Source organism: Catenulispora pinistramenti (assembly GCF_018274385.1).
GTDB classification, from domain to species: Bacteria; Actinomycetota; Actinomycetes; order Streptomycetales; family Catenulisporaceae; genus Catenulispora; species Catenulispora pinistramenti.
In genome coordinates this window covers 1-57,671 of the sequence record NZ_JAAFYZ010000009.1, presented here as the reverse complement: position 1 = coordinate 57,671, position 57,671 = coordinate 1, and the positions used below count along the sequence as shown (strand labels likewise).

Here is a 57,671-nt window from a genome sequence, read left to right as displayed (position 1 = left end):
TCGGTGTTCGCCAACGGCATGCAGAGCTTCCTCGGCCTGATCGGGACCGGGATCGTGATCGGGCTGTTCGTGATCCTCGGCAACCCGTCCGGGGCCGGGCCGTGGCCGCGGAACATGATCCCGACGTTCTGGCGGGTGATCGGGCCGTGGCTGCCGAACTTCCAGGGGACCAACGCGGTGCGCGGGGTGGCGTACTTCCACTCCCAGGGCCTGTCGTCGGCGATCTGGGTGTTCGTGATCTACGCCGCGATCGGAATGGCGCTCTCGGTGGCCGGGGCGGGCCGGGACAACGCGATTCTTCGGATGAGTGAGCATTAGAGCAGAATCGCGGGCATGCGCGACTTCATCCAGGGCCTGCCGAAGGCCGAACTGCACGTCCACCACGTGGGATCCGCCTCGCCCCGGGTCGTCGCCGACCTCGCGGCCCGCCACGAAGGGGCGACCGGCGTGCCGGCCGATCCGGAGCGGCTGGCCGAGTACTTCACGTTCACCGACTTCCGGCACTTCATCGAGCTGTACCTGAGCGTGGTGGATCTGATCCGCACGCCCGAGGACATCAGGGACCTCACCTACGGCGTGGCCCGGGACATGGCGGCGCAGAACATCCGGTACGCCGAGCTGACCTGCACCCCGTACTCGCATCTGCGGCGCGGTATCGATGGGATGGCGTACCTGGAGGCCATCGAGGACGCGCGGGTAGCCGCGCACCGGGACTTCGGGCTCACCCTGAAGTGGATCTTCGACATCCCGGGCGAGTCCGGCCCGGCGGCCGCGGCCGACACGGTCGCGCTGATCGAGGCCCGGCAGCCGGAGGCGCTGGTCGGGTTCGGGCTCGGCGGGCCGGAGATCGGCGTGCCGCGCCCGCAGTTCGCGCCGCATTTCGAGCGGGCGCTGGCGCTGGGCCTGCACAGCGTGCCGCACGCCGGGGAGTCCACCGGCCCGGAGACGGTGTGGGACTCGCTGCGGCACCTGAAGGCCGAGCGGATCGGGCACGGGACCTCGCTGGTGCAGGACCCGGAGCTGGTCGCCTACCTCGGCGAGCACCGGATCCCGATCGAGGTGTGCCCGACCTCCAACATCGCCACCGGCGTGGTGAAGGACCTGGACCAGCACCCGATCCGGGCGATGGTCGAGGCCGGCCTGCTGGTGACGGTCAACAGCGACGACCCGCCGATGTTCGGCACCGACCTGAACCACGAGTACGAGGTCGCCGCCAAGCTGCTGGGCCTGGACGAGCACGGGATCGCGGAGCTGGCGAAGAACGCGGTCCAGGCCTCATACCTGGACGGCGAGGGCAAGCAGGCGCTGGCCGCCGAGATCGACGCCTACGCCGCCCAGGCCCGATGATCGGGAATGGCGAAACCGCACAACGAGTTGGAGCACCCATGACACTAGAGATCCCCGCCGAAGTCCGCGCCCTGCTGGAGCAGCCGGTCCTGGTCAACCTGGCCACCGTGCGCCCCGACGGCGCCCCGCAGGTCAACCCGATGTGGTTCAAGTGGGACGGTGAGCTGATCTGGTTCACCCACACCAATCGGCGGCAGAAGTTCAAGAACATCGCGCACGAGCCGCGGGTCTCGGTCTCCATGATCGATCCCGACGACAAGTACGGGTACATCGAGGTGCGGGGCGTCGTGGAGAAGATCGAGGACGACCCGGAGGGCACCATGTACCAGCTCCTTTCGGAGTGGTACGACGGGACCGCGATCACCCCGGACGACGCGCAGTACCGGGTGAAGATCGGTGTGCGGCCGACGAAGGTCGTCCGCTAGCGGGCTGAGAGGCCCGGTTCGTCGATCAGTCGACGAACCGGGCCTCACCGCTGTCTCAGAGCACCTGCACCGACTCCGCGTAGTGGCAAGCCGCCTTGTGCACCGCGTCGTCGCTGGTGGCCATCCCGCCCGGGCCGCGCCCGACCAGCAGCGGCTCCTCGTTGATGCACTTCTGCTGCTGCTCGGAGGTAAGGGTCTGGAACTTCGGGCAGCGGGTCCGGAAGCGGCACCCCGAGGGCGGGTTCGCCGGGGACGGCACGTCACCCTGCAACAGGATCCGCTGGCGGGTGCGCTCACGGCGCGGGTCCGGGATCGGGATCGCGGAGATCAGCGCCTGCGTGTAAGGGTGCTGCGGGTGGTCGAAGAGCTGGTCGCGCGGGCCGAGCTCGACGATCTTGCCCAGGTACATCACCGCCACCCGGTCGGCGATGTGCCGGACCACCGACAGGTCGTGGGCGACGAACAGGTAGGCCAGGCCGAGCTCGTCCTGGAGCGCTTCCAGCAGGTTGATCACGCCGGCCTGGATCGACACGTCGAGCGCCGACACCGGCTCGTCCAGGACCAGCAGCTTCGGCCGCAGGGCCAGCGCCCGGGCGATGCCGATGCGCTGCCGCTGGCCGCCGGAGAACTCGTGCGGATAGCGGTTGCCGTGCTCCGGCTTGAGGCCGACGGTGGCCATCAGCTCTTTGACCTTGTCACGGCCCGCGTCCTTCTCGCCGTACAGGCCGTGGATGCGCAGCGGTTCGGCGATGATCTCGTTCACCGTGATGCGCGGGTCCAGGGAGGCGAACGGGTCCTGGAAGACCAGCTGCATGTCGCGGCGCAGGCGGCGCAGATCGTTCTTGCCGACGGTGGTCAGGTCCACGCCGTCGAAGACCACCGTGCCGCTGGTCGCCGGCTGCAGGTGCAGCACCGCGCGGGAGGTCGTCGACTTGCCGCAGCCGGACTCGCCGACCAGGCCCAGGGTCTCGCCGGGGGCGATGTCGAAGGAGATGTCCGACACCGCCTGCACCACGCCCACCTGCTTGCGGAACAGGCCGGAGGAGCGGATCGGGAACTCCTTGACCAGGTTCCGGACCGTCAGCAGCGGAGCGGACGCCGGGGTCGCCGGCGGGGTCGGGGTGGTGGTCACTGCGCGGCTCCGTTCTGCGGGTCGGCGCCCGGTTCGGTCCCCGGTCCGGCCGGCGGCGGTCCCGGTTCGGTCCCCGGTCCGGCCGGCGGCGGGCCCGCCTCAGCGTCCGGGCGCTCGCCCGGCACAGCGTTCGGGTCGGTGCTGAAGATGTCCATCGCGCCCTCGCCCGTCAGCTGGTCGGAGTGGTGGCACGCGGCCTCGTGGTCGGCCCCCAGCGCGGGGAGCAGAGCCGGCTCGCTTTGCAGGCAGATGTCGGTCCGCAGCGGGCAGCGCGGGGCGAACGGGCAGCCCGGCGGCAGGTTCACCACCGAGGGCGGGGTGCCCGGGATCGGGGTCAGCTTCTCCTGGCTGCGCTGGTCCAGCCGCGGCAGCGAGCCCAGCAGGCCCACGGTGTAGGGCATGCGCGGGTGGTAGTAGATGCCGTCGATCGGGCCGATCTCGACCGGCTTGCCGGCGTACATCACCAGCACCCGGTCGGCCTGCCCGGCGACCACGCCGAGGTCGTGGGTGATCAGCACCATCGCGGCGCCGGTCTCCTGCTGCGCCGCCCGCAGCGCCTCCAGCACCTGGGCCTGGACCGTCACGTCCAGCGCGGTGGTGGGCTCGTCGGCGATGATCACGTCCGGGTCGTTGGCCATCGCGATGGCGATGACCACGCGCTGCCGCATGCCGCCGGAGAACTCGTGCGGGTACTGGTCGATCCGCTTGTCGGGCGAGGGGATGCCGACGATCTCCAGCAGCTCCAGCGCGCGCTTGCGCGCCACCGCCTTGGTGACGTCGTGGTGCGCCAGCACCGCCTCGGCCAGCTGCCAGCCGATCTTGTAGACCGGGTTCAGCGAGGTCATCGGGTCCTGGAAGATCATCGCGATCTGCCGGCCCCGGACCCCGGTCATCTCCTTCTCGGAGAGTCCGAGCAGTTCCCGGCCGCGGAACAGCACCGAGCCGGCCGTGCGCGCGGTCTTGGGCAGCAGCCCCATGACCGCCATCGAGCTCACCGACTTGCCCGAGCCGGACTCGCCGACGATGCCCAGCACCTCGCCGGCGTGCAGGTCGTAGGAGACCCCGCGGACGGCCTGCACCGGCCCGTCGTCACTGGGGAAGGTGACCGTCAGGTCCTTGACCGACAGCACGGTCTCGGCCGGCGGGCCGCCGCCCAGGCCGGGGGCGGGCGGGAAGGCGGTGGCGCCTACGTAATCGGAGTGGTCGGGGTTCATGCGCGGGCCTTCGTCTGGGTCGGGTCGAGGGCGTCACGCAGGCCGTCGCCGATGAAGTTCACGGTCAGCGCGATCAAGATGATGAACAGGCCCGGGAAGTAGAACAGCCAGCCGCGCCCGCCGGTGGCCGCGGTCTCGCCGGCGGTGACCAGCGAGCCCAGCGAGATATCCGGGAACTGCACGCCGAAGCCCAGATAGCTCAGCGCCGTCTCGGTCAGCACCGCGGTCGCCACCAGCAGCGTGAACAGCACGATGATGGGACCGGCGACGTTCGGGATGATGTGCCGGAAGATGATCCGCCGGTCGGTGGCGCCCAGCGCCCGCGCGGCCTCGATGTACTCCTTCTCGCGCACCGAGAGCACCTGGCCGCGGACCACTCGGGCCGAGCCGGTCCACAGCAGCCCGGCCAGCACGACCGCCAGCAGCGCCCAGTTGTTGCCGAACTTCTTGCCCAGCAGCGCGCCGACGGCCAGCGCCGGGATGGTCAGCACCAGGTCGACCAGGCGCATCATCAGGGTGTCGGTGATGCCCCGGTAGAAGCCGGAGAACGCGCCGTAGATCGAACCGAAGAAGGTGCCGGCGATCGCCACCGTGAACGCGATCTTCAGCGACAGCTGGGTGCCGGCCATCACCTGCGCCATGTGGTCGGCGCCGTTGGAGTCGGTGCCGAACGGATGGCTGAGCGAGGGCCCCACCGAGAAGTCGTTGGTGAAGTCGTTGGGGCCGTACTTCCAGACCACCGGCCCGACAGTGGCGAACAGGATCACCAGGAACAGCACCACCAGCGAGGCCACCGCCAGCTTGTGCTGCCGGAACCGGCGGAAGACCAGCTGCCACTGGTTGCGCGCCTCCACCGCGAACTCGCGGTCCGGCGGCTCGGTGCCGCCCTGCAGTATGTCCTCGCCGCCCGGGGTGACGGCGTCTATCGTCAGCCCGGGCTGCTGGCCCTGCACGCCGAGGAACTCCGCGCCCCGGCCGCCGGGCGGGACCTCGGGTTCCACCGGCTCGTCGTTGACGTCCCGCTCCGGGAGGTTGTCAGCCACGCGTCATCCCTCCTAGGCCAGCCGGATGCGGGGGTCGAGGACCGCGTAGAGCAGGTCCGCGATCAGGTTGAAGACGATCACCAGCGTCGCCGAGATCAGCAGCCACGCCAGCACGGTGTTGGTGTCCTGGGTCTGGATGGCGTTGATGAACATCGTGCCCAGGCCCTGCCACTGGAAGATGCGCTCGGTGATCACCGTGCCACCCATGATCGCCGCGACGTCCAGGGTCACCTGGGTGGTCATCGGGATCAGCGCGGTGCGCAGTCCGTGCCGCACCATGACCCGGCTCGGGGACAGCCCCTTGGCCCGGGCCAGCCGCATGTAGTCGCTGTTCAGCACGTCGAGCATCGACGCGCGCTGGAACCGGGCCCAGGTGGCGTAGGAGCTCAGGGCCAAGGTGATGGTCGGCAGCAGCAGGAAGCCGAACCAGGAGCCGAACCCGCCCCACTGCCCACCGGGTGGCCCCAGGGTCTTGATGTCGGTGCCGAGGGAGTTGTTGATGTCGGTGGCCCAGATCTTCAGCAGGATCGCGAACCAGAACACCGGCAGCGACAGGAAGAAGAACCCGATCAGGGTCGCGACGTAGTCGGTGATGCTGTACTGCTTCATCGCGGTGATCACACCGACGATCACGGCCAGGATCAGCGCGATGACGATCGCGCAGATCACCAGCCGGAAGGTGACCCAGACCCGGCGGCTGAGCTCGGCGTTGATGTCGAACGCCGAACCCTGCACCGACGGGCCGAAGCTGCCGTGGACCACCAGGTTCTTGACCCAGTTCCAGTACTGGACCAGCAGCCCGTGGTTCAGGCCGAGCGCCTTCTCCCGGGCCGCGACCTCGGCCGCCGACGGCGGCGGGTTCTTGGCCTTGAAATCGCCCAGCGGGTCGGCGCCCCAGGCCACCAGCAGGAAGACCAGGAACGTGGACAGGACCAGGATCGGGATCGACACCAGCAGGCGGCGGATGGTGAAGGCGAGCATCTCCGGGCCTTCTTACGTTGCGAGCGGACGGGACCGTACCTGCGCGAGGAGGCCGGCCGGGCCCGCGCGCAGCGGGCCCGGCCGGCGCCGGACTAGGACTTCAGACCCCACTGCGCGATGTTGTACGTCGGGCCGATCTGCGTCGGGTTGTCCCGCACGTTGCCCAGCGTGTTCCGGTAGGCGATCATCGTCGGCTTCTGGTACAGCGGGAGCGTGTAAGCGTCCTTGGTGACCTGCGCGTCGGCCTCGTTGAGGTCCTTCTCGCGGGCCGTCTGGTCGGGGTTGACGGTGGCGTCGGCCAGCCACTTGTCCACGTTGGCGTTGCTGTAGTACCCGTAGTTGCTCATCGGGTTGCCCTGCGTCGTGGTGGTGTAGATCGGCTGGTTCGCCGAGTTCGGGAACGGCGTGTCCACCCAGGCGAAGTCGATGATGTCCCACTGGTGCTGGGCGTCGGTCTGGGCCAGGGTCTTGCCCAGGGCGTCGGTGGAGCTGACGTTGACCGTGATCCCGAGCCCCTTCATGGCCTGCGCGAACAGGTTGCACGTGGTCTGGCGGATCGCGTTGCCGACGGTGTAGCGCATGCTGAACGCCGGGACGGCCTTGCCGGTGGGGTCGACCAGCGCGCTGCCCACGCCCTTGTAGCCGGCCGTGGTCAGGATCTGCTTGGCCTTGTTCAGGTCACCGTTCGCCGGATACATCGCCGAGACGTTGTCCTGGTAGCCGGGCTGGCCGGGCACCACCATGCGGTTGTTCAGCACCGCCGCGGCGCTGTCGAACTGCTTGACCGTCCGGTCCACCAGCCCCTGCCGGTCGAAGGCGGTGAACATGGCCTGCCGCAGCGCCACCTTGGCCGGCGCGGTCTGGTCGGCGTTGGCCGGGCCGCCGAAGGCGGTGTTGCGCAGGTTCAGGTCGATGTGTTCCCACTGCAGGCCCTGGTTGAGGTGGTAGTCCACCCCGGAGATGCTCTTGACCCGGTTCACCAGGTCCAGCTCCGGCTGCGGGTAGATCCCGTCCACCTCGTTGTTGGCCAGCGCGGTCGGCTCCTGCGAGGAGTCGGTGATGGCCCGGAAGTCGACCTCGTCGAGGTTCGCCGGCTTGCCGTAGTACTGCGGGTTCTTGATCGTCTTGATCAGGCTCTTGTCGGCCGAGACCCCGCCGGGGGCGATCTCGAACGGGCCGCCGGAGACGGTCGGGGAGTTGGCGTCCAGCCAGGTGAAGGACGCCGCGACGTCGCCGTGCTGCTTGGCGATGTGCGAGGGCAGGATCGAGGAGAACAGCGACTTGTAGTCCGAGAACGGCTGGTTGGCCTTGAACGTGACGGTCACCGTCTTGCCGTTGTCGCTGCCGGTCACCGAGGCCACGTCGCTGTAGCCGGTGGTGCTGGCCACGTCGACGTTCGGATTGGTGCCGTTCTGCGCCTGCCACAGGTAGATGAAGTCGTCGGCGGTGATCGGGGTGCCGTCGGACCACTTCGCGCTGGGCTGGATGTGGTAGACGATGCTCTGCGGGGTGCTGCCGCTGGCGTTGGTGACCACCGGGTCGCCGGCGATCAGGTCGGTGTTCAGCACCAGCGAGTAGTCCGGCTGCGGGATGTAGACGTCCGGGTAGATGCCGTTGGTGGTCTGCGCGTAGTCGAAGGTGTTGCCCAGGGACGTCAGCGGGTTCCAGTCCTGCACCGTCTTCTCGATGGTCCAGGTGATCTTCCCGCCCTGTTTCACCGTGGCGGCGTTGACCGAGTTCCGGTCGGCGATGCTGGTGCCGGAGCCCGAGCCGGTCCCGGAGTTGGACGACCCTCCGCTGCTCTTGCTGCTGCTGCAGCCCGCCGCGGCCAGGGCCACGGCCGCCGCGATCGCTCCGGTCTGCAGCGCGAGTGTCCTCCTGCTGACGCCCATCTCTCTCCTCCTGTCGGGACACACCATGCGAACGCGCTGCTGGGAGCGCGTTCGCCACTCTATTCCCGACAATCAGGGCATTCAGCGTGAGCATGCCAAAAGAGTGACGAGTGTGACCAAACGGAAGCAGGACACGAAGGACCGGCCCCGCACGGATGTGCGGAGCCGGTCCTCGGGGTGCCTCTCGGCCGCGGCGCAGATCAGTCCTCGCGGATCCAGGACATCATCGAACGCAGCTTCTGGCCGGTCGCGGTGATCGGGTGCGAGGCCTCGGCCTGGACGTACTTCTTGTAGTTCGGCAGACCGGCGTCGTACTCGGCGATCCAGTTCTTGGCGAAGGTGCCGTCCTGGATCTCCGCCAACACCTGCTTCATCGTGGCCTTGGTCTGGTCGTTCACGATCCGCGGGCCGGTGACGTAGTCGCCCCACTCCGCGGTCTCCGACACCGACCAGCGCATCTTCTCCAGGCCGCCCTCGTACATCAGGTCGACGATGAGCTTGAGCTCGTGCAGGCACTCGAAGTAGGCCACCTCCGGCTGGTAGCCGGCCTCGACCAGGGTCTCGAACCCGGCCTTGACCAGCGCCGAGGCCCCGCCGCAGAGCACCGCCTGCTCACCGAACAGGTCGGTCTCGGTCTCCTCGGTGAAGGTGGTCTTGATGACCCCGGCCCGGGTGCCGCCGATGCCCTTGGCGTAGGACAGGGCCAGCGCGGTGGCGTTGCCGGTGGCGTCCTGCTCCACCGCGATCAGACACGGCACGCCGCGGCCCTCGACGAACTGCCGGCGCACCAGGTGCCCCGGGCCCTTCGGCGCGACCATGCACACGTCGACGCCGGCCGGCGGCTTGATCAGGTCGTAGCGGATGTTCAGGCCGTGCCCGAAGAACAGCGCGTCGCCCTCGACCAGGTTCGGCTCGACGGCCTCGGCGTAGACCTTGCGCTGCACCGGGTCCGGCACCAGCATCATGATCACGTCGGCCTCTTCGCAGGCCTCGAACGGCGTGACGACGCGCAGCCCCGCCTCCTCGGCGGCCTGCCGGGACTTGGACCCCTCGTGCAGCCCCACCCGCACGTCCACACCCGAGTCCCGCAGGGACAGCGCGTGCGCGTGGCCCTGGGAGCCGTAACCCAGAACCGCGACACTGCGGCCGCCGATGATGCTCAGGTCCGCGTCGTCGTCGTAGTACATCTCAGCCATGGTGGTCGCTCATTTGCTTTCTGTGGGTGCGGTTGTGGTTGTCAGGGCGGCCGTTGGCACCGCTGTGGGCGTGGCCGCCCTCGTGGTGCGCCCGGACGTCCTCGGGGGTGACCGGGCGCAGCGGCCGGTCGGCGATCGAACGGGAGCCGCGGCCGATGGCCACCAGCCCGGACTGGACCAGTTCCTTGACTCCGAACGGCTCCAGGACGCGCAGCAGCGCCTCGATCTTCTCCCGATCGCCGGTGGCCTCGACGGTCACCGCGTCGGGGGCGACGTCGACGATCTTGGCGCGGAACAGCTGCACCGTGGCCAGCACCTCGGCGCGGCTCTCCTGGTCGCAGCGGACCTTGACCAGGAGCAGTTCGCGCTGGACGCTGGCCGCCGGCTCCAGCTCGACGATCTTCAGCACGTTGACCAGCTTGTTGAGCTGCTTGGTGACCTGCTCCAGCGGATGGTCCTCGACGGTGACCACCAGCGTGATCCGGGAGACGTCCTCGTGCTCGGTCGGCCCGACCGCCAGCGACTCGATGTTGAAGTCGCGGCGGGCGAACAGGCCGGCGACCCTGGTCAGGACGCCCGGCTTGTTCTCGACCAGGACGGAAAGGGTGTGCATCGACATGGTGTTTACTCCTCCCCATCCCCGAAGTCTGGGCGCACATCTTGTGCGGCCAGGATTTCATCATTGCCGACCCCGGACGGGACCATCGGCCACACCATCGCGTCCCGGTGCACCACGAAGTCCACGACCACCGGCGCGTCGTCGATCGACATCGCCTTCTCGATCGTCTTGTCCAGGTCCGCCGGGTCCTCGCAGCGCAGACCGACACAGCCGTAGGCCTCGGCCAGCTTCACGAAGTCCGGGATGCGCCGGGAGTGCAGATCGGTGTTCGAATAACGCTTGCCGTAGAACAGGGTCTGCCACTGCCGCACCATCCCCAGGCTGCCGTTGTTGATCACGGCCACCTTGATCGGGATGTCGTTGATGGCGCAGGTGGCCAGCTCCTGGTTGGTCATCTGGAAGCAGCCGTCGCCGTCGATGGCCCACACGGTCGAGTTCGGCATCCCGACCTTGGCGCCCATCGCGGCCGGGACCGCGTAGCCCATGGTCCCGGCGCCGCCGGAGTTCAGCCAGGTATAAGGGTTCTCATAGGAGATGAACTGCGAGGCCCACATCTGGTGCTGCCCGACACCGGCGGCGAAGATCGTCTCGGGGCCGGCGATCCGCCCCAGGTGCTCGATCACCTGCTGCGGCGCCAGGGAGCCGTCCTTGGGCAGTTCGTAACCCAGCGGATACGTCCTGCGCCACCCGTTGAGCTGCTCCCACCAGCCGGCGTAGTCGCCGCGCCGGCCGGCCGCGTGCTCGGACTGGACCGCCACCACCAGGTCGGCGATCACCTCGCGGCAGTCGCCGACGATCGGGACGTCGGCGACCCGGTTCTTGGAGATCTCGGCGGGATCGATGTCGGCGTGCACGATCTTGGCGTTCGGCGCGAAGCTGGACAGCTTGCCGGTGACCCGGTCGTCGAACCGGGTGCCCAGCGCCACGATCAGGTCGGCCTTCTGCAACGCGGTGACCGCCGCGACGGTGCCGTGCATCCCGGGCATGCCCAGGTGCAGCGGGTGGCTGTCGGGGAAGGCGCCGCGGGCCATCAGCGTGGTCACGACCGGGGCCTCGGTCAGCTCGGCCAGGACCCGCAACTCGGTGCTGGCCCGGGCCTTCAGCACGCCGCCGCCGATGTACAGCACCGGCCGCTTGGCCTCGGTCAGCATCCGGGCCGCCTCGCGCACCTGCTTGGCGTGCGGCTTGGAGACCGGACGGTAGCCCGGCAGGTCCATCTCGACCGGCCAGGAGAAGTCGGTGGTGGACTGCAGCGCGTCCTTGGTGACGTCGATCAGCACCGGGCCGGGGCGGCCGGTGGAGGCGATGTGGAACGCCTCGGCGACGGTGCGGGCGATCTCGTCGGGGTGCGAGACCAGGAAGCTGTGCTTGGTGATCGGCAGGGTGATGCCGACGATGTCCGCCTCCTGGAAGGCGTCGGTGCCGATGTGCGTACTGGACACCTGGCCGGTGATCGCGACCAGCGGGACCGAGTCCATGTGCGCGTCGGCGATCGGCGTGACCAGATTGGTCGCGCCGGGGCCGGAGGTCGCCATGCAGACCCCGACCTTGCCGGTGGCCTGCGCGTAACCGGTGGCCGCGTGGCCCGCGCCCTGCTCGTGGCGGACCAGGATGTGCCGCAGCCGGGTGGAGTCCAACAGCGGGTCGTAAGCCGGGAGGATGGCGCCGCCGGGGATGCCGAAAACGGTGTCGACCCCGCTCTCCTCAAGCGCGCGGATCAACGAGGCGGCGCCGGAGATCGCCTGCTGATCACTGCGGTCTGTCATGACTGTCTCTCTTCTTGGGATCGCCGTACTCGGCCAAAGAAAAAACCCCTGCCGGACCAAAGGTCCAACGAGGGGTGGCGCGCCGCCGACTGGCCTGATTGAGGACCAGATTCAGCCTGCGCGCCCGGCAAGTACGAGAATCGACTTTCGTGTCGTCATGTTCGCAACCTTCCTCCTGACGCCGCGCCTGTGTCAAGCATTGATCGCCGGGGTCTCGCCATGCGAAATGGCCCAGGTGGCGGCGAGCGGTTCGGCCACCACCCGGTTGCGCCCGGCCGTCTTGGCCCGGTACATCGCGGCGTCCGCCCGGCGCAGCAGGTTGGAGGCCGTGCCGCCGGGTTCGGAGAAGGCGACGCCGATCGAGGCGCCGAGCCGGTGCGCCAGCCCCTCGATGCAGTACTCCGCGCACAGCCGGCCCCGGATCCGCTCGGCCACCACCAGCGCGCCGGCCACCGTGGTGCCCACCTCCAGCACGATCACGAACTCGTCCCCGCCGAACCGGGCCACGGTGTCCCCGACCCGCAGTGAGCCGGAGATCCGGTACGCCGCCTCGACCAGCACCCGGTCGCCGGTCTCGTGCCCGACCGAGTCGTTGACCCCCTTGAAGCCGTCCAGGTCCAGGAAGATCACCGCGACCGGCTCCCACTCGGCGTGCCGCTGGGTCAGCGCGTGCTCCAGCCGGTCGGTGAGCAGCGCGCGGTTGGCCAGGCCGGTGAGCGCGTCGTGGTAGGCGTGGTGCTGCAGGGTCGCCGCGGCCCGGCGCAGGTCCTCGGTGAGGCGCTGGTTCTCGAACAGCGTCAGCGCCTGCCGGGCCACCAGCGCGACCAGCACCGCGGCCCCGGCGATCAGCACCACCGGATCCATCCGGCGCTCGGTGTCCAGCCCGTCGGCCAGGACCCCGGCCAGGCAGAAGGCGGCAGCCAGGTACGGCAGTATCCCGCGCAGCGTCCGCAGCAGCGCGGCCCAGCGCGTCGGCGAGTCGATGAACCGGGTGCCCGGGCTGAGCGGATCGGCGGCCGGGACGTCGGGGGCGGCCAGGGCGAGCGCGACCTCGCGGCCGGTCGCGGCGTCGCAGTCATGCAGCCCGACCGAGCAGCCGGCCCCGCACGCGGTGGTGTCCGCGGCGCCCTCGGCGCTCTGGCCGACCCGCTCGGGCCGCCAGCCGTCGCCGTACCAGGCGGCCACCGCGATCATCAGGTAGCCGGCGAACCAGCCGGTGTCCAGGATGCCGCCGGACCGGTAGCCCTCACGGACCGCGGGCATGGTGAAGATCGAGTCGCAGACCACGATCATCAGGTAGCCGACCCGCACCCCGGTGCCGATCCCGCCGCGCTCCCCCGGCGTGCGCACCCGCAACGCCAGCAGCAGGCTGACCAGCACCAGGTCGAAGGCCGGATAGCCGAGGACCAGGAAGGTCCGCACCGGGGAGTCCACCCGCTCGATGGCCAGCGCCAGGGCCAGCACCCAGGCCACCACGAACAGCGAGCCGGCCACCAGCGTGGTGTCCAGCAGCAGCCGGACCCGCACCGACAGGCTCACCTGCTCCCCGTGCGCGGTGACGAAGGCCGCCAGGGCCAGCGGCCCGAAGAACAGGAAGGACCAGTCGGCGGCCGAGGGGGTCGGCGGGGTGACGTCCAGGACCAGCTCATACCAGGCCCACACCGCGTTCCCGACCGCCGCGGCCAGGCAGGACAGCCCGGCCAGCAGCCAGGAGTAGCACCGGAAACAGGCCATCCGGTAGAAGCGGACCATCAGGATCGTGCGATGGATGCACGCCGCCGCCGCGAGGCCCGCGGCCACGGCCAGACCCGCGTCGCCCATCACGGCCGGCACCGCGCCGGCCGGCCCGATCAGGGCCACCGAGGCGTGCGCGGTGATCAGCAGGCCGACGGCCGCATAGCCCGGCGGCACGCCGTGAATGCGCGCCCCGGGCAGCCGCCGGGTGTCAAGGGCCCGCATCGGCCCTCGCCTGTCCAGTCCCATGGCAGTGCGTCACCAACCCTCGCTGACTTCCAACGGAAGGCTGACTCTAGGGCACGGACCCCTTACGCACCGTCATATTAGCGGGAGATAACCGAGATGAGGTGGGGAATCACCACCGATCGGGTCAATCCCCTTCCGCTCGGAGACCTTGTCAGGTCCTCCTGGAGGGGACTGTCTCCCCCTTGCTCAGGAGCCCGATTGTCACCGCGTCGACCAGGGCCTGCCAGGACGCCGTGATGACATTCTCGTCCACGCCGACGGTCGACCACTCGGCCTCACCGTCGGAAGTGGTGATCAACACCCTGGTACGCGAGGCGGTGCCGTGGTCGCCGGTCAGGATCCGTACCTTGTAGTCCACCAGCTCCAGCGCGGCGAGCACCGGGTAAGCCGTGGCCAGCGCGGTTCGCAGCGCGATGTCCAGGGCGTTGACCGGGCCGTTGCCCTCGCCGGCGGCCAGCACCTCCTCGTCCTTCACCTTGAGTTTCACCGTCGCCTGGTTGACGACGGCGCCGTCGGCCAGCTGCTCGGCGAAGGTCCGCCAGGACAGCACCTCGAAGAAGCTCACCGGCGCCCCGCCGAGCTCACCGCGCAGCAGCAGCTCGAAGCTGGCGTCGGCGGCCTCGAAGGAGTAACCGCCGGCCTCCAGTTCTTTTACCCGGTTGGCAACCCTGCTCAGCGTCTCGGGGTCCGCCGACAGATCGAAGCCCAGCTCCCGGCCCTTGAGCTCGACCGAGGCCCGGCCGGCCATCTCCGAGACCAGCATCCGCATGTCGTTGCCGACCAGCTGCGGGTCGATGTGCTGGTACAGGTCCGGGTCGACGCGGACCGCCGAGGCGTGCAGCCCGGCCTTGTGCGCGAACGCCGAGACCCCGACGTAAGGGGCCTGCGGGTTCGGCGCCAGATTGGTCACCTCGGAGACCGCGTGCGCGATCCGGGTCATCTCGGCCAGACCGTCCGGCGGGATCACCTCGCGGCCCAGCTTGAGCTGCAGGTTGGCGACCACGCTGAACAGGTTCGCGTTGCCGGAGCGCTCGCCGTAGCCGTTGGCGGTGCCCTGTACGTGGCTGGCTCCGGCGTCGATCGCGGCCAGCGCGTTGGCCACCGCGCAGGCGGCGTCGTCGTGGGTGTGGATGCCGATCCGCCGCCCCACCGCCTCGTGCACCTCGTGCACGATGTCGGCGAGCTGGGTCGGCAGCATCCCGCCGTTGGTGTCGCAGAGCACGAGGACGTCGGCGCCGGCCTCGGCGGCGGTGCGCAGGCACTCCAGGGCGTAGGCCGGGTCGGCCAGGTAGCCGTCGAAGAAGTGCTCGGCGTCCAGGAACACCCGCTGCCCCTCGGCCCGCAGGTGCTCGACGGTGTCCCGGATCATCGCCAGGTTCTCCGCCAAGGTGGTCCGGAGCGCCAGTTCGACATGCCGGTCGTGGCTTTTGGCCACCAGCGTGGCGATCGGCGCTCCGGACTCCCGCAGCGCGGCCACCAACGGGTCGTCGGCGGCGCTGACACCGGCCCGGCGGGTTTTGCCGAACGCGGCGAGCTGCGCGTGCTTCAGGTCGAGCTCGGTCTGAGCCCGCCGGAAGAACTCCGTGTCTTTCGGGACGGCCCCCGGCCAGCCGCCCTCGATGAAGCCGACGCCCAGGGCGTCCAGGTGCCGGGCGATCGCGAGCTTGTCGGCGACGGCGAGGGTCAGGCCCTCCTGCTGGCTGCCGTCGCGCAGGGTGGTGTCGTAGACGTGGAAGTCGTCGGAGACGGACATTGCGGCGATACTCCTCGGCTGTGCAGGCTTGGCGAAAACTGGCTGTGCTGTCCTGAGAAAACAAAAAGGCCCCCCGTGGGAATCCACGAGAGGTCTGCGCGCTGGCGGTGGGCAGTGGTTCTATCGCTGCTCCGGTGCCGGCGCGCACGCCGTAATAATCTCCGGCTGCTGCTGCATGCCTGCCACCCTGCCACACCGGGAACCCTTTGGGACAGCGCGTCTCGTCATGCGGGATCGGTGACATCAGGATCGGTGACATCACGCATGCGGCGCAGCGGCGAGAAGAGGACCCAGGCCACGGCCGTGTAGCTGCCGATCACCGCGATCCACAAAGTGGGCCGCAGTCCGAGCCACGTACCCACCGCACCGCCGATCAGCGCACCGAGCGGCATCGTGCCCCAGACGAGGAACCGCACGCTGGCGTTCATCCGGCCGAGCAGGTCGTGCGGGGTGATCGCCTGCCGGTAGGAGACCTGCGCGACGTTGTAGACGACCGCCATCATCCCGAAGAACGCCAGTCCGGCCGGATAGAACAGCACGCCCCAGCCCGGGGTCGCCAGCGGTGCCAGGAACGCCGGAAGCCCGAGCACCAGCGGCGCCAGCCAGATGATCCGCGCACTGCCGAAGCGATCGGCCAGCGGCCGGGCGAGGATCCCGCCGGCCATCCCGCCGACCGCCACCAGGGTGAGCACCAGGCCGACACCGGCCGGCCTGAGGTGCAGCACCCGGACCATGAACGGGATCTCCACGGCCATCAGCATCGAGTTGAACAGGTTGCTGGTCCCGGTGCAGCCCACGACCTTGCGCAGGATCGGATGCCGGACGACGAAGTGCAGACCCTCCTTGATGTCGTCCCGGATCCTTCGTTCCACGTTCTGCGCGGGCACAGCGCTCGGATGCGGCGTCGGCTCCGGCGTCCGAATCAGCGACAGCGACAGCGCGGACAGGCCGTAGCTCGCGGCGTCGGCGATCAGCGCCCGCGCCGCGCCGAGCGCGCCGATCAGCACACCGCCGAGCGCGGGCCCGGCGAACTGCGCGAAGGACTGGGTGGTCCCGAGCTTGCCGTTGCCGTCCATCAGGTCGTCCCGCTCCAGCAGCACCGGCAGATAGCTCTGGTAGGCGACGTCGAAGAACACCGTCAGCACACCGGCCAGCAACGCGACGATCAGCAGGTGGGCATAGGTCAGGTGCAGGCCGGGCAGCGTGGCCAGCGGCACCGAGGCCATGAGCAGCAGCCGGCCCAGATCGCACCACATCATCAGCCGGTGCTTGGCGGCCCGGTCCACCAGCGCCCCGGCCGGCAGCGCGACGAGCAGGAACGGCACGGTGCTCATCGCGGTGAGCAGGCCGACCTGGAAGGTGCTGGCGTCCAGCAGCACCACGGCGGCCAGCGGCAGCGCCAGCACGGTGACGGAGCTGCCGATCTCGCTGACCGACTGCCCGCCCCACAGGAGCAGGAAGTCCCGGTGCCGCCACAACGAACGCCGGGGCGCGGAGTCGGTCAGGGTCTGTGTCACCCGAAGACCTTCCCTCCCGCCCCGGCGAATATCAACTAATTAATAGGTGGCCGGCGGTTGATCACGCGATCTTGCGCAGCCAGTGGTGCAGGTCGGCGGCCTTGCCGGTCTGGATGTCCAGCAGCGCCTCGCGGATCCGCAACGTCACCGCGCCGGGCTCGCCGTCGCCGATGGCGAACTCGCCGTCCTTGCTCTTCACCTTGCCCAGCGGGGTGACCACGGCGGCGGTGCCGCAACCGAACACCTCGGTGATCTCGCCGCTCTTGACGCCCTCGCGCCACTGCTCGACCGAGATCGTGCCCTCCTCGGCCGGGATGCCGAGGTCGGCGGCGACCGTGAGCAGCGAGTCGCGGGTGATGCCGGGCAGCAGCGAACCGGTGAGCGCGGGCGTCATCAGCCGCGCGTTCTCGCCCTCGCCGTAGACGAAGTACAGGTTGTTGCTGCCCATCTCCTCGACGTACTTGTGCTCGAAGCCGTCCAGCCAGACCACCTGGTCGCACCCCTGCTCCACGGCCTGAGCCTGGGCCAGGAAGCTGGCCGCGTAGTTGCCGCCGCACTTGGCCTCGCCGGTGCCGCCCTTGACCGCGCGCACGTAGTCCTCGGAGAGCCACACGGTCACCGGCTTCACGCCGCCGGCGAAGTAGGAGCCGGCGGGACCGGCGATCAGCATGAACAGGTACTCCGCGCTCGGCGAGTTCACGCCGAGGCCGACCTGCGTGGCGAACATGAACGGGCGCAGGTACAGGCTGCGGCCCTCGCCCTCGGGCACCCACTCGCGGTCGGTGCTGACCAGGGCGTCGATCGCGGCCAGGAACAGGTCCTCGGGCAGCTCGGGCATCGCCATCCGGGCGGCGCTGCGGTTGAAGCGCGCGGCGTTGGCGTCGGGCCGGAAGGAGACGATCTGGCCGTCGGCGGCCTTGAACGCCTTGAGCCCTTCGAAGATCTCCTGGCCGTAGTGCAGGACCGAGGCGGCCGGGTCCAGGCTCACCGGACCGTACGGCTCCAGGACCGCGTCGTGCCAGCCGCGGCCCTCGGTGTAGCGGATCGTGACCATGTTGTCGGTGAAGATCTGCCCGAACCCGCCGACCGCTTTGAGGGCTTCCCGCTCCTCGGTCGACTTGGGAGTACTGCTCGGCTTGAGTTCGATGGTGAGTGTCATCGCGCGTCCTCCTTGACGGCCTCGACGGCCAGCTCTGGCCCGGTGTCTAGCCGAGGCGCGCAGCTCGCGACGCCCCTCCCAGGGAAAATCCCATTATCTGAGACGTTACCCCAGGAGCGGGGCGAGGAATACCTCGGCCCGTGCGCATTTGCTCGCACGGCACAAGCCGGCCTGGCGCTCGTCTGCCGCCAGGCCGGTCCGGGATGGGATGTACTACAGCGGCGTACTACGAAACAGCGGCCTTGGCCGCCAGCGCGTCGCCGATCTCGGAGGTCGTCCGCGGCGTGGCGTTCGCCGCGCGCTCGGCGAGGTCGGCCTCGACGGCCGCCTCGATCCGGCGCGCGGCCTCGGACAAGGCCGGGCTGGCCTTGGTGCGTCCGAGGTGGTCCAGGAGCAGGGCGGCGGAGAGCACCGCGGCGGTCGGGTCCGCCTTGCCCTGCCCCGCGATGTCCGGCGCCGAGCCGTGTACGGGCTCGAACATCGACGGGAAGGTGCCGGTGACGTCCAGGTTCCCGGAGGCCGCCAGCCCGATGCCGCCGGTCACCGCGGCGGCCAGGTCGGTGATGATGTCGCCGAACAGGTTGTCGGTGACGATCACGTCGAACCGCTCCGGCTGGGTGGCCAGGAAGATGGTCGCGGCGTCGACGTGCAGGTAGTCGGTGGATACCTCGGGGAACTCCGCGGCCACCGCGGTGAAGACCCGGCTCCACAGCGAGCCGGCGAACACCAGCACGTTGGTCTTGTGGACCAGCGTCAGCTTCTTGCGCGGCCGGGCCTGCGCCCGGGCGAAGGCGTCGCGGACCACGCGCTCGACCCCGTAGGCGGTGTTGAGGCTGACCTCGGTGGCCACCTCGTGCACGGTGCCCTGGCGGATGGTGCCGCCGTTGCCGGTGTAAGGACCCTCGGTCCCTTCCCGGACGACGACGAAGTCGATCGGCGCGGTATCGCGCAGCGGGCCCTGGACGCCGGGGAACAGCTTCGACGGCCGCAGGTTGACGTGGTGGTCGAAGGCGAACCGCAGCTTGAGCAGCAACCCGCGCTCGAGCACGCCGGAGGGCACGCTCGGGTCGCCGATCGCACCGAGCAGGATCGCGTCGTAGCCCTTGAGCTCGTCCAGCACCTCGTCCGGCAGCGTCTCGCCGGTGGCGTGGTAGCGGCGGGCCCCGAGGTCGTACTCGGTGCCCTCCACCTTCACGTCCTGCGGCAGCGCGGCCTGCAGGACCTTCAGGGCCTCGGCGGTGACCTCGACGCCGATGCCGTCGCCGGGGATCACGGCCAACCGGATGGAGGAGGGTGCTGTCATGGTCCTACGGTAAACCGTGTCTCGATGGGCAAGCTGTGAGTGTTCGCTATGTGGACTGGCACTTCGCGATCGCGGCCGCTCAGCGGCTGCGGCGGTCCAGCGCCTGCTGCAGCGCCTCGCGGGCGGCAGCGGCGGCCTCGGAGGAGGCGGCGGAGGTGGACCGGGGGCGACGGGTGCGGGTCATGGCGGACTCCAGACAGGGTCGTGATGCGGATGGTCGTCATAGTGGAGGACGACTCCGAAGGGTGCCGGAGTACTGCTGGGGGGACTACCGCGGTAAGGGTGGCCTGCGGCGCAAGGAAAACACTAGGACATCCGACTAAATCTTGTCTGCGCCGCGGGCGGATGTTCTTACGATGTGAGACCACCGCGAACCGTCCCGCTCCGTCCCCTTCGCCGCCCACATGCCGCTTCCGCCCGGACAGCGAAGAATCAGGAGCTATGAGCCCGGCTCCCACCCGAACCCCCGAAACCGGCGCGCACCAGCCCGAACACCGCCGCGAACGCTACGGCGACCGGCTCTTCCGCCCCGAGCGCGTCGCCACCGAACTCCCCCGGCTCTCAGCCCTGGCCGCCATGTACGACGAGCACACCTTCCGCTGCCTGAAGGGCCTCGGCATATCCCCTGGATGGCGGTGCCTGGACGTCGGCGCCGGCCCCGGGGATGTCGCCCGCTGGCTGGCCGGGGCAGTAGACCCGGGCGGCACAGTGACGGCCCTGGACCGCAGCGTCCGCATGCTGAACACCTTCGCGAACCCGTCGAACCTCGACGCGCTGGAAGCCGACGCCCTGGAAGCCGAGCCCGGCCAGTACGACCTCGTCCACTGCCGCATCACGCTGATGCACACCCCGCAGCGCGCCAGACTGCTGGCCCGCCTGGCCTCCTGGGTCCGCCCCGGCGGCTGGCTCATGGTCGGCGACGACGTCGACTTCGCCACCCACTCCTCCCCGCACCCCGCCCTGCGCCAGACTTTCGCCGCGATGCGCCGCATGCTGAACACCACCATCGGCACCGACTTCCACTTCGCCCGCGACTACCCGGGCCGGCTCGCCGAACTAGGCCTGACCGACATCGGCGAGGCCGCCACCACCCCGGTCCTGCGCGCCGACAGCCCGGCCAACGATTTCTGGCTGCGGACCTGGGACCAACTGTGGCCGCGGATGGAACTCGACGAGGCGGTGTACCGGGAGGCGCGGCGGCTGTTGCAGGATCCCGAGGTGGTCGACCTGTCGCTGACGCACGTGGCGGCTTGGGGGCGGCGGCCGGAGTAGCGGGCGCGATCACCGATACGCGATCACCAGTAGCCGCGGCGGGCGCACGTCCGGGCTGCCCCACGCGGTTGGCCGCGATCCGCTTTGGCCCACACCGGCTCCCCCACACCCGCGCCCCCACAAGCCGATGGGCGGCCCCGGAACCGGGACCGCCCATCGCAACGCTCTGCCTCACCCGGCCGCGGCCGGTGCGGCTCAGTTCTCCAGCGAGATGTTGTGCACCGCGGCGGCGCCGATCGTGGACTTGATCTCCTCCAGCAGGGCGGCCGGGGCGACGGAGTCGATGGTCAGCGCGACCAGCGCCTCGCCGCCCTTGGCGGCCCGGGCGACCTGCATGCCGCCGATGTTGATGCCGGCCGCGCCGAGGATGCCGCCGAGCTGGCCGACCACGCCGGGGCGGTCGGTGTAGCGCAGGAACAGCAGGTGCTCGGCGATGGTGACGTCCAGCTGGAAGCCGTCCACCTCGACGATCTTCTCGACCAGGCGCGGGCCGGTGACGGTGCCGGAGACCGAGACCACCGAGCCGTCGGCCAGGACGCCGCGGACCGTGGTCATGTTGCGGTAGTCCGGGCTGTCCGAGCTGGTGGTCAGCCGGACCTCCATGCCGCGCTCGGTGGCCAGCAGCGGGGCGTTCACGTACGACACCGAGTGCTCGACCACGTCCGCGAAGACGCCCTTGAGCGCGGCCAGCTCCAGCACCTTGACGTCGTGCTGGGTGATCTCGCCGCGGACGATCACGTCCAGCTGGGTGGGCGCGGCGCCGGCCAGCGCGGTGAACACCCGGCCCAGGCGCTCGGCCAGCGGCAGGCCCGGGCGGACGTCCTCGGCGATGGTGCCGCCCTGGACGTTCACGGCGTCCGGGACCAGCTCGCCGGCCAGGGCCAGGCGGACCGACTTGGCCACCGCCACGCCGGCCTTCTCCTGGGCCTCGTCGGTGGAGGCGCCCAGGTGCGGGGTCACGACCACCTGGTCCAGGTCGAACAGCGGCGACTCGGTGCACGGCTCGGTGGCGAACACGTCGATGCCCGCGCCGCCGACCCGGCCCTCCTTGATCGCGATGGCCAGCGCCGCCTCGTCCACGATGCCGCCGCGCGCCGCGTTGATGATCCGCACGCCCGGCTTCACCTTGGTCAGCGCCTCCTCGCCGATCAGCCCCAGGGTCTCGGGCGTCTTGGGCAGGTGCACGGTGATGAAGTCGGACTCGGCCAGCAGCTCCTCCAGGCTGACCACCTTGGCGCCGAGCTGCCCGGCCCGGGCCGGCTGCACGTAGGGGTCGTAGGCCAGCAGCCGCACGCCGAACGGCGCCAGCCGCTGCGCGACCAGCTGCCCGATCCGGCCGAAGCCGACGATGCCGACGACCTTCTCGTCCAGCTCCACACCGGTGAACTTGCTGCGCTCCCACTTGCCGGACTTCAGCGAGGCGTTGGCCTTGGGGATGTGCCGCGCGGTGGCCAGCAGCAGCGCGATGGCCAGCTCGGCGGCGGAGGTGATGTTCGAGGTCGGGGCGTTGACCACCATCACCCCGGCCTTGGTGGCCGCGCCGACGTCGACGTTGTCCAGGCCCACGCCGGCCCGGGCCACCACCTTCAGGTTGCCGGCCACGGCCAGCGCCTCGGCGTTCACCTGGGTCGCCGAGCGCACCAGCAGCGCGTCGGCCTCGGGCAGGGCGGCCAGCAGCTCGGCGCGGTCGGCGCCGTTGCAGTTCCGGATCTCGAAATCGGGGCCGAGGGCGTCGACCGTGGCCGGCGACAGCTGCTCGGCGATCAGGACGACAGGTTTCGCGGACACCACAGGCTTGGTCACGACAGCTCTTCCTTCACGCAGGTCGGAGTGAATTCGCCCGGATCCACGACGCTGTGATGTGGGCTGTACGCGGCTCAGTGTAGACCTTGCCGGGTGCCGCTCACGGGTGGCGCCGCGTAGTGAGACGGTGTGTCGGATGCCGGGACGGGGGTGTCACGGGGGCGTCGCGTGATGCAGCGCATAGCCGGTGGCACTAAGTGCCACCGGGGTTAAGACGTAGCATCGACCTTATGAGTATTGCCGTCGAGCACGGGATCACCGAGGACGCGATCCACAATGCGCTCTCGAAGGTCCAGGACCCTGAGATCCACCGGCCGATCACCGAGCTGGACATGGTGAAACAGGTCCACGTCGCCGCCGACGGCGCCGTGCAGGTGGCCATCTTCCTCACCGTCGCCGGCTGTCCCATGAAGGACCGGCTCACCAACGACATCAAGCGCGAGGTCGGCACCATCGCCGGGGTCACCGCGGTCGAGGTCGAGCTGGACGTGATGAGCTCGGAGCAGCGCGAGGCGCTCAAGACCAAGCTGCGCGGCGGCCAGGTCGACCGCGAGATCCCGTTCGCCCAGGCCGGCAGCCTGACCCGGGTCTACGCGATCGCCTCCGGCAAGGGCGGCGTCGGCAAGTCCTCGGTGACCGTGAACCTGGCCGCGGCGCTGGCCGCGAAGGGCCTGAAGGTGGGCGTCGTGGACGCCGACATCTACGGCCACTCGATCCCGCGCATGCTCGGCGTCACCGACCCGCCGACCCCGATCGACGACATGATCCTGGCCCCCACCGCGCCCAGCGGCGTCAAGGTCATCTCGATCGGCATGTTCACCCCGGGCAACTCCCCGGTGGTGTGGCGCGGCCCGATGCTGCACCGCGCGATCCAGCAGTTCCTGGCCGACGTCTACTGGGGCGACCTGGACGTGCTGCTGCTCGACCTGCCGCCGGGCACCGGCGACATCGCCATCTCGGTGGCCCAGCTGGTCCCGAACGCGGAGATCCTGGTGGTCACCACCCCGCAGCAGGCCGCCGCCGAGGTGGCCGAGCGGGCCGGCACCATCGCCGTCCAGACCCGCCAGCGCATCACCGGCGTCATCGAGAACATGTCCTGGCTGCCCTGCCCGCACTGCGGCGAGCAGGTCGACGTCTTCGGCAGCGGCGGCGGCGAGAGCGTGGCCGAGGCCCTGACCCGCGCCACCGGCACCAAGGTCCCGCTCCTGGGCCAGGTCCCGATCGACGTCCGGCTGCGCGAAGGCGGCGACAGCGGCGAGCCGCTGACCGCCTCGGACCCCGACTCCCCCGCGGCCCAGGTGCTGATCGGCATCGCGGACAAGATCGCTACGCGCAGCCGCGGTCTGGTCGGCATGTCGCTGAACGTCTCGCCGGTGCGGAAGTAGATTCGCGCGTTTATACGCGGCGGCCCGGGCGGACGGCCCGCGAATTAACTCGCTTCGCAGGGCTCTGACTACATGCGACCATGAAGGCATGCGGTCGGAGCCCTCAAGGGCCGACGGTCGCTGACGCCGGAAAACCCGAGAGCGGGCCTCAGAAGCCTGAGGCCCGCTCTCGCATATGATCGGCACCGCCGGAAGGGACCCCCGATCCCGCTCCGGCAGCCGGCGGGCCGCTCGCGCCGCCCGCCGTGCCGCTCCTTCAGTTCAGGGACATCCCTAGTTCAGGAACATCCCGGCGAACGTCCGGCGCGCGCGCCGGGTGCTCTGCTTGCGCAGACGGCTGGCCTCGCGCAGGAAGCGCTGTCGCTCAGCCTGGTCCCGCAGCTCCTGTGATCGGTAGCGTGCGGCTTCTTCGTATTGGAATAGCATCTTGAAACTCCTTGTGGGATCGCCGGTCTCGGCGGTCGCTGAAATCTGTCTCGGGTACTGCTGGAACTGCGTGTCCTGCTGAATCAGCTGCGGGTTCTCGGCCCGGTGGCCGGATTTCTGCAGCATCTGCTGGCGCGGAAGACCGTGGGTGTTCATGCCGGGATCGCAACCTTCTTGGCGGCCTCGACCGCGGCGGCGGCCTCGGCGGCGATCTGGGCCTCGACCACCGCGGCGTCCTTGCGGGGACGGCCCCGCGGACGCTTGCGGGCGACGATCACACCCTGAACGAACAGCTCACCGCCCCAGACCCCCCACGGCTCCCGGCGCTCCAGGGCGCCGGCCAGGCAGGCGGCCTTCACCGGGCACTCGACGCAGATCGCCTTGGCGAACTCGACGTCGGCCGGGGTCTCGGCGAAGAAGACCTCCGGGTCGTAAGCCCGGCAGGGCAGGGTGGTGTCGGTCTGCTCGACGACCGTGTCGAACACGTTCTGCACTGTGAGTCACCTCGTCAGTTGGTTGCTCCCGGCTTGAGTTCTTCAGGCCGGGTCTTGCGGTACCGCTCCCGCTCCGGGGTCACCGTCGCGGGCCGTACTGTCGTGCGTTGAGAAACACGAAGGCCGCGGATCCCTTATCGGGATTCCGCGGCCTCAAGTCCTGCCGGCTGAAGAGGGTTCTTCATCCGGGTGGACCTGAGGTACGGAAGTCCCACGGGGTCATCGGCTTGCTGCCGTTGTCGCCCTTGCTGCTGTCGTTGCCGTCGTCATCGCGCTCAGAGGTGCCACTCAGTTGGGCCTGGGCCAGAACCGGCTGCGTGACGGGGCGCGGACGCTCCTGTCCCTGCAGACCGACATAGCCGTGCCGCTCCAGCAGACCCGCACCCAGGGCGATGAGCCCCAGGAAGCCGGCCGCACCGGCCAGGCCGGTACCGGAGACGGACTCCACCCGCGCAGCGGCGAAGGCCGAGCCGAAGCACTCCTGCCCGGACACCAGGCGGTGAGCGGAGGCGGAGCTCTCGGACGCACGGAAAACCGGCGCAGGAATCACGGCCTGCACGCCTTCGATGACGACATCGGTCATCAACCTCATGGAACTCGCCTCCTTACATTCGCCTCGGTGTGGCAGGAGCCGCTGGCAGTCGGCACCACACGTTTACAGGTGGAAATCTTCAGTTGCGGCGCGCGGGGCGCCTTGGGCGATCCCTCGCCCGCATCGGAAGGTTAAGTGATCCCCATTGTGGACCGCAAACTATTTTTGACCTGCGGTTATGCCCTTGAGCCCAAACTTTCCGGCTCCGATGGCCCCCACCCCGGTCGACACAGTTGCCCCCAACCTCGACGCTGAACATGCTGTCAGAAGCGAACGGGGCTGTCACCCCTTTCACGCCAACTTTCTGGAAAACTTCGCGAGAAGATGAGCGAGGATGGGATAAGCGACGGGGAGCGGCAAGCGATCAGCGCGAGGGGCCCAAGGGCGGGGATCTGAGAGCGTGGGAGCGCGCGGGTAAGCGCTGGGAGCGCGGGAGGGCGCGAGCACATATGGATATGAACCGCGATCCGTCGGGCGACGGGGACGACGTCTTCGGCCCGATCCAGGACGGCGAAGAGGTCTTCGAGTGGATCGACGACCTGGAAGCCGAGGACGGGCCGGCCGAGAAACCGGCCCGGCGGGTCCTGACCTTCCGCGAGCGCCTGGCCGCCGTCCGCGCCGGCGGCCGCCGGCTGCGCCGCTCGCGCCGGGAGGTCACCGCCGCCGCGGCCGCGATCGTCCTGGCCTGCGCGATCGGCGGGGCCTGCACCGCCTGGTTCGACAACGTCGCCGGTGCGGCGGACCGCGCGGAGGTCGTCTCGCTGGCCGTCGACTCCGTGGTCGACGGCGACCCGGCGGCCTCGTCCTACAACGCCGCCAGCAGCTCGGCCATGGGCCAGTACCTCGTCGAGATCGCCAACAACGGCCCGGACGCGGTGACCCTGGACTCGGTGAGCGTCGACGCCGGCACCCTGATGATGTCCAGCACCGGCTGGAAGCCGCTCGGCCCCTCGGCGCGGATCCCCGCCGGCGGCACCGCCGAGGTCGCGCTGACCGTCAAGCTGTTCTGCCCCTCGGTGCTCCTGGGCCAGCAGACCGGGATGTTCGGCACGGACACCGACGGCGTCGGCGGCGGGTCGGCGCTGGCCTTCCCGGCCGTCCACGCCCGGGTCCGCGACGCCGACGGCGACCTGCGCGATCTGACCCTGCCGACCCGGGTCACGGTGTCCTCCCATCTGAACGCGGACGTCGGACAGCTCGACTTCGGCAGCCCGGACGGCACCTCGGTCCCGCAGATCGTCTCGGCCGACAGCGGCGCCTGCGCCCAGTACGCGGCGGACAAGGCCACCCAGCGCACGATCGCGATCGGCAACGCGGGCCGGTTCCCGAGCAGCATCGAGTTCGGCTACGACAAGGTGCTCACCCCCGCCTCCGACGGCACCTTCGCGCTCGGCTTCACCGTGAAGAACATCAGCAATCACCCCGAGGTTCTGACCACCCGCTCCGACCCCGCCTATCTGGTCGACAGCGAACTGCGCACCGACTGGCAGCCGGCGGTGATCAACCTCGCCCCCGGCGCGTCCGCCTCGGCCCGGCTGACGATCTCCATCCACAACTGCACCAGCGTGCTGGCCGGTGCCCCGATCCTCGGCGAGACCATGCTGGAGGAGACGGACACCACCGGCGGCGCCCCGCCCCAGCCGGTGTTCATCGACCAGGCGCTGACCGGGTCGCTGCGGCTGGCCGGCGATCTGGTCCTGCAGGAGAAGGCGGCGTGCTGATGACCGACCTGATCGAGTCCGAGGACGAACTGCTCGACCCGCAGGCCGGCCCGCCGGTCGTCACCCCGCCGCACCGGGTGGCCGCGGCCTGGCACCGGCTCCGCGACCGGACGCCGCTGCGCTCGGTGCGCTCGGTGCGCTCGGTGCGTGAGACCGATCCGGAGCGGCACCGGCGCCTGGTGCTGGCCGGACTGCTGGCGGTCGCGGTGGCCGCCGGGGCCGGGGCGACCGGGGTCGCCGTGCACCGCGGCGACCTGCACGGCGCCCAGGCCCGGACCCAGGACCGGACGCTGCTGCACCTGCTCGGCGGCAGCGCCGCGCTGACCCTGAGCGAGTCCGGCGACTACGGCGGCGTCGACCTGCCCGGCAGCCTCCAGACCCCGCTGCAGGCGCACTTCGCCATCGCGGTGCGCAACGACGGCGCGAAGCCGGTGGACGTCACCAACCTGCGGATGACGGTGCCCGGGGTCGACGTCCTGGCCACGCCGGGCCGGATGAACCTCGCCCCCGGCGACGCCGAATCGCTGACCGGCCTGGTCGCCGTGCACTGCGACGCGCTGAACCTGCGGGAGTACCCGACCGGCGTCACGGTGTCGGTCCGCACCTCGGCCGCGAAGGGCCGGCCGGCCGGACCATCGACCACCCTCACGCTGGCCTTCGACCCCGGCCACCCCACGGCCGATCCGGGGGCCGGCGCCGTCGACGAGCTGGGCGGAATCGTGGGCAACCTCGGCTTCACCACCACCTCCAGCTTCTACCGGCTCTGTGGCGACGCACTGACGCTGATGCCGCCGCAGGTGAGCGCCACAGCGGTGACCGGCAGCCCGGCCCCGAGCCCGCAGAACCCGGTCGTGCGCTACTGGCTGCACATCGACTCCGACGCCGCCCAGATCGCGGTGCCGCTGCCCAAGCCCCCGATCGTCCCCGGGGTGAGCGCGCAGAGCGACCTGGCCGGACCGGCGCAGATGATCGGGGTCGAGGGGCTGGACGTGGAAGTCACCGACCGCATCACCGACTGTTCCCAGTTCGGCGACTACCTGGCGATCCGCGGCGGGGCCGAGCAGGCCGGGGCGTCTTTGAACGCGGCGACGCCGATCGGGCTGGAGCCGGTCGATCCGCGGTTCCGGACCACGGCCACGCCGCTGTCCTCGGCGGTGCAGTCGCAGTTCGACGGGCTCACGCCCGGGACGGCCGATCTCCAGACAGCGCTGCTCTCCCAGCTCGCCGCGGTCTGCCCCGACCTGTGATCGGCGACCGGTGATCCGCGGCTATCGCTCGGTATCCGGATCAGCCGGCGTACCGGCACCCGGCCACGAACCCGCGATGATCCCCAGAACCTCCTCGCCGTACCGGTCCGCCTTCGCCTTGCCGACCCCGGCGATCCGGGTCAGCGCGGCGGGGGTGGCCGGGCAGGACTCGCCGATCGCGGTCAGCGTGGCGTCGGTGAAGATGCAGTAGGCGGGGAGCTTCTGCTTCTTCGCCTGGCCCGAACGCCACTCGCGCAACGTCTCGAACAGCTCGGGATCCAGGTCGCTCGGGCAGGTCTCGCAGCGCCCGATCTTGCGCTCGGCCGCGTCGATCAGGGAGCGGTGACACACCCGGCAGGTGATCGGTTCCACGGTCCGGCGCGGACGGTCCTCGGTGTCGGCCGAGGAGCCGGAGCTGCGGCGCCGTCCGGCCGCGCCGCCCCTTATGACAGCGCCCGCCGCGCCCTCGCGGTGGTCCCGGCCCACGCCGCCGCGGAGCCCGTCCAGGAAGCGCGAGGGGGAGCGCGAGGCCCGGCCGCCCGGCGAGCGGGCCAGTGCCCACGACAGGAACAGCCGCTCGCGCGCGCGAGTGACCCCGACGTAGAGCAGCCGCCGTTCCTCCTCGATCTGCTCCGGGGTCTCGGCGTAGGTGATCGGCATCATGCCCTCGGTCATGCCGACCAGGAAGACCGCGTCCCACTCCAGGCCCTTGGCGGCGTGGAAGGTGGACAGGGTGACGCCCTCGACGGTCGGGGCGTGCTGGGCGTCGGCACGCTCGCGCAGCTCGGCGCTGAACCGGTCGAGACCGGCATCCGGATGGGTGCGGCCGTACTCCTCGGCCAGCGAGACCAGCGCGGCCAGGGACTCCCACCGGTCGCGCAGGCGCCCGGCTCCCTTGGGGGCCAGCGGGGTCCAGCCATGGCTGGAGAAGATCGCGCGGACCTCCTCGGCCAGGCTCTCCCCCTCGTCCTCGTCCGGGCCCCCCGCGCCGAGACCGGGCAGCGCGTCGGAGGCGTTGTCGGAGCGGGCCTTGGCCGCGCCGCGCAGCCAGACCTGGATCGCCTCGCGGACCTCGGGGCGCTCGAAGAAGCGCTCGACGCCGCGCAGTATGTAGGGCACGCCGACGTCGCTGAAGGCCTGCTCGTACTCCTCGGACTGGGCGTTGATGCGGTAGAGCACGGCGATCTCGGAGAGCCGGACCCCGGCGTCCACCAGCTTCTTGATCTCCCGGGCCACCTCGCGGGCCTCGGTCTCGGCGTCCGGGTGCTCGGCGAACTTCGGCCGCGGCCCGTCCGCCCGCTGCGCGATCAGCTGGACCCGGGCCTTGGCGGCCCGGCCCTCGGCGCGGTCCAGCAGGGCGTTGGCCAGGGCCACCACCTGCGGCGTGGAGCGGTAGTCACGGACCAGCTTGACCATGGTCGGGTCGTCGAAGCGGTCGGCGAAGTCCAGCAGATAGCGCGGATCGGCGCCGGTGAAGGAGTAGATGGTCTGGCTGGCGTCGCCGACCACGCAGACGTCGGCCCGCTCGCCCAGCCAGCAGTCCAGCAGGCGCTGTTGCAGGGGGTTGACGTCCTGGTACTCGTCGACGGTGAAGTAGCGGTACTGGTTGCGGACCGTCGCGGCGATGTCCGGCCGGTCCTCCATGATGCCGATGGTGAGCAGCAGCACGTCCTCGAAGTCGATGGCGTTGCGGTCCCGCTTGGCACTCTCGTACTCGGCGTAGACCTTGGCCACCTCAGCGGCGTCCCGCGGCGGCGTCCGCAGCGCCTTGGCCGCGGCCCCGGCATAGTCGTCGGCCACCACCTGCGTCGACTTCGCCCACTCGATCTCACCGGCCAGATCCCGCAACTCAGCCCGCTCGGCATGCAGCCGCAACCGCCGCACCGCCTCCGAGACCAGCGGGATCTTCGAGTCGATCAGCTGCGGATTCGGCCCGCCAACCGCCTTCGGCCAGAAGTACTGAAGCTGCCGCAGCGCCGCGGCATGGAACGTCCGCGCCTGCACCCCACCCGCACCCAGCTGCCGCAGCCGCCCCCGCATCTCCCCAGCCGCCCGCTGAGTAAAGGTGACGGCCAGCACCTGACTCGGGATGTACTCCCCAGTCGCGACGCCATAAGCGATGCGGTACGTAATAGCCCGCGTCTTCCCGGTCCCGGCCCCGGCCAACACACACACCGGCCCGTGCAGCGCCTCAGCCACGGCACGCTGCTCAGGGTCGAGCTGTTCCAGAAGCCCGCCGGCGGCGACCGGTCCGGAGCCAGGAGGAGTCTGCGCCATCCGTCCATGTTCGCATCAACAGCCGACAAGCCACGCCGCGCATGCGGAAGAATCGAGCCCCCGCCGTGGTTGCACCCACCGGATGTTCCCGACACCCGACAGGAAGTGGAAGATGAGCGACCAGATCACGATGTACTCGACGACCTGGTGCGGCTACTGCCGCCGCTTGAAGAGCCAGCTCCAGCGCGAGGGCATCGGATTCGCCGAGGTCGACATCGAGCAGGTGCCCGACGCCGCGGAGTACGTGATGAGCGTCAACGGCGGCAACCAGACCGTCCCGACCGTGGTAACAATTCCCGCCAGCGGCGGCGACCCGATCGTTCGCACCAACCCTTCGTTGGCGCAGCTCAAGGCTGATCTGGCCAGCTGATCTTCCTTCGCCTGTGACTCAAGTCACAGGCTCCGAAGGCCTTGCCCCGGCATTTTGAGAACAACGTGTCGGGGTTTCGTCGTGTCCGGACTCGTGACGCTTGCCGGTCAAGCTTGGTCAAGTTCCTAGCGTCCTGGATCACCGCCGGTGCAAGCTCGGTCTCATCGGTCGTCACCCACCACTCAAGAGGGCACCATGGCTCTGCACATGCTTGGCAAGGACCCGAACAGCGAGAACGGGCAGTCGCCCACCGTTTACTACGACGACGTGACCGGCAACTACATCCTTCAGGGTTGGAAGGTGCTGGATGCGGATCGGCTCGCTCAGATGAGCATCCCGGAGCACGAGACCGTGATCGAGTTCCCGGCGCGCATGATGCAGTTCTTCCCGGAGGTGAGCGGTGGCAGTGGCCACGTCGTTTGATGAGCTGATGGCCTCCGTCCAGCGGTCGGCCGTGCATCTGGAGATGCGCGACGGCTACACGCGGAGTTCTGAAGCCTTCATCGCATGGCGAGGCGGGTACCGTGGCGCTCCCACCAACGCGCCTAGCCAGGACTGGCGTGAGCTGGTTCGGACTACGACAGCACGCGGAGTCAAGATCCAGCGGGCACGGATCGTGTCCGAGCCGCTGAGTGACTTCGTGCAGTTCGAGTACGACATCACGGCAGAACACAACGCCGCTGCTGGAGAACAGGTCAGGTGGCTCGCGAGGCGCGACGCGTCAGATCTGATGCTCCCCGGTAACGACCTGTGGATCTTTGATGACCGGGTGGTTCAGTTCCTCCACTTCGCCGGTGATGGAACCTACTTGGATTCGACCTACGACGATGACGCGCGGCTCGTGAAGGTCTGCTCTGACAGCTTCGCGGCCGTGTGGGCCCGGGCCACGCCGCACGAGAACTACCGGCCCACGGACTGAGCGACTTCGTAACCGTGCCCAAGTCGCCATCATCAGCAGCGCAGCAAGCGAGGGAAGCGCTGGGCCAGCGCCTTCGTACGATCCGCAAGGATGCGAGGATCACCGCGAGGGCTCTGGCCCAGGAAGCCGGCTGGCATGAGACCAAGTGTTCTCAACTCCAGTCCGGGAACCGCCCGCCGTCCGAAGAAGACATCAGGACATGGACGCGCATCTGCGGCGCGGAGACCGAAGCTGATGACTTGATCGCGGCGGCTCGCAACATCGAAGGCATGTACGTCGAGTGGCGTCGCTTGCAATCGGCGGGGCTCACCAGGCTTCAGCAGCGCAAGGCGCCGCTCTTCGAGCAAACCAGATCCTTCAAGATCTACTGCTCGAACTTCATGCCGGGAGTTCTCCAGGAACCCGGCTACATCGCAGCGCTCTTCACCTTGATCACGGACTTCCACGGCACGAAGAATGACGTTGACGCGGCAGTAGCCGCCAGGCTCGACCGTTCAAAGGTGATCCGCGAGGGTAACCACACGTTCGCCATCCTGCTTGAAGAGGCAGTCCTTCGGTATCGCCTCGGCGATGACGAAGTGATGTTGGCGCAGCTCGTTCAACTCCTATCGGGGATGTCCCTTCCGAGCGTCAGCCTCGGCATCATCCCCGAATCGGCCCCTCGTGCCATGTGGCCCGTTGAGACGTTCAACGTCTACGACGACAAGCTTGTCTCCATCGAGTTGCTTGGCGCTCAGGTGACGATTACGGCGCCTAGCGAGGTTGACGTGTACGTTCGCGCGTTCTCCGCGCTCTCCGGCATGGCGGTCAAGGGGAAGGCGGCTCGTTCCCTGATCACGGCCGCTATCGAAAGACTCGGATAGCAGGTCAAGTTTGGTCTAGTTCGTTGAGGCGCTGGTCACGAGAGCACCCCGGTATACCTCGTATGGAGGGAGCCGGACCGTGAGCCTGTGGCCACCCGGGTCTGACCGTCTTCCGGCTTCTAGCGTTGCCCTCGGGACCGAAGTCCTTCAAGGCGGTGTCGTGCGCGTGTTCGAGCGCTGTGAACAGTCGCCCGGTGGCTCGTACTGGCTGGTGTGGTGGCGTGGCCGCGAACAACCCACACGCTTTCAAGAAGAGCCCACCCTGATTGTTTGGCCCGCGAAGCAGCGGGCCGCATAGGTCCACACTCGTCCGCCGATCCCGTACCGGTCGGCGGGCCGGCTCGCTGCCGTAGTGCAGGCCCCAAAGATTCCCGTCCGCCTGTTGAGGCGACTTCCCCCGTGGCGCGTACCAGGCGGGCGGGTTCCATGTGCAACCAATCAAGGAGACGCGCCGACATGGCAGACAACAAGCCGATCAGCGGAATCCCCCAGCTCGACGCCTACCTGCACACCCGGCTGACGGACGAACAGAAGGAAGCGGTGCGACAGACGTACGCAGACGGCGACCCCGAGGGGACACAGGCTGTCGTCAACCAGGCGCTGATCAAGAACGACCGCGACAACAAGACGCAGTAGGCGAGCCCCGTGGTGTACGAGCCTCCGCCGAACCCTGCCGACTGGATCTGTGACGCACTGCCCTCGCGCCACATGTCCGTGTCGCCGGATACGCGTCATGCGGCCCCTTCCCGCCAGGAGGAGCCGATGACGTGGGAAGGGATACGCGCCGCCCTGCCCACCTACGACGACTACGAACCGCGCCACAAAGGGCCACCGGCCCCGAGTCATGCACATCCCTATCAGCTCAGGGAGAGCACATGAACCGGAAAGCAATCGCAACGCTGGTCCTCGCCGGACTGGTCATCGTCGGCACAAGCGGAGCGTCCGGCGGATGCGGGAGCGGTGGTGACGGAGGCACCTCCGCGCCTGCGGTGGGGGCAGGCGGTGAGCAGTCCGCACCCAGCGAGGAACACAGCACATCGGCGGAGCACACGACCGCAGAACCGAGCGACGAGGATCGTCCTTCAGGCGAGAAGACAGAGAGCGGTAAGTCTCCGTGCGTGTTCGCCCCGGCCTCACTCGAACGAACAGGAAAGAAGGTCACGGGCAAGGGTCATGTGATCTGTCACGAAGAACCCGAGATGCTCGGCGGCTCCCTGGTGCTGGCCTTCAGGCACTACGAAGGCGGTAACTGGGAGTTCGTAGAAGACTCCCGCATCGGCTTCACAAGCCTGGACATCGGCAAAGAGCTGACAGTCTCAACGAACTGCAATGAGGGCGAGTGGCTGATGTACTTCGAAGCGTCCGGCACCGACCACAACGGCAAGGGCTTCACCGAGCCTATGAACTGGCCGTTCCCGCCCCGGAAGGTAGATTCACGCCCGTGAACCCTTCCTCGCTGATCGTCCCCCTGAACATTCCGGCGCGCGACGAAGCGGACCCGCGTAGCGGCATCAGCTTTGGTTCCGGCTACCAGCCCGACCGGCTGCACGCGGACCTTGATGCCGAGTTCAAGCGTCGTAGCACGGAGCCCGTTCCCAGCGCGGAGCCGGTGACTGTGGTCCTGGACGGCGTGGAGTACGAAGGACTACAGCTGTCCGCCGGAGGTCTGCGAGTGGCAGCGGCAGGAGTGGGAACGCGGCTTCTGGTGGTGTCCGTCGTGGGCTGGGACGGACCGCTAATACTGGAGACGGTCGCACCGCGAAGCACAGACGCCGAGTAAGCCTGAAAGGCTGCCTGCGCGTCTCGACGCAGACGGCAAATAGCCCCTGGCCCGTACCGCCGGGGGTTCTGTCACGTCAGGCCAATCCTTTGCCGACACGCCGCTGTACAGCCTGCTAGACGGTTCTACGGCACGCGCCGATGGCGCGGAGGGCCGGCCTTCCGCTACCTTGCCGGAAAACATCAGCGAGCCCGGAGGGTGCTACCAACACCGTTCCGGGCTCTACACCTCAGACTCGCCTAGGAGTCCGCTGAGTCCCCCAAGCGTATCGCTCGTGCTTTCGTGCTCTCCGGCATCGCCGTTGTCATCCTGGCAGCCGGAATCCTGAGCTTCTCGGCGCTCCGCAGGCTGGAACCCTGCTCTTGCCGCGCTACTGCCCATCTCCATCGACGTATACGCATTGATCTCTACCGTGTCGTGGCTGGTCCTGGCGGAAGGACCGGAGGACCGGAAGCGATCCGGCATCAACGCTTCCGTGGCTGTGTCCCTTTCCGTTCTCGGGAACGGTCTTGAGCACCTGTCCGCGTTCCACGTCCTCACCGTGGGGTGGCCGGTGGTGATAGTGGTTTCCGCCATTCCGCCCGTAGTCATGGCGCTTTCCGTATCGGGTTCGACAGCGAAGGTACTGGCCGGCGCGGGTGTCGGGCTTCAACCCTGGGGTTGACTCCGGGGTGGAACGGGGGTGGAAGCCGCGACCCACCTTCGGGTGGCATCCGTGCACTCTTCGTGACGTATCGGGCACCGCGCGACTACACCTGATCTCATGACCAAGGTAGTTGGCGTCCTGATCGCCCTCATCGTGGTGGGCGTCGTGGTGACCTCGGGTAAGCACACCTCGAGCCCGGTGTGCCCGGCGACGTCCGGCAGACACGCGGCCCTGATCGGCGGGCGCTAGCTACCGATCGTCAGCCGCCGGTGCCGCCGGGCGTCAGTTCGGGGCCGCCGCCCCAGCCCTCAAGGCGCCGGCGAACCGTTCGCGATGTTGTACAGCTGCTTCGCACTCGCATCCAAATACGGTCCGGCAAGCCAGTTCCCGCCATGCGCATTGTGCGCACTACCCACCGACGTGTTCGTCACCAACGACACGTCCCCCGACGCCTGCCCCGGAGCATGCGCGAACCAGCCGCCGCCGGAAGCCCCGCCGGTGAGGTCGCAACCGGCGCGGTACTCCTTGGCGTCGGGACCCAGTTCGGCGACGTTCAGCAGCTGTACCGAGTCCGCCGTGCAGCCCCACTGGGACATCCCGTTGAAAGGCTCCGCGGCGGGGTAGCCGCGGATCGAGATCTGCGGGGCCTGTTGGGTGGGGGCGTTGAACCACATCGGGACCGGCTTGGCGCCGGCCGACTCGATCGCGCTGTCCAGGGTCTGGCCGTCGGCGTTGCGGCTGACCTCGATCACCGCGTAGTCGTGGGCCAGGTCGCCGCCGTGCTCGTCGCCGGTCTTGACCCACTCCGGCGAGGTCCAGACGTGGACCGCCGAGAAGGTGCCGAGGGGGGCGTAGGCCGAGAGGTCGCTGGGGTCGACGTTCGGGTCGCCGTCGGAGTTGTCGAAGGCCGGGACGAAGACCATGCCCAGGTGCCAGGTGCCGCCCTTGCCGTCGTGGACGCAGTGTCCCGCGGTCCACACCAGGCTGGCGTTCTGGCTCTTGATCACGGTGCCGGAGCACACGTAGTAGTTCCCGGAATTGGCGTCGCCCTGCCGGTAGAAGAAGAGCTTGCCGGTGACGGCGCCGGAGCGGGAGGTGTAGGGGCCCGGCAACTCGTGCGCGGCGACCGGGGCGGGCAGGGGCGCGTTGTCGAAGGAGGGCAACGACTGCTGTCCGGTCAGACCCCCGTCCTTGCCCTGGTGCGCGCCCCCGGCCGCGGACGGCGCGCCGGGGCTCAGCACCGAGCCGACGAAGTCCTTGCCGAATTCACCGCCGGAGGAGGACTGGCCTATGACACCGGTACTCGAGCAACCGGCCGCCAACGACACCGCCGCCAGCGCGACAAGCGTCGCGACCACTCGGTTCTTGATCCCCCGGCCCCGGCGTGGGCGTATCAGCATGGCGTCGCCTCCCCTCCCTTCAACGCCGAAAACCCTACCAATGGTTCTCTAAAAGAAGCCTGAGTCGTCGGCTGATCCGATGAGGGAAGCAAGTCAGGCGAGGGAGTAGGTCCGTTGAGGGTGGCAGGTCAGTGCGCGACCGGGTCGCCGCCGTACCAGTGGTTGACCAGACGGCGGGCGATCGAGATGTCGGTAGGCAGCATCAGGAGTTCCCCGGTGTTGACCGCCTCCTTCAGCTCGGCCCGCGTGTACCACTTGGCCCAGCCCAGCTCGTCGCCGTCCAGGTTCAGCGTCGCGTCGTCCACGGTCGTGGTGAAACCGAGCATCAGCGAGCGCGGCAGCGGCCAGGGCTGGCTGCCCAGATAGCGCACGGACGTGATCCTCAGCCCGGCCTCCTCGGCGCACTCCCGCGCCACCGCGGCCTCCAGCGTCTCGCCGGGCTCGACGAAGCCGGCCAGCACCGAGGCCCGGTTCGCCGGCCACGCCGAGTTCCGGGCCAGCAGCAGCCGGTCGTCCGAGTCGACGACCGCCATGATCACGGCCGGGTCGGTCCGCGGGTAGTGCTCGGTACCGCAGTGGTCGCATTTGCGGACCGAACCGGCGTACGTGATCCGGGTCGGGTTCCCGCACACGCTGCAGAAGCCGTGCGTACGGTGCCAGTTGTCCAGACCGATCGCGTGCGCCAGCAGGCCGCCGTCGCGGTCCGGCAGCACCGCAGCCACCTCGCGCACGTGCCGCAACTCCCCCAGCGCCGGCGCCGCCTCGGCCGCCGGCGGCTCCGGCGAGGTCAGCGCCGCGCCCGGAGTGGAGGCGGAACCGGCGGTGGAGGCCGTCGGCCGGCCGTCCGGGCCGGGGGCGCCGACGCTGACCGCGAAATACGCCACATCATCATCGTCGAGGCCGAGGAAGTAGCGCTCAGCCTCGGGATACCCGGCGTCGAACACCGCCCCGGGGCGGAACACCAGCCCGGCCTCGGGGTCCAGGACCGCTTCGGCCCGGCTGTCGTCGACCGCGAACGCCCGGGTCCCCGGATCGGCCCAGACCGCCGCCAGCCACTCGTCGTCGGTACGCCGCTCGCCGGCCCGGTCGATGACCGACCGGGCCAGCAGCATCCGCCCGAGTTCGCCCTCGAAGAACCGCTCCTGGCCACCGCCCGGACCGCCACTCGCCTGGTCGCTCACGCGGTCGCCCGTCTCGTCACTCGTCTGATCACTCATCGACGTGTCCTCCCCGCACCGTCCCGGCCGCCTCAGCGCTTCTCGGCCAGGTCCGACCACAGGTACGCGGCCGCCTCGGCCCCCTTGAGCAGCAACGGAATCGTCATGCTCTCGTTCGGCGAGTGCCAGCCGTCCGAGGGCAGCGACACCCCGAGGAACACCACCGGCGCGTCGATGACCTCTTGCAGGTCGGCCTCCGGGCCGGAGCCGCCCTCGCGGGTGAACAGCACTTCGCGCGGGGCATCCGGCTCGCCGAAGGCCTTGCCCATCGAGCGGCTGATCGCCTGCACCGCGGGGTGGTCCAGCGGGGTCATGCAGGGCTTCACGCCGTCGGACTCCCAGTGATGGGTGCCGGTCAGGCCGGCCGGGACGTTGGCGTAGAACCAGTCCTCGAACTTCTTCGCCATCTCCAGCGGCTGCTGGCCGGCCACCAGGCGCATCGAGATCTTGGCGTGCGCCGAGGCCGGGACGATGGTCTTGTGGCCGGGGCCGGTGTGCCCGCCCCAGAAGCCGTTCAGCTCGAAGGTCGGCCGCGCCCACACCCGCTCCAGCGTGGTGAAGCCGGCCTCGCCGGCGGTCGCGGTGGACCGGGCGTTGCCCAGCCAGGCCTGCTCGTCGAAGGGCAGCTTGGCGAACATCTCGCGGTCGGTCTCGGTCAGCTCGACCACGCCGTCGTAGAACCCGGGGATCACCACGTGCTTGTCGTCGTCGTGGACCCGGCCCAGGAGCCGCACCAGCTCGGTCAGCGGGTTCGGGATCCCGCCGCCGAAGGAGCCGGAGTGCACGTCGGTCGCCGGACCGCTGAGGTCGAACTGGCCGGTGATCATGCCGCGCATGCCGGTGCAGGTGGACGGGGTCTCGCGGTCCCACATGCCGGTGTCGGAGACCACGACGACGTCGGCTTTCACCCGGTCCCGCTTCTCCTCCAGCAGCGCGCGGAAGTTCGGGGAGCCGGACTCCTCCTCGCCCTCGGCGATGATCTTCAGGTTCACCGCCGGCGCGGGGCGGCCGGTCGCGGCCAGGTGCGCCCGCAGTCCGAGCAGGTGGAACGCCAGCTGCCCCTTGTCGTCGGCCGAACCGCGGGCATAGAGGCGGTCGCCCTTGACCGTCGGCTCGAACGGCGGCGTGTCCCACAGCTCCAGCGGCGTCACCGGCTGCACGTCGTGGTGCCCGTAGACGGCGACGGTCGGCGCGTCGGCGTCCCCGGACGGCCACTCGGCGAACACGGTCGGCAGCCCCGCGCCGCCCGCGGTCTCCCAGATCTCCACCGTCGGGAAGCCGATGTCGCGCAGCTTCGCGGCCAGCCACTCCGCCGACCGGCGCACCTCCGGCGCGCTCGTCGGGTCCGACGAGATCGACGGGATCCGCAACCACTCGTCGAGCTCGGCGAAGAACTCGTCGGCATGGTCGGCGACATACGGACGGACGGCCTTGTCCGAGGCAGAAGTCATGCGTGCACCTTACCTCTGCCCCGGACCCCCGATCTGCGCCGGTCTTGGGGTGGGGAACCGCTCAGCCGACCAGGTCCGCGGGGACGCCCTGCAACGCGACCGGCCGGATGAACCGCCGGATCGCCTCGGTGCCCACCGACGTGCTCCAGGACGCCGAGGTCGCCGGCCACGGCCCGCCGTGCTGCATCGCCTCGACCACGGCGACACCGGTCGGCACACCGTTCCACACCACGCGCCCGGCCTTCGCCACGAGCGAGGGCAGCAGTGCCCGGGCCGCCTCGCGGTCGGCGTCGCTGGCGTCGTCGGCGACGATCGTCGCGGTCAGCTGGCCCTCCAGCGAGTCCGCGAGCGCCGGGTACTCGGCCGGGTCGGCGCGCACGATCACGGCCGCCGGGCCGAAGTGCTCCTCGCGGTAGTCGCCCGTGAAGTCCTTCGCGGAGATCTGCGCCGCGAACGGCTGGCCGGCCCGCTCCGCGTCCGCGCCCGCGCCGGTGATCCGCTCCTGCCAGCGCCGGTGCGCGGCGGCCATCCCGTCGGTGAGCATCGGGATCGCGGCGTTGTCCGCGATCAGGACGCCGGTCAGGTCGCCGAGCGCCTCGCCGTCGGCCGTCTCCGGCACGAACACCACGCCGGGCTTCGTGCACAGCTGCCCGGCCGAACCGGTCACCGCCCCGGCCAGCGTCTCAGCCCACTTCTTCCGGGCCGCCTCGTCGGCGATCGCACCGGGCAGCACGAACACCGGGTTCACGCTCCCCATCTCCGCGTACACCGGGATCGGCTCGGGCCGCGCCGCCGCCGCGTCCATCAGCGCCCGGCCGCCGCCGAACGAGCCGGTGAAGCCGACCGCCTTGATCGCGGGGTGCCGCACCAGCTCGATGGAGAGCTTGTTGGGGTCGCCGTCGGTCGACTCGGCGTCCAGGAAGCCGAAGGTGCCCGCCGGCGCCCCGGCCCCGGCGACCGCCGTGCTCAGGATCTGCGCGATCCGGCGCGACAGCCGGGGCTGCGCCGGATGCCCCTTCACCACCACCGGGCAGCCGGCGGCCAGCGCCGAGGCGGTGTCGCCGCCGGGGACGCCGAAGGCGAACGGGAAGTTGGACGCCGCGAACACCGCGACCGGCCCGAGCGGGACGTCGACGGTGTAGACGTCGGCCCCGCCCAGGGCCGCCCCCGGCGAGCTGCGCCGGGACAGGTGTCGGCCGGCGGCGACGTGGTCGCCGTAAAGCCGCAGCTGCCCGGTGGTCCGGGTGACCTCGCCGTCCAGCCGGACCGGCGTCAGCCCGGTCTCCGTGCCGGCGAGTTCGACGAGCTCCGCGCGCGCCGCTTCCAGGGCGTCGGCGCACGCGTGGAGCAGGTCGCGCCGGCGTTCGGCGCTCCAGGAGCCGTAAGGGCTCGCCGCTGACGCCGCCGCCTGGGCGGCCTGATCCAGTGTCGTGTGATATGTCACCGAACCAGGGTAACCCCGCCGCCGCGCTCGCCCAAGTCGTGCGGGTTGAGGATCGGCGGCTCCTTGATCGGCGGCTACTTGGTGGAGGCGGACTGGGCCCAGAAGGCCGCCGAGTCCGCCTTCAGCTTGCTGATGAACTGTTGCGGGGTGAGCTTGCCGATCATGAACGAGACGGACGCGGGCTGGAAGACCGTGGTGTACCACTTGGAGTCGTCGCGCATCAGCGCGTCCTGGTCCGGGAACACTGTGCGGTTGGTAAGCGCGGTCTGCACCGTGGCCAGCACGCTCGGCGCCGGGATGTCGATGCGCGGCGTCATGTTGCCGGCCTCGGTGGAGATCTTCGACAGCTGGTTCTTGGCCATGAAGTAGAGGATGAACTTCTCGGCGGCGTCGGCGTTCTTGCCGGCCTTGGGGACGGCGAAGCCGAAGAAGTTCACGCCCGCGGAGTCGTCGGAACGGATGCCGCCCACGGACGGCATCGCCGGGAACACGAAGCTGTCCACGTTCTCCGTGCGCTTGGTCTCACTGGGCACCCAGGTGCCGCCGAGGATGAGCGCGGCCTTCCCGGCGGCCCACGCGTTCTGCTGGTCCTTGCCGTGGGCGCTGGTGGTGCTGGCGTCCTCGGTGTTCCAGCCCGGCGCGAAGTCGCCGCCCTTGATCAGCGTTTCGAGCTTCTGCGCGCCGTCGAGCAGCCGGGCGTCGTCCCAGCGGCTGTCCCCGCCGGCCGCGGCCGCGTTCTGCTCCTCGGCGGTGCGCTTGAACTGGCCGGGGCCGAGTTCGCGCTCGAACATCCACTCCACCCAGTACGCGGCGTTGCCCGGGCTGGCGTCCAGGGCCAGCGGCGCCTGCCCCTTGGCCTTGATGTCGCCCATCAGGTCCACGAACTGGTCCCAGGTCTGCGGCGGGTTCGCCGACAGCTGCGGGTACTTGGTCTTGTCGAAGAAGACGGCCTCGGAGGCGACCTCGTAGGGCACCATCACCTCGGCGCCGGTCGCGTCGCTGAGCAGCGGCATGTACTTGTCCGGCACGATGTCGCCGAGCAGCTGGTTCTCCCCGGGCACCGGGTGCCGGTACAGGGTGGTCAGGTCGGTGACGCCCACGCCCTCGGCGGCCGCGCCGAGGATGGTGTTGATGCTGCCGTCGGACAGGTCCGGCACCGGCTTGCCGGCCTTGAGCGCGGCGGCGACGTCGTCCAGGACGCCCCGGCCGTGCCACTCCACGGTGACCGTGACCCCGGTGGCGGCCTTGTAGGAGGCCAGCGCCTCCTTGATCACAGTGGCCTGCGGCTCGTTCTCCTTCCACATGGACCAGTACGTGAAGGTCTTCGACCCGCCGCCGGCGGCTCCCGACGACGTGCTGCTCGAGCAAGCAGGAACGGTCGCGGCCATGACGAGCACCGCGGCCGTCACGGCTATGTTCCGCCTCTTATGTCTTCCCCTGGACTGCGATGGCATGACGGCAGGGTACGGCCACTGGGAAAACGCTTACAACGCGGGGCCGCGCCCCCGTTCGGATCCCGGCCACCCGGCGTTCGCCGAGCCCGGCCCGGGCCAGGCCGCGGAACTCGCTCAGCCGTCCCCGAAGAGCTCTTCCAGTTCCTCGCGGTCGGGCAGTCCTGCCGGCCGGACGGTGGCGCCGCCGCGGACGTAGACGAACGCCGCGGAAACCGCCGAAAGCGGCACCCCGCGCATCTCCGCCCAGGCCAGCCGATAGACCGCCAGCTGGACCGGGTCCGCGTCGTGCGACCGGGAGGTCTTCCAGTCGACGACCTCCCAACCGTCAGTAGTCTTATATACGGCATCGATGCGTCCGCGCACCACCCGGCCGGCCAGCACCACCTGGAACGGCTGCTCGACGGCGGCTGGCACCGAATCGGCCCACGGCGTGCGCAGGAAGGCCTCCTGCAGCTCCTTGAGGTCCACCTCGTCGGCGATCTCCTCGTCGGCGGCGCCGGGCAGGTCCTCGTACTCGAACAGCGCCTGCTGCCCGAACAGCGACTCGATCCAGGCGTGGAACTTGGTGCCCAGCCGGGCCGAGGGCTGCGGCGGCTGCGGCATCGGACGGGCCAGCTCGCGCCGGAATCGCGACGGGTCGGAGCGGTAGCGCAGCAGCTGGGAGGCGGACATCGAGGACGGGAGCGGGGCGTAGCGCTGGATCGCGTCACCGCGCTTGAGCTCTTCGAGCAGGGCCTCCAGGTCGCGGTCCCAGGACGCTATGGCCGCCCGGTCCTCGGCCGAAGCAGCGGCCTCGGCGTCGATCTCGGCGGCGGGGGCCACCGGCCCCGGCTGCTCCGGCGGCCGCTGAGCCGGCAGCGCGGCGGCGACCGGCTCACCGGTCTCATCGATCAGCGCAGGCGCACCGAAGTCAGCGCCCGGCGCGGCGTCCGCCGGACCGCCGGGGCGTCCGCCGGACTGCTCAACCTCTTGAGGTTCCTCAAGAAACGGCTCCTCGTCCATCGGTTCGCCGTACACCTCGGCCTGCCGCCGGTGCAGCGCCACGACCACCATCTCCGCCCCGGCCCGACGCCGCTCAGCGGCCTCCGCGTCGGGCAGCACCGGCCAGCGCGCCTCGGTCGCGCCGAGGCTGGGATTCGCCGCGTCCGGGTCCGGTTCGGCGGCCCACGCGACGATCTCGCCGTGACCGTCCTGGCAGTGCTCATACAGCCCGGAAAGCCAGGTGTCCGGCCCGCGGCGGCGCTTCTGCGTCGGTCCCCACCAGTGCCCCGAGGCGGTCAGGTAGTAGCGCGGCCGGGTGACCGTCACATACTCCAGCCGCAGGTCCTCCCAGGACTCGTACTCCTTGGCCTGTTCCTTGAACGACTTGAACGCGGCGGTGTTGCCGGCGTCGTCCAGGACCGGCAGGTGCTCGGCGTCGCCGCGCAACGGGTAGGGCAGCACCGCGCCGGACCCGATCCACGACTCGCGCGGCTTCTGCGCGGCGCCGGCCAGGTGCGGGACGAACACCGCGTCCCACTCCAGGCCCTTCGACTTGTGCATGGTCAGCAGCTTCACCGAGTCGCCCTGCGAGGGCAGCGAGGCGTCGATCCCGCGCTCGTGCCGCTCGGCCGCTTTCAGGTAGGCACGGAAAGCGGTTACCGACTGGTCCCCCTCCAGGTCCTGGAAGTCGGCGGCCCGGCTCAGGAACGCCGCCAGCGTCTCCGCGGACCGCTGCGCCACCAGCTTCGGCGACGCCGCGACTTCGACGTCCAGCCCGGTCACCGAGATCACCCGGTGCAGCACGTCCAGGACCGGCTCCGACAGCCGCCGGCGCAGGATCCGGATCTCGGACGCGAACCGCGCGAACCGAACCCGGGCCTGCTCGGAGAAGGCCAGGTCGGGCCCCGGATCCGCCATCGCGTCGGACAGCGACACCACCTCGGTCGGATCCGAGCCGGCGACCGCCTCGGCCAGCCGGTCCCGGCCGGCCCGGTCGGCGAAGTCCGCCGGGTCCCGGACCAGTTCCCGGGCCCGCATGCCGAGCAGCGCCAGGTCCCGCGCCCCGATCCGCCAGCGCGGCCCGGTCAGCAGCCGGACCAGCGAGGCGTTGGCGATCGGCTCGTCCAGCACGTCCAGCATCGCGATCAGATCCGCGACCTCCGGCAGGTGCACCAGCCCGGACAGCCCGACCACCTCGACCGGCAGCCCCTGCGCGTGCATCTCCTCGTACAGCGGCGGGATCTGGTTGCCCTTGCGCACCAGCACCGCGATCTCGCGCAGCGCGACCCCGCCCCGGTAGTGCGCGTCGGCGACCATGCGCGCGACCCACTTCACCTCGTCCTCGGCGGTCTCGGTCAGCCCGACGCGGGTCCAGCCCTTGTCCGCCTTCTCCTCCGACGGCCGCAGCTGCCGCACTCCGGTGTGCCGTTGCCGCAGCGGGTCCGAGACCACGTTCGCGAACTCCAGCAGATGGCCGCCGCTGCGCCGGTTCTCGCTCAGCGCGTAGCCGCGCGAGCGGGAGCCGTCCGGCTTGGCGAAGTGGTCCGGGAAGTCGTCCAGGTTCGCCACCGAGGCGCCGCGCCAGCCGTAGATGGACTGGCACGGGTCGCCGACCGCCGTCACCGGATGGCCGCCGCCGAACAAGCCGACCAGCATCCGGCGCTGCGCCACCGACGTGTCCTGGTACTCGTCGAGGAGCACCACCCGGAACTTCTCGCGCTCGATCGCCCCGACCTCCGGCCGCTCCTCGGCCAGCCGCGCGCCGAGCACCATCTGGTCGCCGAAGTCGATCAGGTCGCGCCGCACCTTCAGATCCCGGTAGCGCTCGACCAGCTCGGACAGCTCGACCCGCTGCCTGGCGATGTCGGCGGCCTTCAGGAAGTCGGTGTAGCCGCGCTTCGCCTTGCCGTTCCTCGGGTCCCGGAACGACTCGGCCTGCCCGATAAAGGCCTCCTCATGCTCGCGAAGCGCCTCCGGCGTCACCAGGTGCTCGGACAGCTCCCCGTCCAGGGCCAGCACCTTGTCGGCGAGGTCGGCGACCTTGCCCTTGAAGTACTTCAGCTCCTTGGGACCGCGCACCGCGTTGACCGCGAGCTGGTAGCGCGTGGCGTCGGCGAGCAGCCGTGCCGAGGGCTCCAGGCCCAGGCGCAGACCGTGTTCCTTGATCAGGCGGTCGGCGTAGGCGTGGTAGGTCGAAACCGTCGGCTCGCCCACCGACTCCTCGACGCCCGAATCCGGGTCATCGAGTTCTTCATCCTCCAGCTTTCGCAGGGCCTTGCGGATGCGCTCCGACAGCTCGGCGGCCGCCTTGTTGGTGAAGGTCAGCCCGAGCACCTGATGCGGCCCGACCTGCCCGGTCCCGACCAGCCACACCACCCGGGCGGCCATGACGGTCGTCTTCCCCGACCCGGCGCCGGCCACGATGACCGCCGGCTCCAGCGGAGCCGTGATGGCTTCGAGCTGTTCTTCCGTATAAGGAACCCCGAGCAGTGCTTTCAGATCTTCGGTGTCCCGGATCAAAGGAGTTGCTTTCCCTCGGGCTGTTTCGGGCAGCACTTGCGGAAGACGCAGGTGCCGCACTGCTTCTCGCCGTAGGCGGCGAAATTCTCGTCCAGGACCCGCGCCGCCATCTTCGCGAGCTTCTTCTCGATCGGGGTCTCGCCGGGCTGCTCCAGCGAGGGGTCCTGCTCGGCGGTCCTGGGCAGCCCGGCAGCGTCGCCCTCGCGCAGGAACACCAGCTCGGCGCCGCCGGACTCGTTCGAGACGCCCTGTATCGCGCCCTCACGCACCACCAGCTGGTAGACCGCGAGCTGCGGGTGCTCCTGGGCCTCGCTCTTAGTCGGCACGTTCTTGCCGGTCTTGAAGTCGACCACGTAGGTCAGCCCGGCCTCGTCGGTCTCCACCCGGTCGAAGGAGCCGCGGATGCGCAGGTCGAAGCCCTCGACGTCGAGCCGCACGTCGAAGTCCTGCTCCGAGGAGTGCAGCAGCCGGCCCCGGTCGGTGACGTGCCAGGCCAGGAACCGCTCCAGCGCGGCGCGCGCCTCCTCCTTCTGCTGCGGAGACTGCCACTGCGCCTCGAACGACAGCCGGTCCCAGACCCGGTCCAGCCGCTCCATCAGCACGTCCAGCCGGGCCGGAGTGTCGCCCTTGGCCACCTCGTCGGCCAGCACGTGCACGACGTTGCCGAAGCCGAGCGCGACCGTCTTCTGCTCGTGCGCGGCGGCCTCGTGGTCCAGGAACCAGCGCAGCGAACACTCGTCTATGGCCGCGACCTGGCTGGCCGACAGCAGCAGCGGCTTGGCCGGGTCGCGGACCGGCTGCTCGGAGTCGGTCTCCTCGACCAGGCCCCACCACTTGTCGGGGTGCGCGGACGGCACCAGCGGCCGGCCGTCCCCGGCCTGCGCGTCGGCCAGCCGGGCCAGCCGCGAGGCCGCGGCCTGGCGCAGCTGGTCGGAGCTCTTCGGGTCGGTCAGGACCCGGCGCAGGTCGGCGACCAGGGCCGGGATCGCCAGCGCGCGCTTGCGCAGGCCGGGCAGCGGCTGCACGTCGACGCCGAGTTCGTCCACGAACCGCGAGGGCGACTCGGCCGCGGCGTCGTCGCCGATCAGGGCGCTGTCGACAGCCGTGACCACCAGCCGCTCGCGCGCGCGGGTGGCGGCGACGTAGAAGAGCCGGCGTTCCTCGGCGAGCAGCGTCGCCGCGGTCGGGATCTCCTCCATCGACCGCAGCCCGTTGCGGCCGATCAGGTCGGCCTGGAGCAGCGAACCGCGCAGCCGCAGGTCCGGCCACAGGCCGTCCTGCACCCCGGCGACGATGACGAAGCGCCACTGGAGGCCCTTGGACTTGTGCGCGCTCATCAAGCGCACCGCGCCACCGCGCGAGGACTGCGCCGCCATCGAGTCGCCGGCCAGTTCCTGCGCTTCCAGATCGGCTATGAAGTTGCGGACGCCCCGGCCGGTCGCGCGGTCCTCGGCGCGGGCGGCGTAGTCGAAGAGGACGCAGACCGCGTCCAGGTCGCGGTCGGCCGAGCGACCGGCGTTGCCGCCGCGCTGCGCGGTGCGCTCCAAGCGCTCCGGCCACTTGGTGGTGCTCCACAGTTCCCACAGCGCCTGCTCGACCGAACCGCCGCCGCGCAGTATCTGGCGGGTGCGGAGCAGGAGCATGCCGAGCTGGTAGGCCGGACGTGCAACGTCTTCATCCATTGCGATCAGCCGTGCCGGCTCGGCGAGGGCCTCGCGGAGCAGGACCTCGCTGGGACGGACGCCGTTGACCGTGGCTTCGGTGACCTCACGGGGTTCCGGCGCGACAGCGTTCTGATTCGCCAGCCGCTCCTCAGCCCGCAGCGCACGAGCCAGCTTGCGGAGTTCGAACGCGTCCATGCCGCCGAGCGGCCCGGACAGCAGCGAACGCGCGACGTCCGGGGTCAGCGCCTGCTCATTGTCCGCGACCCGCAACGCCTGCAACAGCACCGAGACCGAGGGCTCGGCGGCCAGCGGCAACTCGTCGCCGGAGGTGTCGACCGGCACCCCGGCGGTGATCAGCGCGCGCCGCAGCGCCGGGATCGACCGGGTCGCGGAGCGGACCAGCACGGCGATCTCGTCCCACGGGATGCCGTCCTCGAGGTGTGCGCGCCGCACCAGGTCGACGATGTTGTCCAGCTCGGTGTTCGGGGTCGGGAAGGTGAAGACCTGGAGCGAACCCTGGATCGGCTCACCGTCGACCACCGGTCCCTCCGCCGCGAGATCGCGGTGCTCGCGCACCTTCTCGACCGGCAGCAACGGGATCGGCATGCGCCGGGTCAGCTCGCGCGAGGCCTTCAGCAGCGCGGGCCCGCAGCGGCGGGAGGTACGCAGGACCGCGGTGTCGGCCGGGGTCCCGTCCATGTTCCGGAACGCCTCGGGGAAGTCCAGGATGCCCCGCACGTCGGCGCCGCGGAACTGATAGATCGACTGGTCCGGGTCGCCGAAGACCACCAGGTCGGCGCCGTCACCGGCCAGTGCCTCCAACAGCCGTACCTGGGACGGGTCGGTGTCCTGGTATTCGTCCACGAACACCGCGCGGAAGTCGTGGCGCAGTTCGCGGCGCACGTCCTCCTGCCCGGCCAGCAGCACCGCGCGGTGCACCAGCTCGCCGTAGTCCAGGACGCCCTGGACGTCGAGCACGTCCAGGTACTCCTCGAAGAACGCGGAGGCGGCGTACCAGTCGCCGCGGTCGGCCCGGCGCGCGGCCTGGGCCAGTTCGGTCGGGTCCAGACCCAGCTCCCGGGCCCGGGACAGCACGGTCCGCAGCTCCTCGGCGAATCCGCGGGTGGCCAGCGCCGCCCGCAGATCCTGCGGCCACTGGATCCGCTCGCCGAGCGCCCCGCCGCCTATCCCCACATCGATGCTGCCGGAGACCAGGTCGCGGACGAACACGTCCTGTTCGGGCCCGGACAGCAGCCGGATCGGCTCGGTGAACAGCTCGGGGTCCTGGAAGCGGCGGACCAGTGCGTAACAGAAGGAGTGGAACGTGGTCGCCAGCGGCGCGACGCCGGACATCGGCAGCCGGCGGCCGATGCGGTCCCGCAGCTCCGAGGCCGCCTTGCGGCTGAAGGTGAGGATGAGGACCTGGTCGGGGCGCAGGGCCGCGCGATCGGGGTCGGTCTTGGCGATGACGGCTTCGACCAACGTGTGCGTCTTGCCGGTCCCCGGTCCGGCCAGCACCAGCAGCGGCCCGCCGGGATGGTCGACGACGCGGCGCTGCGCCGGGTCCAGCGGGGGTCCGCTGACCTGAGGCGGGGCCTGCGTGTCGAACAATGTTTCGAATCCTTTGCCGGCGGGTATACCCGAGCGATACACCACGGTCCTCTATGACAACACAGACCACCGACCGTCACGCCCCATTCGGCAATGGATCACGCCCGCGCGCCGATCATGCCAGAGCGCGCGAAGGGCCCGCGGGGTGCCCCCCGCAGGCCCTTCCTCACTAAAGGTGCGCGTCGCTATTCGCTGCGCAGTACTTCAGAGATCGAGAACCTCGCCGCGGACCGGGCCGGCACCAGCGCCCCGAGCACCGCGATCCCGACGCCGGCCAGGAACATCCAGGCCAGTAGCGGCAGGGTGTAGACGTGCACCATGCTCGGCGCGAGGTCCAGGCCCTGGGTGCGTTCGATCATCGAGACGATCAGCGCGTGCAGGCCGTAGCCCAGCGGCAGGCCGACGATCCCGCCGAGCAGGCCGAGCAGGCCCATCGAGGTCATGACCATCGCCACCACCTGACGCGGGGTCATGCCCACCGACTTCAGCATGCCCAGGTCGCGGCGCCGCTCACGGGTGTTGAGCAAGACGGTGTTGAACACGCCGAGCGCCGCGACCAGGCTGAGCACGATGGTGATGACCGCGGAGAACACCTTCAGCTCGGCGTTCGGGTCCTTGGTGCTGTGGACGCCGACGTTCCAGCCGGGGGCCAGCGCCCGCAGTCTGGCCGCCAGCGCCTGCCGGTCCGCACCGGCCGCCGCGTGGACCTCGAAGCGGTCGGCCTGGCGGCCCGGCGAGAGCTGCTGCAGGGTGCTCCAGTCGGCATAGAACATGCTGTCGCCGCCGGTGATGGTCTCGCCGACGACCACCGCCGTGGCACTGCGGCCGTTCAGCTCGACGATCAGGACCTGGCCCAGGGACACGTGGTGCCGGTTCAGGAACCGCGCCGGCACCACGATCTGGTCCGGGCCGGCCAGCCAGTGGCCCTTGACCATGGTGAAGCCCATCAGCGCCGAGTCGCCGCCGTAGTACTGGATGTTGACCTCCGTGGTCATCCCCGCCACACCGACCATGTCGCCGGTCTGGGACGCCACTCCGTCCACGCCGGGAACGCCCCTGATGGCCTTCCCGATCGCGTCCCCCGGCGCGGACGCTCCCTGACTCGTGTCGTATCCGACATCGACCGCCACGGCTCCGACCCGGTCCGAGGCCGCGCTGGTGTCGGTCATAGTGCGGGCCAGGCCGTTGGCGAAGACCACGGTGGTCACGCCGAGCAGCACCGCCGCGAAGGTCAGGGCGCTGCGAGCGGGCCGGGCGAACGGCAGCCCCAGCCCCATGCTCACCGAGCGCGGCAGCCGTGAGCCGGCCAGCTTGCGCTGCACCTTCAGGCCCCGGCCGCGCTTGGGCGCCGAACCGGCCGAGATCGCGGCGATCGCCGACATCCCCGCCGCACGCCGGGCCGGGATGTAGGCGGCCAGGGCGACCACCAGCGGCACCCCGATCAGGCACCCGACCATGACCAGCGGGCTGATCTGCCGCTGCCCGCCGAGTGCGTTGAACGCCTTGTTCATCAGCGGCTCGCCGACGATCACCCCGATCGGCAGCCCGATCACGGTCCCGACGACCGCGGGCACCGCCATGGTCGCCACGTAGACCCGGACCACCTGGCGCGGAGTGAAGCCGATGGTCTTGTAGACCCCGATGTCCTTGTATCCGGAGACCACGGCCCCGCTGACCACGTTCAGCACGATCAGCACCGCGACCGACACCGCGAGCACGCCGAACGCGATCAGCATCGGCAGCAGGCTCTCCAGCTTGGCCAGCATCTCGGCGCGAGTGGTGCGCCAGGACTGGTAGCCGACGAGGGTCCCGGCCGGCAGTCCCGCGGTCGCGCGGGTCAGTTCGGCCTTGACCTCGGCGTCGGTACCGGACTTCGCGAACCGGTAGAGCATCTGCAGGTGGTCCGGGTGCAATGCCGCCATCTGGCTCGGCACGACCCAGGCGTCGGCCGTGTCCGAGACCGAGAAGGCGTAGCCGACGACGGTCAAGGCCGGCAGGCCCGGGCCGGAGACGGTCGCGACGGTCTGCCCCGGCGGCGCCGGCAGTGTCTGGCCGATCGGCTGGTCCAGCACGATCTCCCCCGGCGCGCTGGGCCAGCGGCCCTGCCACAGCTGGACCCGGTCCACGTCGCCGGGCCGGGGCCGCGGACGGCCCACGACCGTCATCTGCATCAGGCCGCCTACCTCCGGACCCAGATTCAGGCTGACCTGCGCCGCCTGGAACGGACCGGTGGCGCCGGTGACCCCGGCGGCGCGGGCGGTGGCCGCGAGCTGTTGCCCGGTCGCCTTGGCGGCGTCGAGATCGGCCACGGCGTGGGCGCCGTTCTGCTGCCCGAAGGCCTGCTCGAACGGCCCGGTCGAGGCCTGCAACAGCCCCAGGCCGAGCACCGCGCTCATCGCGGACAGCGCGACCACGAGCCCGATGACGAAGGTCTGCACCTTGCGGCGCTTCACGGCGGCGCGCGAGGCCCGCCAGACCGGTCCCTTGGTGATTCGCACGGCGCTCACGCGGTCCGCTCCAGCGCGCGCTCGGCCACGATCCGGCCGTCCGCGATCTCGACCAGGCGGCTGGCGCAACGCGCGGCCAGGCGCGGGTCGTGGGTCACCATCAGCAGGGTCTGCCCGAGCTGGTTCAGGTCGATCAGCAGGTCCATCACCTGCTCGCCGGAGCGGCTGTCCAGCGCGCCGGTCGGCTCGTCGGCCAGCAGCAGGGCCGGCCGGTTCATCAGGGCCCGGGCCACCGCGACCCGCTGGCGCTCGCCGCCGGAGAGCTGCGCCGGGTAGATGTTCTTCCGGTCGGCGATGCCCAGCTCGCCGAGCAGTTCCAGCGCGCGCCGCCGGGCCTGCCCGGCCGGGACCCCGGAGAGCTGCGCGGCCAGCGCGACGTTGTCCAGCGCCGGCAGGTCGTCGATCAGGTTGAAGAACTGGAAGATCATCCCGATCCGGCGGCGGCGGAACAGGGCCAGCCCGGTCTCGTTGAGCCCGCCCAGGTCCTCGCCGTGCACGACGACCTGCCCGGAGCTGGGCCGGTCCAGGCCGGCCACCAGGTTCAGCAGCGTGGACTTGCCGCAGCCGGACGGGCCCATGACGGCGACCGCCTCGCCCTGGCGGATGTGCAGGGTCACGCCGTCGAGGGCGGCGGTGTCGGCGAAGTCCTTGCGGACGTCGTCGAGGCGGACGATCGGCCCGGCGGGGTCTGAGCTCTCGGCGGTCCCGGCCGGTCCGACGGCCCCGGTGGGCTCCGCGGGCTCGGTCGGCTCGTTGGCGGTAGCGGTCATGTGATCAACGTATGGTGGGGGCGCACCGCGGCGGATCGGTCCGTGGTGGTAATCGTCCGGGCCTCTCATCCTGGGGATGTAGTCATGGTGTGGGTGCTGGTGGGGGCACTGCTGGCGGCGTGCGCGACGGCGGCCTGGCTGGCCGTGCGGCTGAGGCGGGAGCAAGCCCGGTACACCAGCGCCATCGGGGAACGCGGCTGGCTGCTGGAGCGCGAGCGGGAGAGCGCCGCGCAGCAAGCGGTGGACGCCGAGCGGGCCCGGATCGCGCGGGAGCTGCACGACATCGTCAGCCACAACGTGAGCATGATGCTGATTCAGGCCGGGGCGGCCCGGCAGGTGCTGGCGGCCGCCCCGGCACCGAACGCGGCGGCTGACGCGGCGCCTGACGGGATGGCTGAGGAACCCGGCGCGTCGGACATCGCAGGGGACGCGTTGATGGCCGTGGAGAGCGCGGGCCGCGAGACCATGACGGAGTTGCGGCATCTGCTCGGCGTCCTGGCCCCGGCCGCGGACGGCCGCGACGAAGCCGGGCCCGCCCTGGCCCCGCAGCCGACCCTGGCCCGGCTCTCAGCGCTCGTCGACAAGATCGCCTTCGCCGGGCTGCCGGTGGACGTGCGGATCTCCGGCGAGCCGCGAGCGCTGCCCGGCGGCATCGACTCGACCGCGTACCGGGTCGTGCAGGAGGCGCTGACCAACGCGCTCAAGCACGGCGGCTCGAACGCCGAGCTGACCGTCCGCTACGACGACCGCTATCTGCGGATCGAGATACTGACCACCGGCAGCGGCTCGCTGACCGGGCTCGGCCGGGGCGAGTCCGGTGCGGCCCACGCACCAGGCACGGCCGGCACCCCCGCCGCGTCCGGCGCCGACAGCCCGGCTCGCGGCGAGCAGTTGGGCACCGGCCGCGGTCTGCTCGGCCTGAAGGAGCGGGTCGCGGTCTACGGCGGCGATCTGGACGCCCGGCGGCGCCTCGGCGGCGGCTTCCGGGTCCGCGCGAAGATACCTTTGGACGCACCATGAACCCCCGAGTCCTGATAGCCGACGACCAGGCCCTGGTCCGCACCGGCTTCCGCCTGATCCTGACCGCCAACGGCATCGAGGTCGCCGGCGAGGCCGCCGACGGGCTGGAGGCGGTCGAAGCGGCCGCCGCGCTGAAGCCCGAGGTCGTGCTGATGGACATCCGGATGCCGAACCTCGACGGGCTGGCGGCGGCCCGCCGGATCCTGGCCGCCGATCCGCGGATCCGGATCCTGATGCTGACCACCTTCGACCTCGACGAGTACGTCTACGAGGCGCTGGCCGCCGGCGCGTCCGGCTTCCTGTTGAAGGACGTCACGCCCGAGCACCTGGTCGCCAGCGTGCGCCTGATAAACACCGGGGACGCGCTGCTGGCGCCGTCGATCACCCGGCGCCTGGTGGAGAAGTTCGCGGCCCCGGCCGGTGACGGGTCCGGGGCCGCGGCCGGCACCCGGGCCCCGGCGCTCCACCGCGATCTGGCCGCTCTGACCCCGCGCGAGCGGGAGATCCTGGCACTGCTGGGCCGGGGCCTGTCCAACACCGAGCTGGCCGCGCGGCTGGTGCTGTCCGAGGCCACGGTGAAGACGCACGTCGCGCACATCTTCACCAAGCTCACACTGCGGGACCGGGCGCAGGCGGTGGTGGTCGCCTACGAGACCGGGCTGGTCGCGCCGGGCGACGGGGACTGAGCGCTTCCGCTCCTCTTCTGCTGGTTTCACCGCTCTACTAGCCCGCGAAGTCGCTCGGCACCTCGTCCATCGCGCCACCGCCCGCGGCCTCGTCCTCCCCCGGCCACCACCGGGCCCGGTTCATATCAATCCGGCCACCATCAGCCTTGAGCGGCGTGCCTTCCTCCCGGTAGTTGGCCAGCGCCTGGCGCTCGTGTCCCGGCAGGAAGCCGCCGTCGCTGCGCACCACCCGCCACCACGGGGACCCGCCGCCGTACTTGGCCATCGCGGTGCCGACCTGCCGCGGCCCGCCCTCGCCGAGCCGTTCGGCGACGTCGCCGTAGGCCATCACCCGGCCCGGCGGGATGCGGTCCACCAGCTCGAACACCCGGTCCACGTAGGGAGGCAGTTCGGGTGGTTTGGTCACTTCCATCACTCCTGTCGAGGTAATCCGCCGCGCCGGGGGCAACCCCCTCGTGGGACGATCAACCACAGTCGCCGCACTCACGAGGCGCCAGGGACTATCGTCCTTGTGTCCAGAACGGCGCAAGACGACAACAAGAGCAGAAGACAGGTGGACAGTGGCAGGGGAGCCGGGCACCGCCTCGCCGGCCCGACCGGGTCCGGTCGAGGCCGCCACGCCTGTCATCGAGCTGCCCGCAGCCGGGTCCGGGGGGACGGGTATGTCCCGAGCGTCCGAGAACGAGGATAAGCCCGCCGCCGACAACGACGCCCTCCCCGCGAAGCGTGCCGTGACCCTGCCCGCACCGATCATCGACGAGCCGCCGGAGCCGCGCCGCATACGCCGCCCGGCCGACCTGCTGCGCGCGGTCGCGAGCTTCGTCTTCATGCTCCTGTTCCTCGGCATCGGGATGGTCGCCGGCGGCACCACCCGGGGCGCCGAGTCGGACATCTCCAAGCTGTCCGCCGAGCAGAAACTCCCGCTGGGCCTGATCCTCGCGGTGACCTCGGTACTGCTGGCGGTGGTGCCGATCGCGCTGGCGATCGACCGGCTCTACCGGCGCGACTCCCGGCGCGTGGTGGACTCCGTCCTGGCCGCGGCGATGGCCTACCTGGCCGCCGTCGGGCTGAACGCCACGGTCTCCTCCTCGCACACGCCCAAGGCCATCCGGGACGCGCTGACGCTGCCGACCAACGCCGCGGACAACACCGCGGCGTTCCACATCTACCTGGCCACGGTCATCGCGTATCTGACGATCATCGGGTTCTCCAACCGGCACAACTTCCAGACCGCGACCTGGATCGCGCTGATCGCCTACGGCGTGGTCACCCTGATCCAGGGCGACGCGACGATCATCAGCCTGGCCGAGACCGTGATGCTGGGCCGGCTGATCGCCTTCGGCTGGCGCTGGGCCCGGGGCGTGATCAACGACCGGCCGACCGGCGAGGCGGTGCACCAGGCGCTGTCGGCCGCCGGACTGGACCCGCTGTCGTGCCGCCGGGTGCCGGCCCACGAGGACGTGCGGCGCTATGTGGTCGCCACCGCCGGGCGCGGCGACGTGGACGCCCTGGTCCTGGACCGCGACCAGCAGGCCGCCGGCCTGGTCTACCGGCTCTACCGGCGGGCCCGGCTGCGCGGCCCGGCCCAGCGTCGCAACCTGCTGACGCTGCGCCGGATGCTGGAGCAGGAGGCGCTGATGTCGTACGCGGTCACCGCCGCCGACATCGCCACCCCGCAGCTGCTGGCGGTCCGCGACCTCGGGCCGGACACCGGGATGCTCGCCTACCAGCTGGTCCCCGGCCGCACGCTGGAGCAGCTGGAGCCCGAGGAGCTGACCGACGGACTGCTCGGCCGGCTCTGGGCCATGCTCGCCGACCTGCACGAGCACCAGCTGGCCCACCGCCGGCTGTCCGCGCACGCGTTCCTGATCGACGACGAGGGCGGGGCCTGGCTCACCGACCTGCGGCTCGGCGAGATCGCCGCCGGCACCCTGTCCCGGCGCCTGGACACCGCCGAGATGCTGACGGTGACCAGCCTGTACTTCGGCTACGAGCGCAGCGTCGCGGCGGCCGTGACCGAGCTCGGCGAGGACGACGTGGCCGCGGCGCTGCCGATGCTGCAGCCGGTGATCCTGACCCGCACCACGCGCACCGCGCTGAAGAAGTCGAAGGGGCTGCTGAGCAACATCCAGGAAGCGGTTCAGGCGCTCCATCCCTCGGTGGAGCCGGAGCCGGTGAAGCTGGAGAGGTTCAGCCCCCGCACGCTGTTCGCGGTCGGCGGCGCGGCGCTGGCGTCGTACCTGCTGCTGGCGTCGAACTACTCGTGGTCCAGCCTCACCGCGGTGAACTGGTGGTGGACCGGCGCCGCGGCCATGGCCTCGGTCGCCACGTACTTCGCGGCGGCGATGGCCCTGGACGGCTTCGTCCCGGAGAAGCTGCGCTGGCGCCGCACGGTCCTGTCCCAGGTCGCGGCCTCCTTCGTGACCCTGGTGGCGCCGGCCGCGGTCGGCGGCGTCGCGGTCAACACCCGCTACCTGCAGCGCACCGGCCTGCCCACCCGCGCGGCCGTCACGGCGGTCGGCGCCCAGCAGATCATGGGCCTGGTCCAGCACCTGCTCCTGATCCTGATCTTCGGCGTCATCGCCGGCAGCTCCGGCGACAACAGCGGCGGCGGCTCCCACGCCTCCAGCGCGACCCTGATCTCCATCATCTTGGCCCTGGCCCTGCTGGTCCTGCTGATCGCGACGATCCCCCAGCTCCGCCGCTTCGCCGTGAACCGCCTCCGCCCCCTGGTAGCCGGCGTCCTCCCGCGCCTGATGGACGTGGCGCAGAACCCGATCAAACTGGCCACCGGCCTCGGCGGCACCGTGATGCTGTCCCTGCTCTACAGCTTCACCCTCTGGGCCTCGATCCAGGCCGCCGCCACCGACGACCGGGCAGCCAAAATCAACTTCGCCGTCGTGGCCTTCGTCTTCCTCACCGCCCAAGCCGCCGGCTCGATCGTCCCCACCCCCGGCGGCGTCGGCGGCGTCGAAGGCGCCCTGATCGGCGCCCTGACCACCTTCGGCCACCTGGACACCGTCCTGGCCACCACGGCCGTGCTGCTGTTCCGGCTGATGACGTTCTGGCTCCCGGTCCTGCCCGGCTGGTTCGCGTACAACTACATGACCAGGCACGGGGAGCTGTAGCCCTCACCCGATGGTGGGATTCGGGTTGAGGCGCAGGGACGGAAGCGGGCATGCTGGCCTAGTTGAACCAGCCGCGCCCACGAAGGGCCGGAAGTGAAGCCGGGAAAGGCCTGACAGAACGTCGGCGGCCCGGCTTCGCGCTTTCTACGGCTCCTCGATCTCGATGATCTCGGCCTTGCCGTCCAGGTGATGCCACTCATCACACTGATCGCCGAGCCACCACATGAACGCGCCGGCCACCACATCCGCCAACCACAGGGCGGGCTCCGCGACGGACCACACGAAGTCGACCCGGACGAAGGCCTCCGGGCGCTTGGCCCGCCGCCAGGCAGCGATGACCCACATGTCCTTGTGGTCCTCCGAGCGCCGGGACCCGAAGACGACGTGGTCGACTCCCAGTTCTGCGACCCGCCGAAGCAGCGACGACAGGCAATAGCGCCGCGCGCGCTCTGAACTCGTCTCCGGAGCGTGCATCAAGGTCACGGACAGCCGTGAAAGGCTCCGACCGCCGCCTCAAGCGTGAGGCAGCGGTCGGATTCACTCAAAATAGCGACTACAGGCGACTACTAGATGATTGAGTCCGATCGCTTGGCTGGTCAGTGGTCGTAGGCGATCAATGATCGCTTGCTTGCCGCGCCGGTCTTGGTGTTGTGCCAGATCGCGGCGGCCATGGCCAGCAGGCGCTGGCCGATC

Annotated in this window: 45 protein-coding genes and 3 pseudogenes (1 of these 48 running past the window's edge); 18 read left to right on the top strand and 30 right to left on the bottom strand. The window is 70.3% G+C overall.

Annotation, left to right across the window (positions count from 1 at the left end; translation table 11 throughout):
- The 3 genes in view from KGQ19_RS04305 to KGQ19_RS04295 are tightly spaced (at most 38 nt apart) and all read left to right on the top strand, a layout consistent with a single transcriptional unit that may run on beyond the window.
- Positions 1-318, top strand: partial view of a hypothetical protein gene (locus tag KGQ19_RS04305; RefSeq protein ID WP_212007737.1) — the 3' end only. It extends 717 nt beyond the left edge of the window; 318 of the gene's 1,035 nt are visible here — the last part of the coding sequence; the start codon falls outside the window, past its left edge; the stop codon is at positions 316-318.
- A 15-nt stretch (positions 319-333) separates the two neighbouring features.
- Entirely contained in the window at positions 334-1,347 is a 1,014-nt protein-coding gene (locus KGQ19_RS04300; protein ID WP_212007736.1) for an adenosine deaminase, read from the top strand.
- Positions 1,348-1,385: 38 nt separating this feature from the next.
- Positions 1,386-1,772 (top strand): PPOX class F420-dependent oxidoreductase, encoded by a 387-nt coding sequence (locus KGQ19_RS04295; RefSeq protein WP_212007735.1) that lies wholly within the window; start codon positions 1,386-1,388, stop codon positions 1,770-1,772.
- A gap of 55 nt (positions 1,773-1,827) precedes the next feature.
- Here the strand turns inward: KGQ19_RS04295 and KGQ19_RS04290 are convergent, their stop codons facing one another.
- From KGQ19_RS04290 to KGQ19_RS04230, 13 genes and pseudogenes are all read right to left on the bottom strand, one after another.
- The gene (locus KGQ19_RS04290; protein WP_307856342.1) at positions 1,828-2,904 is read right to left on the bottom strand and encodes an ABC transporter ATP-binding protein; all 1,077 of its coding nucleotides are present in this window, start codon (positions 2,902-2,904) and stop codon (positions 1,828-1,830) included.
- Entirely contained in the window at positions 2,901-4,118 is a 1,218-nt protein-coding gene (locus tag KGQ19_RS04285) for an ABC transporter ATP-binding protein (RefSeq protein WP_230418188.1), read from the bottom strand. Before KGQ19_RS04285 ends, KGQ19_RS04290 begins: the two co-directional genes overlap by 4 nt.
- Complete coding sequence (locus KGQ19_RS04280) at positions 4,115-5,161, bottom strand: ABC transporter permease (protein ID WP_212007734.1); 1,047 nt, start codon at positions 5,159-5,161, stop codon at positions 4,115-4,117. Before KGQ19_RS04280 ends, KGQ19_RS04285 begins: the two co-directional genes overlap by 4 nt.
- Before the next feature lie 12 nt (positions 5,162-5,173).
- The gene (locus KGQ19_RS04275) at positions 5,174-6,142 is read right to left on the bottom strand and encodes an ABC transporter permease (RefSeq protein WP_212007733.1); all 969 of its coding nucleotides are present in this window, start codon (positions 6,140-6,142) and stop codon (positions 5,174-5,176) included.
- Positions 6,143-6,234: 92 nt separating this feature from the next.
- A complete protein-coding gene (locus tag KGQ19_RS04270) occupies positions 6,235-8,034 on the bottom strand; it encodes an ABC transporter family substrate-binding protein (RefSeq protein ID WP_212007732.1) in 1,800 nt (599 codons plus the stop codon).
- 200 nt (positions 8,035-8,234) lie between these two features.
- Complete coding sequence (gene ilvC / locus KGQ19_RS04265; RefSeq protein WP_212007731.1) at positions 8,235-9,230, bottom strand: ketol-acid reductoisomerase; 996 nt, start codon at positions 9,228-9,230, stop codon at positions 8,235-8,237.
- Between the two features lie 109 nt (positions 9,231-9,339).
- Positions 9,340-9,849: pseudogene (gene ilvN, locus KGQ19_RS04260) on the bottom strand (acetolactate synthase small subunit); the annotation flags it as partial.
- A 5-nt stretch (positions 9,850-9,854) separates the two neighbouring features.
- On the bottom strand, positions 9,855-11,615 hold the full coding sequence (locus KGQ19_RS04255) for an acetolactate synthase large subunit (protein WP_212007729.1): 1,761 nt from the start codon (positions 11,613-11,615) through the stop codon (positions 9,855-9,857).
- A 192-nt stretch (positions 11,616-11,807) separates the two neighbouring features.
- Positions 11,808-13,574 carry a GGDEF domain-containing protein gene (locus KGQ19_RS04250; protein ID WP_212007728.1) on the bottom strand — a complete coding sequence of 589 codons (1,767 nt, stop codon included), beginning with the start codon at positions 13,572-13,574 and terminating at the stop codon, positions 11,808-11,810.
- Positions 13,575-13,749: 175 nt separating this feature from the next.
- A complete protein-coding gene (cimA, locus tag KGQ19_RS04245) occupies positions 13,750-15,351 on the bottom strand; it encodes a citramalate synthase (RefSeq protein WP_230418187.1) in 1,602 nt (533 codons plus the stop codon).
- 224 nt (positions 15,352-15,575) lie between these two features.
- Complete coding sequence (locus KGQ19_RS04240; RefSeq protein ID WP_212007727.1) at positions 15,576-16,868, bottom strand: MFS transporter; 1,293 nt, start codon at positions 16,866-16,868, stop codon at positions 15,576-15,578.
- Between the two features lie 61 nt (positions 16,869-16,929).
- Positions 16,930-18,027 carry a branched-chain amino acid aminotransferase gene (locus tag KGQ19_RS04235; protein ID WP_212007726.1) on the bottom strand — a complete coding sequence of 366 codons (1,098 nt, stop codon included), beginning with the start codon at positions 18,025-18,027 and terminating at the stop codon, positions 16,930-16,932.
- Between the two features lie 226 nt (positions 18,028-18,253).
- Positions 18,254-19,330 carry a 3-isopropylmalate dehydrogenase gene (locus tag KGQ19_RS04230; RefSeq protein WP_212007725.1) on the bottom strand — a complete coding sequence of 359 codons (1,077 nt, stop codon included), beginning with the start codon at positions 19,328-19,330 and terminating at the stop codon, positions 18,254-18,256.
- Positions 19,331-19,771: 441 nt separating this feature from the next.
- Here KGQ19_RS04230 and KGQ19_RS04225 point away from each other — a divergent pair, with 441 nt between their 5' ends.
- Positions 19,772-20,602, top strand: a complete 831-nt coding sequence (locus KGQ19_RS04225) for a class I SAM-dependent methyltransferase (protein ID WP_212007724.1) — start codon at positions 19,772-19,774, stop codon at positions 20,600-20,602.
- A gap of 195 nt (positions 20,603-20,797) precedes the next feature.
- On the opposite strand, the gene serA is transcribed toward KGQ19_RS04225, so the two are convergent.
- Positions 20,798-22,390, bottom strand: coding sequence for a phosphoglycerate dehydrogenase (gene serA, locus KGQ19_RS04220; protein WP_368862054.1), 1,593 nt, complete (start codon positions 22,388-22,390; stop codon positions 20,798-20,800).
- A gap of 245 nt (positions 22,391-22,635) precedes the next feature.
- On the opposite strand from serA, the gene KGQ19_RS04215 reads away from it, so the two are divergent.
- Entirely contained in the window at positions 22,636-23,790 is a 1,155-nt protein-coding gene (locus KGQ19_RS04215; RefSeq protein WP_212007722.1) for an Mrp/NBP35 family ATP-binding protein, read from the top strand.
- A gap of 273 nt (positions 23,791-24,063) precedes the next feature.
- On the opposite strand, the gene KGQ19_RS04210 is transcribed toward KGQ19_RS04215, so the two are convergent.
- The 3 genes and pseudogenes from KGQ19_RS04210 to KGQ19_RS04200 all read right to left on the bottom strand — a co-directional run bounded on the left by KGQ19_RS04210 (position 24,064) and on the right by KGQ19_RS04200 (position 25,302).
- Positions 24,064-24,372: a hypothetical protein gene (locus KGQ19_RS04210; protein WP_212007721.1), complete on the bottom strand. Its 309-nt coding sequence runs from the start codon at positions 24,370-24,372 to the stop codon at positions 24,064-24,066.
- A 77-nt stretch (positions 24,373-24,449) separates the two neighbouring features.
- Positions 24,450-24,710: pseudogene (locus KGQ19_RS04205) on the bottom strand (WhiB family transcriptional regulator); the annotation flags it as partial.
- Between the two features lie 181 nt (positions 24,711-24,891).
- Positions 24,892-25,302, bottom strand: a complete 411-nt coding sequence (locus tag KGQ19_RS04200) for a hypothetical protein (protein WP_212007720.1) — start codon at positions 25,300-25,302, stop codon at positions 24,892-24,894.
- A 449-nt stretch (positions 25,303-25,751) separates the two neighbouring features.
- Here KGQ19_RS04200 and KGQ19_RS04195 point away from each other — a divergent pair, with 449 nt between their 5' ends.
- Together KGQ19_RS04195 and KGQ19_RS04190 are read left to right on the top strand one after the other, a co-directional pair.
- Positions 25,752-27,023, top strand: coding sequence for a hypothetical protein (locus KGQ19_RS04195; RefSeq protein ID WP_212007719.1), 1,272 nt, complete (start codon positions 25,752-25,754; stop codon positions 27,021-27,023).
- Entirely contained in the window at positions 27,023-28,270 is a 1,248-nt protein-coding gene (locus KGQ19_RS04190; protein ID WP_212007718.1) for a hypothetical protein, read from the top strand. The genes KGQ19_RS04195 and KGQ19_RS04190 overlap by 1 nt, the downstream gene beginning before the upstream one ends.
- Positions 28,271-28,291: 21 nt before the next feature.
- Here KGQ19_RS04190 and KGQ19_RS04185 read toward each other — a convergent pair whose 3' ends face one another.
- On the bottom strand, positions 28,292-30,547 hold the full coding sequence (locus tag KGQ19_RS04185; protein WP_212007717.1) for an ATP-dependent DNA helicase UvrD2: 2,256 nt from the start codon (positions 30,545-30,547) through the stop codon (positions 28,292-28,294).
- A gap of 112 nt (positions 30,548-30,659) precedes the next feature.
- On the opposite strand from KGQ19_RS04185, the gene KGQ19_RS04180 reads away from it, so the two are divergent.
- From KGQ19_RS04180 to KGQ19_RS50850, 8 genes are all read left to right on the top strand, one after another.
- On the top strand, positions 30,660-30,917 hold the full coding sequence (locus tag KGQ19_RS04180) for a glutaredoxin domain-containing protein (RefSeq protein ID WP_212007716.1): 258 nt from the start codon (positions 30,660-30,662) through the stop codon (positions 30,915-30,917).
- Between the two features lie 195 nt (positions 30,918-31,112).
- Positions 31,113-31,340 carry a hypothetical protein gene (locus KGQ19_RS04175; RefSeq protein ID WP_212007715.1) on the top strand — a complete coding sequence of 76 codons (228 nt, stop codon included), beginning with the start codon at positions 31,113-31,115 and terminating at the stop codon, positions 31,338-31,340.
- On the top strand, positions 31,318-31,836 hold the full coding sequence (locus KGQ19_RS04170; protein ID WP_212007714.1) for a DUF6879 family protein: 519 nt from the start codon (positions 31,318-31,320) through the stop codon (positions 31,834-31,836). Before KGQ19_RS04175 ends, KGQ19_RS04170 begins: the two co-directional genes overlap by 23 nt.
- A 14-nt stretch (positions 31,837-31,850) precedes the next feature.
- Positions 31,851-32,699: a helix-turn-helix domain-containing protein gene (locus KGQ19_RS04165; RefSeq protein ID WP_212007713.1), complete on the top strand. Its 849-nt coding sequence runs from the start codon at positions 31,851-31,853 to the stop codon at positions 32,697-32,699.
- Between the two features lie 456 nt (positions 32,700-33,155).
- Positions 33,156-33,335, top strand: a complete 180-nt coding sequence (locus tag KGQ19_RS04160) for a hypothetical protein (protein ID WP_212007712.1) — start codon at positions 33,156-33,158, stop codon at positions 33,333-33,335.
- 239 nt (positions 33,336-33,574) lie between these two features.
- Positions 33,575-34,144: a hypothetical protein gene (locus KGQ19_RS04155; RefSeq protein ID WP_212007711.1), complete on the top strand. Its 570-nt coding sequence runs from the start codon at positions 33,575-33,577 to the stop codon at positions 34,142-34,144.
- The gene (locus KGQ19_RS04150; protein WP_212007710.1) at positions 34,141-34,479 is read left to right on the top strand and encodes a hypothetical protein; all 339 of its coding nucleotides are present in this window, start codon (positions 34,141-34,143) and stop codon (positions 34,477-34,479) included. The genes KGQ19_RS04155 and KGQ19_RS04150 overlap by 4 nt, the downstream gene beginning before the upstream one ends.
- A 763-nt stretch (positions 34,480-35,242) precedes the next feature.
- Positions 35,243-35,374, top strand: coding sequence for a hypothetical protein (locus KGQ19_RS50850; protein ID WP_267254728.1), 132 nt, complete (start codon positions 35,243-35,245; stop codon positions 35,372-35,374).
- Positions 35,375-35,433: 59 nt separating this feature from the next.
- Here KGQ19_RS50850 and KGQ19_RS04145 read toward each other — a convergent pair whose 3' ends face one another.
- The 9 genes from KGQ19_RS04145 to KGQ19_RS04105 all read right to left on the bottom strand — a co-directional run bounded on the left by KGQ19_RS04145 (position 35,434) and on the right by KGQ19_RS04105 (position 52,144).
- Positions 35,434-36,525, bottom strand: a complete 1,092-nt coding sequence (locus KGQ19_RS04145) for a trypsin-like serine peptidase (RefSeq protein WP_212007709.1) — start codon at positions 36,523-36,525, stop codon at positions 35,434-35,436.
- Between the two features lie 128 nt (positions 36,526-36,653).
- Positions 36,654-37,742 carry an NAD(+) diphosphatase gene (nudC, locus tag KGQ19_RS04140; protein WP_212007708.1) on the bottom strand — a complete coding sequence of 363 codons (1,089 nt, stop codon included), beginning with the start codon at positions 37,740-37,742 and terminating at the stop codon, positions 36,654-36,656.
- A 32-nt stretch (positions 37,743-37,774) separates the two neighbouring features.
- Positions 37,775-39,193 (bottom strand): dipeptidase, encoded by a 1,419-nt coding sequence (locus tag KGQ19_RS04135; RefSeq protein ID WP_212007707.1) that lies wholly within the window; start codon positions 39,191-39,193, stop codon positions 37,775-37,777.
- 61 nt (positions 39,194-39,254) lie between these two features.
- Positions 39,255-40,637, bottom strand: a complete 1,383-nt coding sequence (locus KGQ19_RS04130) for an aldehyde dehydrogenase family protein (RefSeq protein ID WP_212007706.1) — start codon at positions 40,635-40,637, stop codon at positions 39,255-39,257.
- Between the two features lie 74 nt (positions 40,638-40,711).
- Complete coding sequence (locus KGQ19_RS04125; protein ID WP_212007705.1) at positions 40,712-42,091, bottom strand: ABC transporter substrate-binding protein; 1,380 nt, start codon at positions 42,089-42,091, stop codon at positions 40,712-40,714.
- A 114-nt stretch (positions 42,092-42,205) separates the two neighbouring features.
- Positions 42,206-45,592 carry an ATP-dependent helicase gene (locus KGQ19_RS04120; RefSeq protein ID WP_212007704.1) on the bottom strand — a complete coding sequence of 1,129 codons (3,387 nt, stop codon included), beginning with the start codon at positions 45,590-45,592 and terminating at the stop codon, positions 42,206-42,208.
- The gene (locus KGQ19_RS04115; RefSeq protein ID WP_230418186.1) at positions 45,589-48,867 is read right to left on the bottom strand and encodes an ATP-dependent helicase; all 3,279 of its coding nucleotides are present in this window, start codon (positions 48,865-48,867) and stop codon (positions 45,589-45,591) included. Before KGQ19_RS04115 ends, KGQ19_RS04120 begins: the two co-directional genes overlap by 4 nt.
- 185 nt (positions 48,868-49,052) lie before the next feature.
- A complete protein-coding gene (locus KGQ19_RS04110; RefSeq protein WP_212007702.1) occupies positions 49,053-51,374 on the bottom strand; it encodes an ABC transporter permease in 2,322 nt (773 codons plus the stop codon).
- Positions 51,371-52,144 (bottom strand): ABC transporter ATP-binding protein, encoded by a 774-nt coding sequence (locus tag KGQ19_RS04105; RefSeq protein ID WP_212007701.1) that lies wholly within the window; start codon positions 52,142-52,144, stop codon positions 51,371-51,373. Before KGQ19_RS04105 ends, KGQ19_RS04110 begins: the two co-directional genes overlap by 4 nt.
- An 84-nt stretch (positions 52,145-52,228) precedes the next feature.
- On the opposite strand from KGQ19_RS04105, the gene KGQ19_RS04100 reads away from it, so the two are divergent.
- Positions 52,229-53,164, top strand: a complete 936-nt coding sequence (locus KGQ19_RS04100; RefSeq protein ID WP_212007700.1) for a sensor histidine kinase — start codon at positions 52,229-52,231, stop codon at positions 53,162-53,164.
- Positions 53,161-53,850 carry a response regulator gene (locus KGQ19_RS04095; RefSeq protein ID WP_212007699.1) on the top strand — a complete coding sequence of 230 codons (690 nt, stop codon included), beginning with the start codon at positions 53,161-53,163 and terminating at the stop codon, positions 53,848-53,850. The genes KGQ19_RS04100 and KGQ19_RS04095 overlap by 4 nt, the downstream gene beginning before the upstream one ends.
- A 37-nt stretch (positions 53,851-53,887) precedes the next feature.
- On the opposite strand, the gene KGQ19_RS04090 is transcribed toward KGQ19_RS04095, so the two are convergent.
- On the bottom strand, positions 53,888-54,262 hold the full coding sequence (locus KGQ19_RS04090) for an MGMT family protein (protein WP_368862053.1): 375 nt from the start codon (positions 54,260-54,262) through the stop codon (positions 53,888-53,890).
- A 250-nt stretch (positions 54,263-54,512) separates the two neighbouring features.
- On the opposite strand from KGQ19_RS04090, the gene KGQ19_RS04085 reads away from it, so the two are divergent.
- Positions 54,513-56,978 (top strand): lysylphosphatidylglycerol synthase domain-containing protein, encoded by a 2,466-nt coding sequence (locus KGQ19_RS04085; protein ID WP_212007697.1) that lies wholly within the window; start codon positions 54,513-54,515, stop codon positions 56,976-56,978.
- Between the two features lie 144 nt (positions 56,979-57,122).
- Here KGQ19_RS04085 and KGQ19_RS04080 read toward each other — a convergent pair whose 3' ends face one another.
- Positions 57,123-57,452 carry a hypothetical protein gene (locus KGQ19_RS04080; protein ID WP_212007696.1) on the bottom strand — a complete coding sequence of 110 codons (330 nt, stop codon included), beginning with the start codon at positions 57,450-57,452 and terminating at the stop codon, positions 57,123-57,125.
- A 122-nt stretch (positions 57,453-57,574) separates the two neighbouring features.
- Positions 57,575-57,671, bottom strand: a pseudogene (locus KGQ19_RS52545) (IS982 family transposase); the annotation flags it as partial.

Bases quoted from the DNA above. Each gene is read 5' to 3' on its own strand.
- KGQ19_RS04175 (WP_212007715.1), top strand. From the start codon at position 31,113: ATGGCTCTGCACATGCTTGGCAAGGACCCGAACAGCGAGAACGGGCAG.
- KGQ19_RS50850 (WP_267254728.1), top strand. From the start codon at position 35,243: ATGACCAAGGTAGTTGGCGTCCTGATCGCCCTCATCGTGGTGGGCGTC.
- KGQ19_RS04090 (WP_368862053.1), bottom strand. From the start codon at position 54,262: ATGGAAGTGACCAAACCACCCGAACTGCCTCCCTACGTGGACCGGGTG.
- KGQ19_RS04230 (WP_212007725.1), bottom strand. From the start codon at position 19,330: ATGACAGCACCCTCCTCCATCCGGTTGGCCGTGATCCCCGGCGACGGC.
- KGQ19_RS04160 (WP_212007712.1), top strand. From the start codon at position 33,156: ATGGCAGACAACAAGCCGATCAGCGGAATCCCCCAGCTCGACGCCTAC.
- KGQ19_RS04275 (WP_212007733.1), bottom strand. From the start codon at position 6,142: ATGCTCGCCTTCACCATCCGCCGCCTGCTGGTGTCGATCCCGATCCTG.
- KGQ19_RS04155 (WP_212007711.1), top strand. From the start codon at position 33,575: ATGAACCGGAAAGCAATCGCAACGCTGGTCCTCGCCGGACTGGTCATC.
- KGQ19_RS04100 (WP_212007700.1), top strand. From the start codon at position 52,229: ATGGTGTGGGTGCTGGTGGGGGCACTGCTGGCGGCGTGCGCGACGGCG.
- KGQ19_RS04270 (WP_212007732.1), bottom strand. From the start codon at position 8,034: ATGGGCGTCAGCAGGAGGACACTCGCGCTGCAGACCGGAGCGATCGCG.
- KGQ19_RS04185 (WP_212007717.1), bottom strand. From the start codon at position 30,547: ATGGCGCAGACTCCTCCTGGCTCCGGACCGGTCGCCGCCGGCGGGCTT.
- cimA (WP_230418187.1), bottom strand. From the start codon at position 15,351: ATGTCCGTCTCCGACGACTTCCACGTCTACGACACCACCCTGCGCGAC.
- KGQ19_RS04225 (WP_212007724.1), top strand. From the start codon at position 19,772: ATGAGCCCGGCTCCCACCCGAACCCCCGAAACCGGCGCGCACCAGCCC.
- KGQ19_RS04300 (WP_212007736.1), top strand. From the start codon at position 334: ATGCGCGACTTCATCCAGGGCCTGCCGAAGGCCGAACTGCACGTCCAC.
- KGQ19_RS04210 (WP_212007721.1), bottom strand. From the start codon at position 24,372: ATGAACACCCACGGTCTTCCGCGCCAGCAGATGCTGCAGAAATCCGGC.
- ilvC (WP_212007731.1), bottom strand. From the start codon at position 9,230: ATGGCTGAGATGTACTACGACGACGACGCGGACCTGAGCATCATCGGC.
- KGQ19_RS04125 (WP_212007705.1), bottom strand. From the start codon at position 42,091: ATGCCATCGCAGTCCAGGGGAAGACATAAGAGGCGGAACATAGCCGTG.
- KGQ19_RS04145 (WP_212007709.1), bottom strand. From the start codon at position 36,525: ATGCTGATACGCCCACGCCGGGGCCGGGGGATCAAGAACCGAGTGGTC.
- KGQ19_RS04095 (WP_212007699.1), top strand. From the start codon at position 53,161: ATGAACCCCCGAGTCCTGATAGCCGACGACCAGGCCCTGGTCCGCACC.
- KGQ19_RS04285 (WP_230418188.1), bottom strand. From the start codon at position 4,118: ATGAACCCCGACCACTCCGATTACGTAGGCGCCACCGCCTTCCCGCCC.
- KGQ19_RS04200 (WP_212007720.1), bottom strand. From the start codon at position 25,302: ATGAGGTTGATGACCGATGTCGTCATCGAAGGCGTGCAGGCCGTGATT.
- KGQ19_RS04135 (WP_212007707.1), bottom strand. From the start codon at position 39,193: ATGACTTCTGCCTCGGACAAGGCCGTCCGTCCGTATGTCGCCGACCAT.
- KGQ19_RS04215 (WP_212007722.1), top strand. From the start codon at position 22,636: ATGAGTATTGCCGTCGAGCACGGGATCACCGAGGACGCGATCCACAAT.
- KGQ19_RS04250 (WP_212007728.1), bottom strand. From the start codon at position 13,574: ATGCGGGCCCTTGACACCCGGCGGCTGCCCGGGGCGCGCATTCACGGC.
- KGQ19_RS04195 (WP_212007719.1), top strand. From the start codon at position 25,752: ATGGATATGAACCGCGATCCGTCGGGCGACGGGGACGACGTCTTCGGC.
- KGQ19_RS04180 (WP_212007716.1), top strand. From the start codon at position 30,660: ATGAGCGACCAGATCACGATGTACTCGACGACCTGGTGCGGCTACTGC.
- KGQ19_RS04085 (WP_212007697.1), top strand. From the start codon at position 54,513: ATGTCCCGAGCGTCCGAGAACGAGGATAAGCCCGCCGCCGACAACGAC.
- KGQ19_RS04255 (WP_212007729.1), bottom strand. From the start codon at position 11,615: ATGACAGACCGCAGTGATCAGCAGGCGATCTCCGGCGCCGCCTCGTTG.
- KGQ19_RS04080 (WP_212007696.1), bottom strand. From the start codon at position 57,452: ATGCACGCTCCGGAGACGAGTTCAGAGCGCGCGCGGCGCTATTGCCTG.
- KGQ19_RS04190 (WP_212007718.1), top strand. From the start codon at position 27,023: ATGACCGACCTGATCGAGTCCGAGGACGAACTGCTCGACCCGCAGGCC.
- KGQ19_RS04295 (WP_212007735.1), top strand. From the start codon at position 1,386: ATGACACTAGAGATCCCCGCCGAAGTCCGCGCCCTGCTGGAGCAGCCG.
- nudC (WP_212007708.1), bottom strand. From the start codon at position 37,742: ATGAGTGATCAGACGAGTGACGAGACGGGCGACCGCGTGAGCGACCAG.
- KGQ19_RS04235 (WP_212007726.1), bottom strand. From the start codon at position 18,027: ATGACACTCACCATCGAACTCAAGCCGAGCAGTACTCCCAAGTCGACC.
- KGQ19_RS04105 (WP_212007701.1), bottom strand. From the start codon at position 52,144: ATGACCGCTACCGCCAACGAGCCGACCGAGCCCGCGGAGCCCACCGGG.